Origin of the sequence: Micromonospora sp. NPDC047644, from assembly GCF_040704315.1 — a bacterium.
Lineage (GTDB): Bacteria > Actinomycetota > Actinomycetes > Mycobacteriales > Micromonosporaceae > Micromonospora.
In genome coordinates, this window is the sequence record NZ_JBEYSY010000007.1 from 131,196 (window position 1) to 188,866 (window position 57,671).

Here is a 57,671-nt window from a genome sequence, read left to right on the forward strand (position 1 = left end):
GGGGTCTACATCTTCCGGGCCGCCGACGACCGGCCGCTCTACGTGGGCACCTCGGTCGACATCGCCACCCGGGTGCGCAGCTACTTCACCGCCGGCGAGAAACGCGCCCGGATCTCCGAGATGCTGGGCGCGGCCGAACGCGTCGAGGCGGTGGAGTGCGCCCACTCGTTGGAGGCGGAGGTCCGTGAGCTGCGCCTGATCGCCGCGCACGCCCCGCCGTACAACCGCCGGTCCAAATACCCGGAACGGATGGTCTGGCTCAAGCTGACCGACGGTCCGTACCCTCGGTTGTCGATCGTCCGTGACCTCTCCCCCACCGACACCGCGTACCTCGGGCCGTTCACCTCCCGGCGGGCCGCCGAGCTGGCCGCCGCCGGTTTCCACGACGCGGTGCCACTGCGCCAGTGCACGCACCGGCTCTCGCTGCGCACCGTCACGCCGGCCTGCGCGCTGGCCGAGCTGGGTCGCTGCCCGGCACCCTGCGAACACAAAATCACCCCCGAGGAGTACGACGACAGCGCCGCCGCGCCCTTCCGCACCGCGACGGCCAGCGACCCTCAGCCGGTGGTGGACGCGCTGCTCGCGCGGATCGACGTGCTCTCGGCCGACCAGCGCTACGAGGAGGCCGCCGTGGTGCGGTCCCGGCTGGCCGCCGTGCTGCGGGCCACGGTGCGGATGCAGCGGCTGGCCGCGCTCACCGGGATCGTCGAACTGGCCGCGGCCCGGCCCGCCGCCCGGGGCGGCTGGGAGTTGGCGTTGGTCCGGCACGGCCGACTGGCCGGTGCGGGGGTGTCCCCGCCGGGCGTGCACCCTCGTCCCACGTTGACCACGATCCGGGCCACCGCCGAGACGGTGTCCGGCGGGCACGGTCCGGTGCCGGCGGCGACCGCCGAGGAGTCCGAGCGCATCCTGTCCTGGTTGGAGCGACCGGAGACCCGACTCGTCGAGATGTCCTCCGGTTGGTCCTCTCCGGCGAGTGGCGCGGCCCGGTTCCGTGACCTGCTGGCGAAGGCCGAGGGCGGCGCGTCCCACCAACTCTCGACCGAACGCTCATGACCAACTGACCGATCGGACTACGTCGACTCGCTTAGGCTGTTAGAGAAGTGCAGTCCTGCCCGATTCGTGGGCCTGCTCCCCCGCCGGGATCCGGCGGTGTGGGGCCGGGGTGAGGAGGTGTCCCTCGTGGACGTCGACGCCGGACACGGCGCCGCCCTGGGGGGCGCCCTGCCGACACAGCCGGGTGAGCTGCCGCTCGCCCGCCGGCTGCGGTCGCTGCTCAGTTGGCCGACCACCGACTCGGACCCGGTCACCCAACTGGTCCGCACCCACCGGGGCATCCATGCCGGCACCGACCCCGCGGTGCTGCGCCGTGCCTACACGATCGCGGAGAACATGCACCGCGGGCAGTTCCGCAAGAGCGGGGAACCGTACATCACCCACCCCCTCGCGGTGGCGCAGATCTGCGCCGAGCTGGGAATGGACACCACCACCCTGGTCGCGGCGCTGCTGCACGACACCGTGGAGGACACCCGCTACACCCTCCAGGCGCTCTCCGAGGACTTCGGCGGTGAGGTGGCCCACCTGGTCGACGGGGTGACCAAGTTCGACAAGGCGTTCTACGGCAAGGCCGCCGAGGCGGAGACGGTCCGCAAGATGATCGTCGCGGCCGCCAAGGACGTCCGGGTGCTGATCATCAAGCTGGCCGACCGGCTGCACAACATGCGCACGCTCGGGGTGCGCTCCGCGTCGTCGCGGGAACGGATCGCCCGCAAGACCCAGGAGGTGCTGGTCCCGCTCTGTGACCGGCTGGGCATCCAGACCCTCAAACGCGAGCTGGACGACGTGGTGCTGCTGCACCTCGAGCCCGACGAGCACGCCCGGCTGGCCCGGCACGTGCACGATCGGCCGGGTTGGGAGACGTATCTCGACTCGGTGGTCACCCGGGCCCGGGTGGCGCTGCGCCGCAGCCGGGTCGACGCCGAGGTGACCCCCCGCCCCCGGCACCTCTACTCGATCTGGAAGGACACCATCGCCGGCGGCCACACCGCCCCGTACGACCTGCCCCGCATCGTGGTGGTGGTCGACGGCCCGGCCACCGACTGTTACGCCGCGCTGGGCGCGATCCACGGCACCTGGCGACCGGTGCCCGGCCGTTTCAAGGACTTCATCGCCTCGCCGAAGAACAACCTCTACCGCTCGCTGCACACCAGCGTCTGCGGCCCACAGGACCGCACCGTGGAGGTGCTGATCCGCACCGAGGAGATGCACCGCTCGGCCGAGTACGGCATCGCCGCCGACTTCCGTTTCCCCAGTTCCGGCAGCGGCACCGCCGCGGCCCGTGCCGACCAGCTGGACTGGCTGCGCCGGGTGCTCGACTGGGAGCCGGACGCCGCCGACCCGGCACAGTTCTACGAGTCGCTGCGCTGCGACCTGGCCGAGGGGCAGATCCAGGTCTTCGCCGACGGGCGGCAGGTCGTGCTGCCGGCCGGTGCCACGCCTGTCGACCTCGCGTACGAGCTGGGCAACGACCGGGGCGACCACTGCCTCGCCGCCCGCATCAACGGTCGGCTGGCCCCGCTCAGTTCGGAGCTGGACGAGGGCGACGTGGTGGAGATCTTCACCGAGAACGACGGCGACAACGGCTTCGAGGCCGGTGTGGCGCCGCGCGGCCCCCGGCGGGAGTGGCTGACCTTCGTCAAGTCGCCGCACGCGCAGATGCAGATCAACAGGTGGTTCGCCGAGCACACCGAGCCGGGCATCACGATCAGCGACAAGGTGCGCCTCGGTCGGGCCACCATCGGGCTCGCCCTGCGCCAGCACAACCGGGGCCTCGCCAGTGACCTGCCGTTACTGCGCCTCTCCGAGGAGTTGGGCTACCCCGACCTGGAAACCCTGTTGGTCGCGGTCTTCGACCGGGTCATCGAACCGGACACCGTGGTCCGCCAGCTCATCGACCTGGTCGACCATCGACAGTGACCCGGCCGGCCCCAGCGCGTACGAAGGACATTCGTGACCACTAGCCTGGAGTCATGATCCCCCGCTCCCGCGCCTCCGCTCGGGCCCTCTTCTACCAGGCCTTCTACCGGATGCCGCTGCCGGTGCGTCGGCGCCTGGTCCGGTTGGCGGTGCCCAAGTACATCGTCGGCGCGGTGACCCTGGTCCGGGACTCCGAGGCGACGGGCGCGGGTCGGTTGCTCATGCTGCGCCAGCCTCCCGGCAAGGGCTGGTCACTCCCCGCCGGCCTGCTCAACCGGGGTGAGGCCCCGGTGGTGGGCGCGGCCCGTGAGCTGTTCGAGGAGTCCGGCGTCCGGCTTCCGCCGTCCCGGCTGCGCCCGGCGGTGCCGAACGCGATCGTGCACGCCAAGGGCTGGGTGGACGTGGTCTTCGAGACCGAGGTGCCGGCATCCAGCACCGGGCTGGCCGTCGACGGCGGGGAGGTCATCGAGGCCGCCTGGCAGCCCCTGGACGACCTGCCCAAGCTGACCTGGCCGACGGCCCGGCTGCTCGCCTACTACGACATCGGGCCGCTGGCCGGGCAGTTCCCGCCGCCGGTGCCCGACGAGACCCCGTGACCGGCGCGGTCGGTGTTCCGGCCGAGCTGTGCGCGGTGGTGCTGGCCGCCGGCGAGGGCACGCGTCTGCGCCCGCTCACCGAACGGCTGCCCAAGGCGCTCTGCCCGGTGGGCAACGTGCCCCTGCTGGATCGGGCGTTGGCGCGGCTGGCCGGCCTGGGTTTGACCGGTCCCGACCGGGTCGCGGTGAACGCCTGCTACCTCGGCGAGCAGGTGGTGGCGCACGTCGGCGACCGCGCCCACCTGTCGGTGGAGCCGGGTGAACCGCTGGGCACCGCCGGCGGGGTGGCCAACCTGCGGGACTGGATCGACGGGCGGCCGGTGCTGGTCGGCAACGCCGACGCGTACCTCGCCGACCCGTCTGCTCCCCCGGGCCCGGACGTGGCCGCCCTGCTCGACGGCTGGGACGGGCACACCGTACGCCTGCTCGGCCAGCCCGCCGCGGATCCGGCCGCGCCGGGCACCTTCGCCGGGCACTGCTTCACCGGCTTCTCGCTGCTGCCCTGGCGGCTGGTCCGGGACCTGCCGGTCGTCTTCTCGGACCTGGTTCGCGCCGTGTGGCGTCCGGCCGAGGCCGCGGGCGCGCTGACCGTGGTGCCCTACCCGGGCACCTTCTTCGACACCGGCACCCCGGCCGACTATCTGGCGGCCAACCTGCACGCCGCGGCCGGCGGTGTTCTCGTCGAGGAGTCCGCGACGGTGACCGGCCACTGCGTGGAGTCGGTCGTCGGCGCAGCGGCGCGGGTGGACGGTGACGTGTCCCGCACCGTGGTGTGGCCGGGCGCGACCGTGCGGGCCGGCGAGCGGCTGCGGAACGCGATCCGGGCCGGCAGCGACCTGACCGTGCCCTGCCCCGCCCAGGGCTGAGCAGAGAAGGCACCCGCCTCCGGTTCCGGACCGGAACGTGCTCCCGCCTCCGGTTCCGGACCGGAACGTGCTCCCGCCTCCGGTCCCGGACCGGAACATCTAGCATGGGCGACGACGCCGACGAACGGAGAAATGCCCCGTGATCACCGCGATCGTGCTGATCGACTGCGCCACCGATGCGATCCCCGAGGTGGCGGAGAATCTGGCCAACCTTCCCGGTGTCAGCGAGGTCTACTCGGTGGCCGGGCACGTCGACCTCATCGCCATCGTCCGGGTCCGCGAGTTCGACCAGATCGCCCAGGTCATCGCGGGCAGCATCTCCAAGGTTCCGGGAGTGCTCAACACCGAGTCCCACATCGCCTTCCGGGCGTACTCCCAGCACGACCTGGAGGAGGCGTTCGCGATCGGTCTGGCCAGCGCCGACTGATCCGCTCGCCGTTTCGCGGCCGGTGCCGGCCGCACGGCGGCGCGTGGCGCGCAGAGGGCGGCCGGCCCACCGTGAGGGTGGGCCGGCCGTCTGCTCTCGGCTACGTCAGCTCTCGCTGGGAGCCGGTACCTCGGTGCTGCCACCGCCCGGAGCCGGCGACTCGGTGCCGGTGCCACCCGGAGCCGGCGACTCGGTGACAGTGCCACCCGGAGCCGGCGACTCGGTGCCGGTGCCGCCCGGGCTGGGCGTGCCGCTGGCGCTGGTCTGCGGGACCGGGATGCCGAGCTTGTTGGCGAGCGCCACCAACTCGTCGTAGTGCGTCTGCAGCGTCGGAAGCGCCGTCTGCGCCAACTGGACCACCGACGGCTCGGAGCCCTGCGAGATCTCCGTCTGGGTGGCCTGGATGGCCTGGACGTGGCCGGCCAGCTCACTGGTCACCCAGAGCCGGTCGAACTCCGCGCCGCTGGCGTTGTTCAGCTTGTCGATGATCGCCTGCTGATCGGCGCTGGGCTCGTTCGGCAGTTCCACCCCGAGCTGCGACGCGGTCTGCTGCACCGTCTGGTCCAGCTGGGTGTGGTCGGTCTTCAGCATCGCGCCCAGGTCCTTGACCCCCTGGTCCTGACCCTTCTGCTGAGCCAGGTCACCAGCGGTGATCTCGAACAGGTTGACCTGGTGTACCGCCTGCAGGTACTGGGTGTCCTGCGTCGACGGCTGTGCCGCGGCCTGCGCGGCCGCGGCCGGCGCGACGCCGACAAGTACCAGCGCGGCCAACAGGCCGAGGCGTTTGATACCCAACATGCTTCCCCCCCTTGAGACGTTGGACCGCACGCATACCCGGCTCACCGGGGTTATTCCTGCGATCGCCCGTCGCGCGGCGTCGACCGGTCCCGTCAGGGCCGTCCGACTCCTGGCCGGATGGGTCCGGAGGGGTGGATACGTCGGGGCGCCCGCCGGAATCCGGCGGGCGCCCCACAAACGGTGTGACCGGGCGGTCAGCGGCGGCTCTCGCCGCTGCCGATCTCCTCGCGCTCCGGTCGGGCCTCGACCGGGGGGTGCCCCGGCGAGACCGGTGCCTCGACCGGCTTCTCGATCGGGTAGAAGAAGCCCCGGATGGCCGGGCCGAGGGCCCCCAGCCGGTTCATCTTCTTGGGCACGACCCAGCCGACGTAGTCCAGTTCGCCGTGACCGTCCGCGTGCCCGTTGGACGCGCTGAGCGGCTGGTGCACCTCGACGAACCGGCCGTCCGGCAGGCGCCGGATGATGCCGGTCTCGACGCCGTGCGCAAGCACCTCCCGGTCGTGCTGCTGCAGACCCAGGCAGAGCCGGTAGGTGACGTAGTACGCCAGCGGCGGGACCACCAGCAGGCCGATACGGCCCGCCCAGGTCATCGCGTTCAAGCTGATCTGGAACTTGTCGGCGATCACGTCGTTGGCGCCGGAGAGCGTCAGCACGATGTAGAACGAGACGGCCATCGCGCCGACGGCGGTCCGGGCCGGAGCGTCCCGGGGCCGCTGGAGCAGGTTGTGGCTCTTGCGGTCCTTGAGGTGCCGGGCTTCCAGGAACGGGTACATCGTGGAGAGGCCCACCAGGATGCCGGGCAGCACGACGGTCGGCCAGAACAGCGGCGGGATGACGTACCCGTCGCCGAGCGGGATGTTGATCTCCCAGGCCGGCATGAGTCGGGTCGACCCGTCGAGGAACATGACGTACCAGTCGGGCTGGCTGGCGGCCGAGACCACCCACGCCTCGTACGGCCCGAACAACCAGATCGGGTTGATCTGGAACAGACCGCCCATCAGCGCGATGACGCCGAAGACGACCATGAAGAAGCCGCCCTGCTTCAGCGCGTACCGCGGGAACATCCGCTCGCCGACCACGTTGTTGTTGGTCCGGCCGGGGCCGGGCCACTGCGTGTGCTTCTGCTTGAAGACCAGACCCAGGTGGACGCTGATCAGCGCGACCAGCAGACCCGGGATGAGCAGCACGTGGGCGATGAAGAACCGGCTGATGATGATCGTGCCCGGGAACTCGCCTCCGAAGATCGACGAGGTGACCCAGGAGCCGACGACCGGGATGGACAGCATGATCGCCGAGGCGATCCGCAGACCCGTGCCGGACAGGCCGTCGTCCGGCAGCGAGTAGCCGCTGAAGCCGGCCAGGAAGCCCACCCAGAACAGCAGCGAACCGATGATCCAGTTGGTCTCGCGCGGCTTGCGGAAGGCACCGGTGAAGAAGACCCGCAGCATGTGCACGACGATCGCGGCCATGAACAGCAGCGCCGACCAGTGGTGCATCTGCCGCATCACCAGACCGCCCCGGACATCGAACGAGATGTCCAGGCTGGAGGCGTACGCGGCGGACATCGGGGTGCCCTGCAACGGCGCGTAGCTGCCGTTGTAGACCACCTCGGTCATCGCCGGCTCGAAGAAGAAGGTGAGGAACACACCGGTCAGCAGCAGCACGACGAACGAGAACAGCGCGATCTCGCCGAGCAGGAAGGACCAGTGGTCCGGGAAGACCTTGTTCAGCAGCTTGCGCAGCGGGGTGGCCACCGCGAAGCGGTCGTCCACTCCCACCGCGGCCTTGCCCGGCGTCGCCGCAAGGTCAAACTTTCGACGCTTCATGGCCGCTCCCAGAAATCAGGCCCGACGGTCTCGGTGAAGTCGGACTTCGCCACGAAGAAGCCCTCGGAGTCTACCTCGATCGGCAGCTGCGGCAGCCGCCGGCTGGCGGGGCCGAAGACTGGCCGGGCGTTGTCGGTGATCAGGAACTGGGACTGGTGGCACGGGCAGAGCAGCCGGTTGGTCTGCTGCTCGTACAGGCTGGCCGGGCATCCCGCGTGCGTGCAGATCTTGGAGAACGCCGCGTAGTTGCCCCACATGTAGTCGCCGTGACCAACCTTCTCGTTGGCCCGGCGCGACTCCTGCGCGTCCGAGTCGCGGAGGTGGATCAGCAGCGTCGGCGAGTCGGCGTGCTTGTTGCTCACGCCGTGGTCGATGCCGGGGAAGACGGTCAGCTGCCCACCGGTGCTGATGTCCGCCGGGCGGATCGGCCGGCCGTCCTCGCGGACCAGGCGGATCCGCTGGCCGCCCTCGGGCGTGGCGAACCCGGTGGTGAACATCTGGTTGTTCTTGTGCGGCTGCGAGATCAGGCCCCCGACCAGCGGCGCCGCGGCGACCGCGGCGACCGGCGCGAGGCCGGCCAGCAGCGAGATGCCGAGCAGGGGGCGACGCTTCACGCCCAGCTCGTCCGCCATGTAGAGCATGGTCTGGCCGGTGATGGTGCGGCCTTCGGAGTCGACCTGACCTTCGTGCCGGTCCTGGATCGAGACCTCCTTGGGCAGCAACTTCTTGCCCCAGGTCAGGATGCCGAAGCCGACGGCGAGCAGCGCCACGCCGAGGGTGAAGCCGAGCAGCGGGGTGTAGAACTTGTCGCCGCCCCGGCCCGCCTCGTACTGCCACGGCCACCAGATGTAGATGGCCAGGAAGGCGGTCGCGGCAAGGCCGGTGATCAGGAAGAAGCCGGCAACCACCCGGGTCAGCCGACGCTCCGCCTTGGTGCCCGGCAGCACCTGCGGCTCGTAGTGGACGATCTCGATGTCGTCCCGCCGTGCGCCCTCGCGAACGATGTCGAACCGGGTGAGTCTGGGGTCGTTCACGTCGAGCGGCTCCGGGCCCTGTGCGGCCTGGTGCTCGGGGTGGGTGCTCATGCCGTCACCTCGCTACGGGTGGCGCCGAGCGGCACCACAGCACTGAATCGGATGGCCTGCTCGATCACGACTTACCCGCGATCCACAGGCTGGCGAAGACGAGCGCGACGATGCCGACCAGGAAGATCGCCAGGCCCTCGGTGGACGGGCCGTACCGTCCGAGGTTGAACCCACCCGGGTCCTGGTCGTGCTTCAGCGTCTCCTGGATGTAGGCGATGATGTCGGCCTTCTGCTCCGGCCGGAGCTGGTTGTCGCCGAACACCGGCATGTTCTGCGGGCCACTCAGCATCGCCGCGTAGATCTGACGGTCGGTCGCGGGGTGCAGGCTCGGGGCGAACTTGCCCGAGGAGAGCGCACCACCGCCGCCACCGAAGGCGTGGCACTGCGAGCAGTTGATCCGGAACAGCTCACCGCCGGCGGCGATGTTGCCGTCCTCGCGGAGGTCGTCGCCCTCGGGCACGACCGGGCCGCCGCCAAGCTCCTGGACGTACTGGGCCAGCTGACGGGTCTGCTCGTCGGTGAAGACCGGGGGCTTGCGGTGCGCCTGGGCCTCCTGGCGGGCCAGCGGCATCCGCCCGGAGCTGACCTGGAACTCGACCGATGCCGCGCCGACGCCGATCAGGCTCGGCCCGCGGCCCTCGACGCCCTGGGCGTTACGGCCGTGGCAGGTCACGCAGCTCACGTCGAACAGCGCCTTGCCCTCGGCTGCGGCGCCGGTCAGCTGCGGGTTGTCCTGCGCCTGGGCGCCCGGGGCGAAGATGGTGTACGCGCCACCGGCGAGCATCAGCGCGGCGATCAGCCGGACCGCGGCGCCCAGCCGGCGGCGGCCCCTGCTGCGCGCGGCGGGCCGCTCGCGCAACCGCGCGAGCAGACCGCGTCGGCGGTCGTTGTCAGAAGTCATGAGCGGTGTCCTTAACCGGTTGGACCTGTCTCAGGGGACGGAGCAGCAGCGCGGAATGTGACGCGCAAGATCACTGGAGCCAGTAGATCATGGCGTACAGCCCGATCCACACGACGTCGACGAAGTGCCAGTAGTACGACACGACGATCGCCGAGGTCGCCTGCGCCGGAGTGAACCGGCCCATGGTCGTACGGACCATGAAGATGATGAAGGCGATCAGACCACCGGTCACGTGCAGGCCGTGGAAGCCGGTGGTCAGGTAGAACACCGACCCGTACCCGTCTTCGTTGATCTTGACGCCGTCGGCGACCAGGTGCCGGTACTCGTTCAACTGGCCGAGGACGAAGATCAGGCCCATCACGAAGGTGACGGTGAACCAGCGCCGCAGCGCGTGCACGTCACCCTTCTCCGCCGCGAAGACGCCGAGCTGGCACGTCACCGAGGACAGCACCAGGATCACCGTGAAGGTGGTCGCGTACGGGATGTTCAGCGCCTCGGTGTGCTTCTCCCACTGCTCCGGCGCAGCCGCGCGGATGGAGAAGTACATCGCGAACAGCGCCGCGAAGAACATGAGTTCACTGGAGAGCCACACGATCGTCCCGACGCTGACCATGTTTGGTCGGGTCAGAGAGTGGATCCGGCTCTTGTCAATGGCTGGGGCCGCAGTCACGCCGTCATTATTGCCCCTGACCGGGGCCGCCGATCAGCGGGGTGGCAAACCTGCGCCTTCCGTGGCCCGAGCGTCAGGGTCCGGTTCGCCTGGCCTAGCCTGAAAAGCGTGCTGCACGTCGATCCGATCTTCGCCGCCACCTCGGCCCCGCCGCCGTTCACCGTCGGCGCGGTGCTGACCGAGACCCGGCTGGACAGCTGGCTGGCCCTCGGCCTGGTGCTCGCCGCCGGCCTGTACCTCTACGGGGTGTACCGGCTGCGCCTGCGCGGCGACCGATGGCCGGTCGCCCGCACCGTCTTCTTCCTCGGCCCCGGCCTGGGCGGCATCGCGCTGGTCACGGTCAGCGGGCTGCACGCGTACGACACCGCGCTGCTGTCCGTGCACATGATCCAGCACATGGTGCTGTCCATGGTGGCGCCGATCTTCCTGGCCCTGGGCGCGCCGATGACGCTGGCCCTGCGCACCCTGCCGGTCGGGCCACGCAAGCGCCTGCTCGCGATCGTGCACAGCCGGGTCGCCCGGGTCTACAGCTTCCCGCTGGTGGCGTTCGCCATCTTCGTGGTCAACCCGTTCGTGCTGTACTTCAGTGACCTGTACCGCTACACCCTCGAACACGCCTGGGCGCACGAGCTGGTGCACGCGCACTTCATCATGACCGGCTGCGTGTTCTTCTGGCCGCTGCTCGGCCTCGACCCGCTGCCCGGCCGTTGGCCGTACCCGGCGCGCGCGCTGCTGATGCTGCTCTCCGTGCCGTTCCACACAGTGCTCGGCCTCACCATCATGCAGAGCAGCACGCTCTTCGGCGGCGACTGGTACCCCTCGCTCAACCTCGGTTGGGTCGACCCCTGGCAGGACCAGGTGGTCGCCGGCGGCATCCTCTGGGCCGGTGGCGAGTTCGTCAGTGTGACCATGCTCGCGGTGCTGGTGGTGCAGTGGGTCAAGCAGTCCGAGCGGGAGGCCCGCCGGGTGGACCGCGAGCTGGACCGCCAGGAGGCCCGCGAACGCGCCGCCGACGCCGCGCCGGCCTGAGCTGCCCGGACGGTACGCCCGACGCGCGACGTCGGGCGGGATGTCGGCTACGTCACGCCGACCGGTACGATCTGCGGGCAGCTACGAGGTGGAAGCGGAGTCCTGGCATGACCGATCGTCTTTGCACCGTGTTGCTCTACAGCGACGACCCGCAGGTCCGTGATCGGATGCGGATGGCCGTCGGCCCCCGGCCCGCTCCCGGTCTGCAGATCGAGTTCGTCGAGGCGTCGACCTACGCGGAGACCATCCGGCTGGTCGACGACTACGAGATCGACCTGCTGCTGCTCGACGGTGAGGCGAGCCCGGGCGGCGGCATCGGCATCGCCCGGCAGATCAAGGACGACCGGGACGACGCTCCCCCGACCTGCCTGGTGATCGCCCGCGCCGCGGACCGATGGCTCGCCGCGTACGCCGAGGTCGACGCGACGCTGGTGCACCCGCTCGACCCGGTGACCACCGGCGGCACGGTGGCCGAGCTGCTGCGGACGCACGCACCCGCCTGACGTCCCCCGCTCCTCCGGCACCCCCACGGCGCCGGATCTCCTCGGCGCCGGTTCCAGCCCACCCGCACTTCGCATGCTCGGGAGGCCCGCCATGGGCGATCGGACCTGGCCGCACCTGCTCAACGCGCTGCTGCGCGGTGACGAACTCTCCACCGCCGACACCGCCTGGGCGATGGACGAGATCATGACCGGCTCGGCGAGCGCGGCGCAGATCGCGGCCTTTGCCGTGGCGCTGCGGGCCAAGGGTGAGACGCCCGCCGAGGTGGCCGGCCTGGTGGAGGCGATGCTCGGTCGCGCGGTCCCGGTGGCGCTCCCCGAGGAGCTTCGCCGCACCGCGCTCGACGTGGTCGGCACCGGCGGTGACCTCGCCCACACGGTGAACATCTCCACGATGACCGCGCTGGTGGTCGCCGGCACGGGCGTCCGGGTCGTGAAGCACGGCAACCGGGCCGCCTCCTCCCTGTGCGGCACCGCCGACCTGCTGGAGTTTCTCGGCATCCCGCTGGATCTCGGCCCGGAGCAGGTTGCCCGCTGTGTCGAGGAGGCCGGCATCGGGTTCTGCTTCGCGGCCCGCTTCCACCCCGGGATGCGGCACGCCGGCCCGGTCCGCCGCGAGGTGGGCGTGCCCACCTTCTTCAACTTCCTCGGCCCGCTGACCAACCCCGCCCGACCCCGCGCCGGCGCGGTCGGCTGCTTCGACCTGCGGATGGCCCCGGTCATGGCCAGCGTGTTCGCCGCCCGTGGCGACTCGGCGATCGTGATGCGCGGCGAGGACGGGCTGGACGAGTTCACCACCGCCGCCCCCACCCGGATCTGGGCGGCCCAGGGCGGCACCGTACGCGAGGTCGTGCTGGACGCGACGGACCTGGGGGTACCCCGGTCCACCCTGGCGGACCTGCGCGGCGGTGACGCCGCGTACAACGCGGGCGTGGCCCGCCGCCTGCTGGCCGGCGAGACGGGCCCGGTCCGGGACGCCGTGCTGGTCAACTCGGCGGCGGCGCTGGCCACCCAGGGCCCGCTGGACGGCGACCTGACCGAGGCGCTGCGCGCCGGCCTGGCCCGTGCGGCCGAGGCGATCGACTCCGGCGCGGCCGCCGCGACCCTGGACCGCTGGATCGACACCGCCAACGGCGCCGCCTGACCGCACCTCCACCGGACCCGGCAACGCCGTCCGCAGTAGGGCCCGGGGCGTGATCGCAGTAGCGCCCGGGGCGTGATCGCAGTAGCGCCCGGGGCGTGATCAACTCGGATTTCTTGAATCTGCGGTGTCGGGGCCGCTCCCATGCCCCGACCTCGTCGAAGTCGGGTGGATCACGCGTGGATGCCGGCGAGCGGATGACGGTGCGCGGAGATTTGTCGGACCCGTCTGGGAAACTACAGCTGAGTAGTTTTCTGCTGCCGTCGGTGTGTCTCTGTCGCATCCGGGGGCGGCCCGCCTGAAGTGAGAGGAGACGCCGGTGTCGCACCGCGATCTCTACTGCGACGTCTGCGAGGGCGTGGCGCCGTTCGAGCCGCCGCCCTGCGTCGACGGCCACGGCACCGACTGTCCCGAGCTGATCTGCACCGGCTGCGGCGCCGCCGTGGTGGTCAGCGCGTTCGCCGTCCCGGTCATCCGGTTGGCCGCCCGCCGCCAGCCCGTCCGCCGCCGCGCCGCCTGACCACAAGCACCGCAGGCCCACCCCGGCGGGGTGGCGCATGACCGAAGGCCCGCTCCCCCACTGGGGAACGGGCCTTCGTCGTGCCGGGTCGGTCGCGACGGCGACCGGGTGCGTCAGTGCTCGGCGGTACGCCGGGTGCCGCTGTAGTACTCGAACAGGAGCCCGCAGGCGGAGAAGACGACAGCCACCAGGCCGGCACCGATCAGCCAGTACTGCCAGAACACCATGCCGAGCGCGGCGATCGCGGCGGCCAGCGCCAGACCGAACGGCCAGTAGCTGCCCGGGCTGAAGAAGCCGACCTCACCAGCGCCGTCGGCGATCTCGGCGTCCGGGCGGTCCTCCGGGCGCAGGTCGATGCGGCGGGACACGAACCAGAAGAAGCCACCGCACATCGAGCAGAGCAGGAACGACAGCAGCAGGGCGACGGTGCCGACCCACTCGACGCCGCCCGACTCCCCGTGCGTCCAGGCACCGTAGAGGATGGTGGCGCCGAAGAGGAACCCGGCGATGATCAGGAAGATACGCCACTCGGTCTTCATTCCGCTGCCTCAGCTTCCGGTGCGGGCCGGAACGTCGTCCGGGTTGAAGTTGTCCTGCGTGCGCCGCGTGTCGAACGGCTTGGTGGTCGTCGCGTACGGCTCTTCACCGATCGCGGACAGCGCATCCTGGGTCGACTTGCCGCTCTGCTTGGCCGCGAGGAACTGGTCGTACTTCTCCGGCGAGACCACCCGCAGCTCGAAGTTCATGAACGCGTGGTAGCTGCCGCACAGTTCGGCGCAACGCCCGACGTAGGCGCCCTCGGCGTCCAGGCTCGAAACCTCGAACACGTTGCGGATCTTGCCCGGCATGACGTCCCGCTTGAAGAGCAGCTCCGGCACCCAGAACGAGTGGATGACGTCGCGGCTGGTCTCCTCGAACCGGATGGACCGGTTGGTCGGCAGCACCAGCACCGGGATGACCTCGCTGGTGCCGAGCGTCGACGCGGTGGTGCGGGCTTCCGTGCCCTGGCCGTCCCGGTAGTTGAACTGCCAGTTCCACTTGAACGCGACGACCTCGACCGTGACGTCCGGGTTCTTCGACAACTTGTCGACGTCGGTCTGCACGATCGCCGTGTAGTAGAAGAGCACGGAGACGATCAGGATCGGCGCGATGGTGTAGAGGAACTCCATCGGCATGTTGTAGCGGGTCTGCACCGGCAGCGCGTTGCCACGCTTGCGGTAGCGCACGACGCACCAGAAGATCAGGCCCCACACGAAGACGCCGACCGCGAGCGCGGCGATGCAGGAGGCGATCCACAGGTCGTACATCCGCTTGGACTCCGGCGAGATGCCGCCCTGCGGCCAGCCGAAGCCGTGGAACGTCTGACCGACGTCACAGCCCGTGAGCAGAACCAGCAACGCCACGCCACCGAGACCGAGCCCGGCCAGGCGACCAGCACCACGCCCCCGGCGTCCACCAACCCCTGGGGAAGCGCTGTGCCGTACGGCCGACGGCCGTACCTCCGAACTCCTTGCGACCACCTGGTCCTGCCTCCCTAGCGCGCCGCGGTGCGTCTTTCCTCAGCACCCGCGGCAAAGGCGTCACCGACGGTCGCAGATTACTCGACCATGACGGACTCGGCCGTGGTGGGGTCACTGTCCGACCCCCATCGGGGGGATCCTAGGCATACCGCCGCGATAGCGTCTTGGTCTGTGAGCGCGAGGAGCGAGCCGGGGTTGCGAGCCCCGCAGTCGCGAACGAAGGCAGGTCTGTGAGCGCATCCCCGGTCTACCTGGACGCGGCGACCGCCGCGCCGATGCATCCGGTCGCGCGGCAGGCTCTGCTGGCCGCGCTCGACGACGGCTGGGCCGACCCGGGCAAGCTGTATACGCAGGCCCGGCGGGCCCGACAACTGCTCGACGCCGCCCGTGAGGCCACCGCGGTGACGCTCGGCGTCCGCGCCGATGAGGTCTCCTTCACCCCCAGTGGTACGACCGCGGCCCACGGCGCGGTGCTCGGCGGCCTGGCGGGGCGACGCCGGGTCGGGTCGACGCTGGTGCACTCGGCGATCGAGCACTCGGCGGTACTGCACGCGGCGGAACGGCACGTCGGAGCCGGCGGGACGGCCGCCGCGGTGCCGGTCGACCGGTCGGGCCGGCTGGACCTGACCGCGTGGTCGACCGCCGTTCAGGCCCCGGGGGTCGCGCTGGCCGCGTTGATCACTGCCAGTCACGAGGTGGGAACGGTGCAGCCGGTCGCCGAGGCGGCGGCGGCCTGTGCCGACGTGGGCGTGCCGCTGTACGTGGACGCTGCGCAGTCGGTGGGCCGGGTACCTCTGCCGGCCGGCTGGTCGGTGCTCACGGCGAGCGCCCACAAGTGGGGTGGGCCACCCGGCGTGGGGGTGCTGGCGGTCCGCAAGGGCACTCGCTGGGAGTCACCCTGGCCGGCCGACGAGCGGGAGAGCGGACGTACCCCCGGGGTGGTGAATTTGCCGGCGGTCGTGGCGGCGGCGGCGAGCCTGCGGGCGGCGGCGGCCGACGCGGCGGCCGAGGCGACCAGGTTGGCCGCCCTGGTGGACCGGGTCCGGGAGCGGGTCGCGGCGGAGGTGCCCGACGTGGAGGTGGTCGGCGACCCGGTGCTCCGGCTCCCGCACCTGGTCACCTTCTCCTGCCTGTACGTGGACGGGGAGGCGTTGCTGCACGCCCTGGACCGGCGGGGCTTCGCCGTGTCGTCCGGCTCGTCCTGCACCTCGTCCACGTTGCGTCCGTCGCACGTGTTGGAGGCGATGGGAGTGCTCTCGCACGGCAACGTTCGGGTCAGCCTGCACCGGGAGACGACCGAGGCGGACGTCGAGCGGTTCCTGGCCGAACTGCCGGGGATCGTCGCCGGGCTGCGCGCCGAGGCCGGGGTGGTGGGGCTGTGACAGCGCCCGACGAGGTGATCGACTGCCGGGGGCAACGCTGCCCGCTGCCGGTGATCGCTGCGGCGCGACGGATGCCCGAGGTACCGGTCGGCACCGTGGTCCGGGTGCTGGCCGACGACCCGGCGGCGGCGGTCGACATCCCCGCCTGGTGCCGGATGCGCGGCCAGGAGTTCCTCGGCCCCGTCGACGCCCCCGAAGGCCCCGCCTACGACATCCGCCGAACGAAGTAACCCCACCCCGCGCTTTCGCAACGTCCGCACGGCCGCACGCCCGCGCCCCGCACCCCCGCACCCCCGCACCCCCGAACCCCCGCACCCCCGCACCCCCGCACCCCCGCGTCGATCACGGAGTTGTGGTGGTGGACGAAAGCCACGTAAGGCGACTATTCGGCCACCACAACTCCATGATCGACGAGAGCAGAGGCGGGCGGGGCGGGTTGAGGCGGGGCGGCAGAGCCTGAGGCTCCGCCCCTAGACCCTCGCCCTACCTCACCCACGCGATCTTGCAGTTTCTGCGGGGACAGAAGTACGCATAAGCCGCGAACCGACGACAGAAAGTGCAAGATCGCGGGGGCGAGGGGCGCGGGCGAGGGGCGCGGGGCGAGGGGCGCGGGGGCCTGGGGGCCTGGGGCGCGGGGGCTGGGTTAGGCCGGGAGGAGGTGGGGGCGGACCTCTTCGGCTGCGGTGTCGCCGTAGGACTCGGCCAGGCGCTTGACGAACAGGTCGCGGCGGACGTCGTACTCCTGGGTGCCGACGGTCTCCAGGACCAGCGTGGCCAGCAGCGAGCCGACCTGGGCGGCGCGTTCCAGGCCCAGGCCCCAGGAGAGCGCGGTGAAGAAGCCGGCCCGGAAGCCGTCGCCGACGCCGGTCGGGTCGACCGCCCGGATCTCCCGCGCGATCGGTACGTGGATCGGGTCGATGCCGCGCCCGGCGATCTCCACACCGTGCTTGCCCAGCGTGGTGACCCGTACCTTGACCAGGTCCAGCAGTTGGTCGTCGCTGAGCTGCGCCTTGCTCTGCAGCAGCGACTTCTCGTAGTCGTTGGTCATCAGGTACTCGGCGCCTTCGATCAGCGCCACCACGTCCTCGCCGGGCATCCGGGCGAGCTGCTGGGACGGGTCGGCGGCGAAGGCGTACCCGCGGGTGCGGCACTCGGCGGAGTGGCGCAGCATCGCCTCGGGGTCGTTCGCGCCGACCAGCACCAGGTCCAGACCGCCGAGGCGGTCGGCGACGGGGGCCAGCTCGATGTTGCGGGCCTCGCTCATCGCACCGGCGTAGAACGACGCGATCTGGCACATGTCGGTGTCGGTGGTGCAGACGAAGCGGGCGGTGTGCGCCACCTCGCTGATGTGCACCGAGTCGCAGTCCACACCGTGGCGCTCCAGCCAGGAGCGGTAGTCGGCGAAGTCGGCGCCGACCGCGCCGAGCAGCACCGGGCGCAGCCCGAGCTGACCCATTCCGAAGGAGATGTTCGCCGCCACGCCGCCGCGGCGGAGCACCAGGTCGTCCACCAGGAAGGAGAGGGACACCTTGTGCAGTTGATCGGCGATGAGCTGGTCGGCGAAGCGACCGGGGAAGCTCATCAGGTGATCGGTGGCGATCGAGCCGGTGACGGCGATCTTCATGTCAACCCTCAGGGTCGGGAGCAGGGCGCGGTCAGCCTACCGGGACGGCAACGCGATGGTCACCGCTCGGTCGGACAACGGCAACCAGCCCGCCACGGCCCGCTCGCGGGCCGGTGCGACAGCCGACCGGTACGGCGATGGGGCCGTCCCGAAGAACGGCCCCATCGTCGTTGAGGTGTGGTGTGACTCAGTTGAACGAGTCACCGCAGGCGCAGGAGCTGCCCGCGTTGGGGTTGTCGATGGTGAAGCCCTGAGCGTCGATCCGGTCGGCGAAGTCGATCGTCGCGCCGGAAAGGTACGGGGCGCTCATCCGGTCGACGACGACCTCGACACCACCGAAGTCGGTCACGACGTCACCGTCGAGCGAACGCTCGTCGAAGAAGAGCTGGTACCGCAGGCCGGAGCAGCCGCCCGGCTGCACGGCGACGCGGAGCCGCAGGTCGTCGCGGCCCTCCTGCTCGATCAGGGCCTTGACCTTCTGCGCCGCGACGTCGGTGAGGACGACGGAAGTAGGGGCCTTGGCCTCGGTCGACTCGGTCTGCGCTGGCGTGGTCACGTGGAAGTCTCCCTGCGCGGTTTGGGTCCGGACGCACTGGCCAACGTCGCGCGCCGTCCAGTGATTCCCGGTTGTGGTCCTCAACCGATCGTACGCTGCCTTGGCCGGGCCCACCCGCGTGGCGTGACCCCCGCCGCAGGTCGACCCCGGTCGGGGCGGGCGCTCGGGCGGCCGGAACGCTCAGCGGCTCCACTGCCGGGCCAGTCGGGCCCCCAGTTCCCGCAGCCCCTCCGCGGGTCGGCTCAGCGCCGCGTCGAGCCCGCCGGCCTCCTCGCCGCCGAAGTGCTCCACCAGGCTGTACGCGTCGGTCACCCCGGCTGAGGCGGCCTCCCGCCGGCCGGTGCTCACCTGCCCGGCCACCACCACGCAGGGCACTCCGCGGTCGCGGGCGGCGTTGGCCACCCCGGCGACGACCTTGCCACGTAGCGACTGGTGGTCGAACGACCCCTCACCGGTGATCACCAGGTCGGCGGTGTCCAGCGCGGCGTCGAGGCGGGTGGCCCGGGTGACCAGGCCGATCCCCGACTCGCAGTCGCCGCCCAGGGCGAGCAGCGCCGCGCCGATGCCGCCGGCCGCCCCGCCCCCGGGCAGCGCGCCGAGCCCCGTCGGGCAGCCGGCCAGGTCCTTTTCCAGCACCGCCGCGAAACGCTCCAGGGCCGCGTCGAGCAGTAACACGTCGGCACGGTCGGCGCCCTTCTGCGGGCCGAACACGTTGCTGGCGCCGTGCAGGCCGAGCAGGGGGTTGTCCACGTCGGTGGCCGCGACCAGCCGGACGCCACGCAGCCGGGGCGCGCCGTCCAGCGCGTCGACGGCGGCGAGCGCCGCCCCGCCGTACGGCAGCGCGGCGCCGCCCTGGTCGAGGGGGGTGACGCCCAGCGCGGCGAGCATTCCGGCGCCGGCGTCGTTGGTGCCGGAGCCACCCAGCCCGATCACCACGGCGCGGGCACCGCTCTCCACCGCTGCGGCCACCAACAGACCCAGCCCGTACGAGGTGGTGGTCTTCGGGTCGCGTTCGGCCGCGGAGAGCAGGTGCAGACCGCACGCCTGCGCGCTCTCCAGATAGGCGGTCGAGCCGTCGGCGGTGAGCAGGATCTCACCGGCCGCCGGCCGGCCCAGCGGGTCGACCGTCGACACCGGCACCCGTCGACCACCGAGGGCCTCGGCGAGCACCTCCACGAAGCCCGGCCCGCCGTCGGCGAGCGGCCGGATCAGCAGATCGTCTCCGTCGGTGACGGTGCGCCAACCGGCCGCGACGGCGGCGGCCACCTCCGGTGCGGACAGGGTGCCGGCGAACTTGTCCGGGCAGAGCAGCACGCGCATGCCGAGCAGTGTGGCAGCCCACACCGAGCGAGGCTGCGGCGCGCTCGCGCTGTGGGACCATGGGCTACGTGACTTCGACCTGGGTGGAACCCTCCAACACGGCGACGGCTCTGCTGCTGCTCGGCCGGGGCAGCGACCCCGACACCGAGCGCGGCGTCGAGTGTCCGGGCGACCTGCCGGCGCCCAGCGACCCGGATCTGGTGGCCCGCGCCACCGCCGCGAAGGCGAAGCTGGGCAGCAAGGTCTTCGTGCTGGGGCACCACTACCAGCGCGACGAGGTGATCCAGTTCGCCGATGTGACGGGTGACTCGTTCAAGCTGGCCCGGGAGGCCGCGGCCCGCCCGGACGCGGAGTACATCGTCTTCTGCGGTGTGCACTTCATGGCCGAGAGCGCGGACATCCTGACCACCGACGCCCAGCGGGTGATCCTGCCGGACCTCGCGGCGGGTTGCTCGATGGCGGACATGGCCGTGCTGGGCCAGGTCGAGGCCGCGTGGGACACGCTGACCGAGCTGGGCATCGCCGGCGACACGGTCCCGGTGACGTACATGAACTCCTCGGCCGACATCAAGGGTTTCGTGGGCCGCAACGGCGGCGTGGTCTGCACCTCGTCCAACGCCAAGCGCGCCCTGGACTGGGCCTTCGAGCAGGGGTCGAAGGTGCTCTTCCTGCCGGATCAGCACCTGGGCCGTAACACGGCGGTGCTGGAGATGGGCCTGTCGCTGGACGACTGCGTCCTCTACGACCCGCACAAGCCCGGCGGCGGGCTCACCCCGGAGCAACTGCGCGACGCCAAGATGATCCTGTGGCGGGGGCACTGCTCGGTGCACGGCCGGTTCACCCTGGAGAGCGTCAACGACGTACGGGAGCGGGTGCCCGGGGTCAACGTCCTGGTCCACCCGGAGTGCCGGCACGAGGTGGTGACGGCCTCCGACCACGTCGGGTCCACCGAATACATCATCAAGACCATCGAGGCGGCTCCGGCCGGCTCGGCGTGGGCGCTCGGCACCGAGCTGAACCTGGTCCGCCGGCTCGCGCTGGCGCACCCGGACAAGCAGATCATGTTCCTGGACAAGGCCGTCTGCTACTGCTCGACGATGAACCGGATCGATCTGCCGCACCTGGTCTGGGCCCTGGAGGAGCTGGTCGCGGGCCGGGTGGTCAACCAGATCACGGTGGACGCCGACACCGCGCACCACGCCCGGGTGGCGCTTGACCAGATGCTCGCGTTGCCCGGCGCGGACACCCCACCGCCGGCGGTGTCCTGATCACGATGCGTAGCGCTCTTGGTACGCAAAAGTGCCGGATCACCGATTAATGCCACACACGCCGATGTGACCGAGTCCTTTTTCGTCACCGAGGGCTATGCTGCCCAAGCGACGACACACGCGAGCCGTTTCGATGTGGCCGCATCCGGGGTAGCGACGACGTTCAGGCGCCCCACCAATCAACACAGCAGCACCGACGCGCTGGAGGTTGCGTTGACCGACGACGTCCTGGTTGTGCACGGAGGCACTCCGCTCGAAGGGCGGATCCGCGTGCGCGGCGCGAAGAACCTGGTATCGAAGGCGATGGTCGCCGCGCTTCTCGGCGACAGCCCGAGCCGATTGTTCGACGTGCCGAAGATCCGTGACGTCGAGGTGGTGCGCGGTCTGCTCGGCCTGCACGGCGTCAAGGTCACCGACGGCACCGAGGACGGCGAGCTCGTCTTCGACCCGGCGAACGTGGAGAGCGCCAGCACCGACCAGATCAACGTGCACGCCGGTTCCAGCCGGATCCCGATCCTGTTCTGCGGCCCGCTGCTGCACCGCCTCGGGCACGCGTTCATCCCGGATCTGGGCGGCTGCCACATCGGCCCGCGTCCGATCGACTTCCACCTGCAGGCACTGCGCGAGTTCGGCGCGACTGTCGAGAAGCGGCCCGAGGGGTTGCACCTGTCCGCGCCGAACGGGCTGCACGGCACCAAGTTCGCCCTGCCGTACCCGAGCGTCGGCGCCACCGAGCAGGTGCTGCTGACCGCCGTGATGGCCGAGGGCGTCACCGAGCTGCGCAACGCCGCGGTGGAGCCGGAGATCATCGACCTGATCTGCATCCTGCAGAAGATGGGCGCGATCATCAAGGTCCACACCGACCGGGTGATCGAGATTCAGGGCGTGCCCAAGCTGCACGGCTACACCCACCGGCCGATCCCGGACCGGATCGAGGCGGCGAGCTGGGCGGCCGCCGCCCTGGCCACCCGTGGTCACGTCGAGGTGCTGGGCGCTCAGCAGGCCGACATGATGACCTTCCTGAACATCTTCCGCTCGGTCGGCGGCGAGTACGAGGTCACCGACGCCCGCGCGCCGAAGCTGGGCGACCCGGGTCAGGAGGGCGGCATCCGCTTCTGGCACCCGGGTGGCGAGCTGAACGCGGTGGCGCTGGAGACCGACGTGCACCCCGGCTTCATGACCGACTGGCAGCAGCCGCTGGTGGTGGCGCTGACCCAGGCCCGCGGTCTGTCGATCGTCCACGAGACGGTCTACGAGCAGCGGCTGGGCTACACCGAGGCGCTCAACTCGATGGGCGCCAACATCCAGGTCTACCGGGACTGCCTCGGCGGCACCCCGTGCCGCTTCGGCCGGCGTAACTTCAAGCACTCCGCCGTGATCGCCGGGCCGAGCAAGCTGCACGCCGCCGACCTGGTCATCCCGGACCTGCGCGCCGGGTTCAGCCACCTGATCGCGGCGCTCGCGGCCGAGGGCACCTCCCGGGTGTACGGCGTGGACCTGATCAACCGGGGCTACGAGGACTTCGAGGCGAAGCTCGCCGACCTGGGCGCGCACGTCGAGCGTCCGTAACGTCGCTCACCACCGTTCGGCTCCGACGGCTCCAGGTCGCGCTGCGACCTGGAGCCGTCGGCCGCTGTACCCGCGATGTGCACCGGGCGTGGACCGTTGGCTACCCTTGCCGCGTGCCGTCGCTCTTTCGCCGCAAGTCCACCGACCTCGTCGACGAGGCCGTCACCTCGGTGACCCCCGAGGAGACCGCTGAGCGTCCCCGGGGTTACACCCCGGCCAAGGGTCGGGAGACGCCCAAGCGGCCGACCGTCGGCCGTCGCCCGGCCGGCCCGAGCCGCCCCCTCACCAAGGAGGAGGAGCGGGAGCGCCGCCGGCAACTGCGTGCCGAGGCGGCGTCGGAGTTCCGCCGCGAGGGTGGCCCCCGCGACCGTGGCCCGGAGCGGCTGCTGGCCCGCAACGTGGTCGACTCCCGGCGTACCGTCGGCACCTGGTTCTTCGGCGGCGCGCTGATCGTGCTGGTCGGTTCGAACGCGGCCATGCCGCCGGTGGTCCGGCTGGTCTCCAACGTGCTCTGGGGAGCGCTGGCGTTGGGTGTGGTCGTCGACTCGGTGCTGATCTGCCGCAAGATCAGCAAGTTGGTCCGGGAGCGCTTCCCGAAGACCAACCAGCGGATGGGCTCGCTCTTCCTCTACGCGGTCATGCGGTCGATCACCTTCCGCCGGATGCGCGCACCGGCGCCTCAGGTCAAGCTGGGCGACAAGGTCTGACCTGCGGGCGGGCCATCGGCACACCTCCACGATCCGCACGACATCGGCGAAACTGCTGCCTCAGACATCTGCGAGGCAGCAGTTTCGCCGTAACTGCGCGGATCGTGCCGTGCGTTCTTCATGCTGAACGGGCCGTTGTTCGACAGACCGAACATGTGACCAATGGAGCGAAGGCATGCCTTCGGAACCGGCTGCCCCCCTGGCCACCATCGCCGCCGCCCTACGCCGGGAGCGGGAACGGGTCGGCATCTCGCTGACCGAGCTGGCCCGCCGAGCGGGGGTGGCCAAGTCCACCCTCTCCCAACTGGAGTCGGGCACCGGAAACCCGAGTGTGGAGACGCTCTGGGCGCTGGGCGTCGCGCTCGGCGTGCCGTTCAGCCGGCTGGTGGAGCCCGTCGACGACGGCGTACGGGTCGTCCGGGCCGGGGACGGGCCGCACGTCCGCTCGGAGCAGGCCGACTTCAGCGGAACGCTGCTCAGCGCCGGTGCGGCGCACCTGCGCCGGGACCTCTACCTGATCAGGCTCGAACCCGGCGCGGTCCGGGCCGGGCACGGACACACACCCCGCAGTATCGAGCACGTGGTGGTCGCCGCCGGCCGGCTGCGGGTCGGACCCGAGGCGGCACCGGTCGAACTCGAACCCGGCGACTACGCCACGTTCCCCGGCGACGCCCCGCACCGTTACGAGGCGCTCGCTCCCGGTACGTTCGCCGTCCTCGTCATGGAGCACCCCTGAACTCGGACGGCGATCCCGCCGCAGCCGGGCGCTCTTCCGGTGCGGTAAGGTCGGAGGTCAGATTGGCTTATACGCCCAAATGTCCGAAACCAATGGGATAACGTTTGCGCTGGCGCGCGGCACCACAGTGGCGGTGAGCGAGCCCGCGCCGTTACCCTCCATCCGCAGCCACGGCCTGCCGGAGCGGCAATCTGACCGGCGCGTGCGGCCCCAGCGCGACAATTTGCAACGAGGTGACAACGCGTGAGCGAGCGGACGCGAGCCGGCCACCGGGGCGTGGCAGGCGGCGACCGGACGCCCAGCGGTCACCCGACGGCGGCTGCGGACACCTCACCCCCGGCGAGGATCGGCCGAGCGGCCGGGTGCGGCGACGGGCTCGACGGATGAACGGCCGCTACTCCGACCGGTGGTCAGACCCGAACGAGCCGTCCTGGGTGGTCGAGCCGACCACCGAGTGGCACCCCCAGTTCCCCGGCCAGCGTTACGCCGGGGACATCGGCAGGCCGCACCAGCCACCACCGCGCGGCCGTGCGACGGTCACCGGTCGCGCCGAGGTGCCGCCGCTGGCGCCCACCCGCCCGGACGGCACCTACCTCGGCCGGTCCTGGTCCGACGAACCACCGGCGGAACAGGCGCCGCACGGCCGTTCCTGGGGGGACGACGAGCCGGGTGAGGCATCGGCCTACAGCCGACTCCGCAGCGACGATTTCGCGGCCGACACGTCCGTCTACGGCCGGCCGGACAGCGCTGACTCCCGCCACTACGACCACGAGCCGTACCGTCGTCCGCTGCCCGAGCCACCCCGCCGCGACGACCGCCGCTCGCCCGAGTCGGACCGACGGACCGCCTGGTCCGAGCGACGCCCCGCCGACGAGCGGGGGCCCGCGCGGGAAGCCGCCTGGCACCGGGACCAGCCCAACCCCGAGCGGTACGACAGTCGCGGCCCCCGGCCGGAGCCGGCCGAACGGGATCGGGGTTACCGGGGATCCCCGCCGGTCTCCCCCGCGCCCCGGCCCGAACCCGGCTGGGTGCCCGAGCCGGACGACACACCACGTCGGCGCGGCACGCCGGAACGACCCGCCGCTGGTCACGAACGGCACACCGCCGACGGGTACGGCGTCCGACCCAGCCGCGACCACGACGGCCGTGTCGCCGACGGGGTCGACCCGTGGGCGTCAGCGGACGGCCGCACGCGCTACCGCGCCGACGGGTATCCGGACCGGCCCGCCGACGACCTGCGCCGCCCGGAGCCGCGCTACCGCGCGGATGAGGGGATCGGCGCAGCGCCCTCACCCAACGGTGGACGACGGCGTCGCCCCGAGCCGGACCTGCCCGACCCGTCGCGCCTCGACAACGACCGGCGGCGGCCCGACACCGAGCCGCACCGGCAGCAACCCCGTGAGGCGGCCGCCCGCGCCGAGGCGTACCCGGACCGGCGACCCCGCGAGCAGGCCCGCCCGGACGGGTACCGCGACAACGGGTATCGCGAGGACGCACCCCGTGAGGACGCGTACCGCGAGCCCCGGCCGCAGCCGGGCCACCGGTCGGACGGCAGTCTGCCCTGGCCAGCACCGGGTCCGGTGCGCCAGGACCGCACCTCGGACCGCACCCGGGAGCCCGGCCACCGCACCCCGGACCCGTACCGCAGCTCCGATCCCCACCGCACGACGGACCCGTACCGCGGCACCGAGCCGGGCGTGTCCTCGCGGCCGGCCGCACGGTACGACGAGCGACCGGTACGTCCGGCCGCCACGGCGCCGCCCACCTCCGACCGCGCCATGCCGGTCTCTCCGGAGCGACCCGTGTCGCCGGCACCCGTCTCCCCCGCTTGGGACCGACCGGTGTCAGCCGCCCTGGCCACCCCGCACCACCCGGTGTCACCGGCACCCGACTCCCCCACCCCCCGAGGCTGGGACCGACCGGTGTCGGCCGTTCCCGTCTCTCCGGCCTCCGACCGGCCGGTCTCGGGGCCACCCGCCGCGCGCCTGCGGATGGAGTACCTGCCCGCGCCGGTGGACCCGCCCGGTGCCGACGATCGCTCGGACACCCCGCCGGCATCGGGACGCCGACCGCTGGCCGAACCACCACCGGCACCCGGGCCGCACCCCGCTGCGCCGCCGCGTTACCCCGAGCCGGACAGCCGGGACCGTCCGGTGGACCAGCGGCGCGGCGAGGAGCAGCGCCCGGACCGCCGTCAGGTCGGCGAACCGTTGGCCGGCACCCCACCGACCGACCGCCGCCCGACCTCTCCGGACCGCTCGCCCCCGGCGGAGCGGCCGCACCCCGCCGAGCGCCCGGCCGCGCCGGATCGAGCGGCCGCGCAACAGCGCCCGTACCCGCCGGAGCGACTGGCACCGACGGCGGACGCCCGCCCGTCGGTGGCCCCGCCACCCACCTGGCAGGCACCGCCGCCGCCGGCGACCCGGTCCGACCCGCCCCCGGCCGACCCGAGCCCGGTGGCTCCGCAGCCGGCGACCCCGCAGCCACCGACGGCGGAGGTCGAGCCGGTGCTCCCGCCGGCCCCCGGTACGCCGCGCCGCTACGTGCCCCCGCCGCCCACGGACGAGCCGGTGGCGCCCGTTCACGAGCCGGACGACGTCCCGGGCGCCCGCGGACCAGAGGCGTGGTTCAGCCCCGCTCAGTCCGCCGCCTCCGACCAGGCCGAGCCTGCGACGGACCAGCGGTCGTTCGACCAGGCCGAGCCCGCGACGGACCAGCGGTCGTTCGACCAGGCCGAGCCTCCGACGCACCAGCGGTCGTCCGATCCGGTCGACGACGACGCGACGGCCGGCGACCCCGACCTTGCCGCGACACCGGACGGGCAGACGTCGTCGGCGGCCGACACCTATCTCGGCGTGGCCGGCGAGCACCCCAGCGGATCGGCATCGGACGACGTGTCCGACCCGGTCTCCGCGCCGCCCGTCGACCCGGTGTCCGGTGCCCCACGGTTCTGGGCGGACGACCTGGACGACGACCCGCAGCCCGGGTTCGACACCGAGACTGTGGAGGGCGACCAGCCCGTCTCCGGCGCACCTGTCGTCGCGATGCCCCACCAGCGGACCGAAGCCGACCTCGACGCCGAGGGCGAGACCGACCAGCAGCCTGTCGCCGCTTCGCCCAGCGCGGCCACCGATCCGGTCGCCCACGACCCGACGGACGAACTCGCGCCACCCGACGGGCCGACGGACGCGATCGACGATCCGAGCGCGAGCCCGACGGACGGCTCGGGAGTCGACGAGTGGCGGGGCGACGCGGCGACGCACGTCACGGCTGCGGACGACACCAGCCCGCCGGTCTCCGCACCGCCGGTCTACGCGCCGCCAGCATTGGTCACGCCGGTCTCCGCACCGCCGGTCTCGGCACCGCCCGCCTCGGTCACGCCGGTCTCCGCACCGCCCGCCTCCGCGCCGCCAGCATTGGTCACGCCGGTCTCCGCGCCGCCGTTCTCGGCACCGCCGGTATCCGCACCGCCCGCCTCGGTCACGCCGGTCTCCGTTCCTCCGGCACCGCCGGTATCGGCACCGCCGGTGTCTGTCCCACCCGCGGCACCCGTCTCCGGGCCGCCCCTCTCCGCCGCGCCCGTCTCCGGGCCGCCGACATCGACCGCGCCGGTGTCCGCACCACCCGCCTCAGCGCAGCAGTACTCCGTAGCGCCCGTATCCGCGCCACCGGCACAGCCGTACTCCGGGGCACCGGTCTCCGCACCGCCGGCACCCGCAGCAGAACCCGCCTCCGCGCCGCCGGCCTCGACACCACCGCCCGCGGCGCCCGTCTCCGGCCCCCCGGCGTCGACAGCTCCGTCCGCGCCGCCAGCATCGGTGGTGCCGACCTCCGGACTGCCAGCGTCGACAGCTCCGACGTCCGCGCCGCCAGCATCCGTGGTGCCGACCTCCGGACCGCCAGCGTCGGTGGTGCCGACCTCCGCGCCGCCGGCGTCGGCCGTACCCGGCCCGAGGAGCGGCTCGCACGGGGAGCACGAGCAGGAGTCCGCGCCACCCGACGAAGCACCGCCGGTGGTGACCCGTCCGTCGCTGGCCGACCCGGGCGACCCGGAGCAGGTGCTGGCCGCGTACCGGTGGCGGTTGGACCCGGTCACTCTGCGCGAGGAGCTGACGGGGCCGGACGACCTGCGGGCCATCCGTCGGCGGCTGACCGAGAAGTTGGGCTCGGCGGTCGACAACCGTGCGCGGGCCCGGCTGCTCAGCCTGCGGGCGGTGGCCTCGCGGATCCTCGGCGACCTGGACGACGCGCTGGCCGACGGTCGGCTCGCCCTCACCTACGCCGAGGCCACCGGCGAGCTGCGCCGGACCGCGCTGGCCCAGGCCCGGCTGGCCCATGTGCTGCGCTGGCGCGGCGACTTCGCCGAGGCCGACCAGCTCTTCGCCCAGGCCAACTCGATCGAGTTGCCCGACCGGCTACGGGCCGCGCTGCACGAGCACGCCGGGCGGTCGTGTTACGACCAGGGGCGGCTCATGGAGGCGTGCGAGCACTTCGAGAAGGCGCTCGACCTGCGCGGCGCGGGCGACGCCGAACTGTTGGACCGGGTCCGGGTCGCCCTCGACGCGGTCACCGTCCGGGCCGGGGCGGATGGCTTCGGGGCGTACCCCCGGGGTCGGGACGAGGTGCTCGACCGGGACCGACCCCCGTTGCCGGACCGGGACGGGTCGCTGTGGGGTTACACCAGCCAGGACGGCGACGTGGTCGTCCCCGCCCGGTACGCCGAGGCGCAGCCCTTCCACGACGGGCTGGCCTGGGTCCGCCGGCCGGACACCGACCGCTGGTCGCTGATCAACCTGCTCGGTACGACGGTGATCCCGCCGTCCTTCCGGGCCGCGCAGCCGTTCAGCGACGGCCTGGCCTGGGTGGTCGGCGAGGGTGGCTGGACGGCGATCGACGCGACCGGGGCGGTGCAGGTCGCGCCCAACTTCGCCGAGGTACGACCGTTCCGGCGTGGGCTGGCCGCGGTGAAGCGCGAGGGTTGGGGGGCGGTCGACCGGACCGGTCGGGTCATCGTGCCCACCCGCTACCACGGCTTCGTCACCGAGTTGGCCGACGGCCAGAAGATCGACGGGTTCACCGACGAAGGGCTCGCCGTGGTCGACGTGGCGGGTCGACGGGGCGTGGTGGACCGCACCGGCGCGGTGCTGGTCCCGCCGGCGCACCCGATGCTGGTCATCCACCCGGTGGCGTTCCTGGTCGAGAGCGACAACGGGCGGTGGGGCGCGCTGGACCGGCGCGGTGTGCCGCTCATCGATCCGGTGCACCGCGATCGCGCCGAGGTGCTGGAGGAGATCGACCGGCTACTCACCGACGCCAACCCGGTGCTCTGAGTCGCCGGTCGCCGGTGTTGATCCACTGGGGCTAGGGTCGGTACATGGAATTCCGACACCTGGGCCGCTCCGGCCTGATGGTCAGCGAGATCTCGTACGGCAACTGGATCACCCACGGTTCGCAGGTCGAGGAGGACGCGGCGTTCGCCTGCGTCCGGGCCGCTCTCGACGCGGGGATCACCACCTTCGACACCGCCGACGTGTACGCCGGCACCCGGGCCGAGGACGTGCTCGGCCGGGCGTTGCAGAACGAGCGCCGTGAGGGCCTGGAGATCTTCACCAAGGTCTACTGGCCGACCGGGCCCGGCCGCAACGACCGGGGCCTGTCCCGCAAGCACATCATGGAGTCGATCAACGGCTCGCTGCGCCGACTGCGCACCGACTACGTGGACCTCTACCAGGCCCACCGGTACGACTACAGCACCCCGCTGGAGGAGACGATGGAGGCGTTCGCCGACGTCGTCCACTCCGGCAAGGCGCACTACATCGGCGTCTCCGAGTGGACCGCCGCCCAGCTGCGCGCCGCCCACCCGCTCGCCCGGGAGCTGCACGTCCCGCTGGTGTCCAACCAGCCGCAGTACTCGCTGCTCTGGCGGGTCATCGAGACCGAGGTCGTGCCCGCCAGCGAGGAGCTGGGCATCGGGCAGATCGTCTGGTCGCCGATGGCGCAGGGCGTGCTCTCCGGCAAGTACCTGCCGGGCCAGCCGCCGCCGGCCGGTTCCCGGGCCACCGACGAGAAGTCGGGCGCGGGCTTCATCTCCCGGTTCATGAACGACGACGTGCTGACCCGGGTCCAGCAGCTCAAGCCCCTCGCCGAGCAGGCCGGGCTCAGCATGGCCCAGCTCGCCGTGGCGTGGGTGCTGCAGAACCCGAACGTCTCGTCGGCGATCATCGGCGCGTCCCGCCCCGAGCAGGTGCACGACAACGTGAAGGCGGCCGGGGTCAAGCTCGACGCCGACCTGCTCACGGCGATCGACGACATCGTCGAGCCGATCGTCGAGCGGGACGCGGCGAAGACCGAGTCCCCCGCGCAGCGTCCCTGACGGTGTTTCCGGCCCGGCCGACGCGAATCCCTCGCGCCGACCGGGCCGGGTCAGGTCCGCCGGTCAGGTCAGGTCAGGTCCGCCGGCCGGGTCAGGTCCGGCCGGCCGCCGGGCCGGTCAGCTCTGCCAGAAGCGGATCAGCTCCAGGCCGGTGGCGTACAGCCACGACGGCAGGCCGAGCAGGTCACCGACCGCGAAGACGGCGTCGAAGAACCAGCCGCCGATGCGCGGGTTCCACAGCAGCGCGAAGAGCAGAATGAAGCCGTACGGCGCGAACAGGTCGTACATCTTGCGCCACTGCGGGTTGAGCCACGGCTGGATCATGTTGCCGCCGTCCAGGCCGGGCACCGGCAGCAGGTTCAGCACGCTGGCGGTGAGCTGGAGGAAGGCGAGCAGCGCCACCCCGGCCCAGAACTCCACCGGACCACCCGACCGGGTGCCCACCTGCACCGCCGCCACCAACACCAGCGTGAACAGCACGTTCGTCGCCGGGCCGGCGAGGCTGACCAGGGTGTGCCGCAGTCGACCGGGGATGGCGTGCCGGTCCACCCAGACCGCTCCACCGGGCAGGCCGATGCCGCCGAGCAGCACCACCACCACCGGCAGCACGATCGACAGCAACGGGTGGGTGTACTTCAACGGGTTGAGCGTCAGGTAGCCGCGATGGGCGATGTCCCGGTCGCCGGCCCGGTAGGCCACCACCGCGTGGGCGTACTCGTGCAGGCAGAGCGACACCAGCCAGCCGGACACCACGAAGAGGAACACGTTGAACCGGACGTTGCCGTACCCGTTCCAGGTCAGCACGCCGCTGACCGCGAAGAGCGCGACCAGGCCGAGGAAGACCGGGCTGGGCCGGAACGCCGCCCTGGGCACGCCGAGGACCAGCGGGTCGCCGCCCGGGCGGTCGTAGGCCATCACTCGGCCGTGGGCAGCAGGCTCATCCGGTAGTCCACCCGGTCGTCCTCCACGAGCGCGACCGAGGTGACGCCGGACGCCGCGAGCTCCCGCCAGGTCTGACCGATCCAGGATTCGGCGTCGGCCTGGCTGCCGAACGACTCCGCCGGTCCCTCGACCGTCTGGCCGTCCGTGCCCTCGTACCGCCAGCTCCACGCCATGCCGCGTCTCCCCTCGCCGCTGAAGTCCCCGTGGGACGAACCCCCGCCAGCGTAGTCGGCCCGGCGCGCAACGGCCGCTCGCTCGCCCCCTGCGGGGCCGACGGGGTGGATCAATCCGATCGACGCCGGCCGGTACGGTGGCTCGGTGCTGACCCGGGGCGTGCTGCTCGGCGGGGAAGGCTCGGGTAGATCTTGGACACTTTCCGTTCCGCGCTGACGGTAAGTGTCCAAGATTGCCAGCGGCTGCGGGTGCAGCGGGCCGGGGTCGCGCCGCATTCGGGTCGGGGAACTGGGCGCTTCCCCGCAATGGACGCGGAACGGACTTTCGATCTTCGGCAGGGTCGGGGCGACGTGCCCGGCCCCGAAGGATGAGAACTAAGGTACGGGCATGTCGGTAGACGGGTGGAACACGGTCCTGGTGCTCGGCGGTATCCGGTCCGGCAAGTCCGAGTTCGCCGAGTCCCTGGTCAGCGCCGCGCCGGTGGTCCGCTACGTCGCCACCGCGCCCGAGGGCGACCCGGAGGACACCGAGTGGGCGACCCGGCTGGCGGCGCACCGCGCCCGACGCCCGGGCAGCTGGACCACCGAGGAGACCACCGAGGACCCGCGCCGGCTGGCCGACGTGCTCGGGTCCGCGGAGCCCAACGAGCTGTTGCTCGTCGACGACCTGGGCGGCTGGGTGACGGTGCTGCTCGACCCGGACCACCAGCCCGCCGACGACGTGGCGACCATCGCCGAGCTGGCCGAGGCGATCCGCGGGTGTGCCGCCCGGGTGGTGCTGGTGAGCCCCGAGGTGGGGCTGTCGCTGGTGCCGACCACCCCGCTGGGCCGGGCGTTCACCGACGCGCTGGGCGCGGCCAACCGCGCGGTCGCCGACGCCTGCGACGCGGTCGTACTGGTCGTCGCCGGTCAGCCGGTCTGGCTCAAGTCGCCCGCCACCGCCACCGCTCCCGCCACCGAACCGTCCGCTCCCGTGACCGCGTCGACGGCCGCCGCCGCACCGGTCGTGGCGAGCCTGAGCGACAGCGAGCCCACCCCCGAGGTGCAGCTGCCCGACGTGCTGACTCCCACGCCGCCGGCCGCCCCGACCGCGGAGGCGGGCAACCCGTGGGCCGCGCCGACCATGGCGCTGCCGATGGTCTCCACCGGGCTGGTCATCCAGCCCGGCATGGAGCTGCCGATGCCCGACGAGTACGCCGGCCCGCAGGCGGTCGACCGGCTTGCCACGTTGGACGTACCGGGCGCGGGACTGGGGGTGTTGGACCGGGTGGTGGGCTTCGCCGCCGCCACCCAGGGCACCTCGACCCCCGTCGCCTGGGCCTCGGCGCGGGTGCTGCTGCTGCACGGCGACCACGCCGGTGGGGCGGCGGCCGGCACCGTCGCCGGTGAGTCGGCGCGCCGCGCCGCGCAGGCCCGCGCCGGTCAGGGCGCGTTGGCACGGCTGGCCGCCGAGAGCGGCGCGAGTCTCCAGGTGGTGGACACCCCGGCCTCCGCGCCGATCGAGGACCAGCCGGCCCTCGCGGCGGAGCAGGTCGAGTCCGCGCTGCGCTACGGCTGGCGGTTGGCCGAGCAGGCCGCCGACGCCGGCGTACAACTACTGGTGCTCGGCGCGTGCGGCGCCGGCACCGAGGCGGCGGCAGCGGCGGTGCTCGCGGCGACCGCGGGCGCGGAGCCGCCCTCCGTGCTGGGTCGGGTGATCACCGACTCCGGCGAGATCGACGACGCGGCGTGGATGATCCGCTGCGCGGCGGTGCGCGACGCCCTGCACCGCACCCGACGCTCGTCTCGGGGCGCCAAGGACATCCTGGCCGAGCTGGGCGGCGGAGACGTGGCGGTGGCCACCGGCGTGCTGCTCGGCGCCACCGCCCGGCGGGTGCCGGTGCTGCTCGACGGTCCGGTCGGGTTGGCCGCCGCAATGGTGAGCCGTGACCTGGCCGGGCAGGCCCGGCACTGGTGCCTGCTGGCCGACCACGGCGGCCACCCGGCCGTGCGGCTGGCCGCAGACGTGCTGGGCCTCACCCCGCTGCTCGACCTGCGGATGGATCTCGGCGAGGGCGCCAACGCGCTGGTCGCGCTGCCACTGCTGCGCTCGGTGCTGGCGTTGTCCGCCGCGCTGCCGGTGCACCCGTCGCTGGGCGGCACCGACGACACCGCCCCGGCCGACGACGAGCCGGAGTCCACCGACCCGAGCTACGCGGACCCGGATCTCACCGAGCCCGACGCGACCGAGCCCGACTTCGCCGAGCCGGAGCCGGCCGGGCCGGGCCCGGCCAGCACCGGGGCGGACGAGCAGCCGGCGTCGGGCTGGCGTGCCGGCTGAGCCACGGCTGCTCGCGGGAGCCCGGCTGGCGGTCACCACGTTCACCACGCTGCCGGTGCGGGCCGGGCGCATCGACCGCCCCGTCGCCGGAACGGCGATGGCCCTCGCCCCGGTGGTCGGCGCGCTTCTCGGCGCCCTGCTGGCCGGTGTGCTGCTGCTGGCCGGGGCGCTCGCCCCGCCGCTGGTGGCGGCCGGCGTGACCGTCGCCGTCGCCGCGCTGCTCACCCGGGGGCTGCACCTGGACGGGCTGGCCGACACCGTTGACGCGCTCGGCTCGTACCGGCGGGGCGCGGCAGCACTGGAGATCATGAAGAAGCCGGACGTCGGCCCGTTCGGGGTGGTCGCCCTGGTGGTCGTACTCCTGGTGCAGGCGGCGGCGCTCGCCGACCTCGCCGGTCGGTCCTGGCCGGCATGTCTCGCGGCGGTGGTCGCGGCGACCGCGGCCGGGCGGCTCGGTGTCACGGTGGCCTGCCGGCGGGGCGTGCCGGCGGCCCGGCCCGACGGCCTGGGCGCGCTGGTCGCCGGCACGGTCGGCCCGGTGGCGGTGGCCGCCGGCGCGCTCGCCGTCGTGCTGCTGGCGGTGCCCGCGGTGCCGGGCCGTCCATGGCAGGGGCCGCTGGCCGTCGTCGCGGCGATCGCCGTCGCGCTACCGCTGCTCAACCACGTGGTACGCCGCCTCGGCGGGATCACCGGCGACGTCCTCGGCGCGACCGTCGAGGTGGTCACCACGCTGGTCTACCTGGGTCTGGTGCTGTCCGGCTGAACCGGGCCCGGCGGGCCGGGTAGCGTTCGGCTCGACAACACCGGCGCGGCCACCGGGGGATCCCACAATGCTCATCACGGACGACTTCCTGCCCGTTCCGGTGCCGGAGTCGCTCAGCGCGACCTACCTGGTGCCGATGGCGGGGCTCCCGAAGGTCAGCGCGAAGACCGCGGTGGCGGCCCTGACCGGCCGGCTGGCCGAGCCGGTGCACGGGCTGGCCCGGCAGATGCTCGACAGCCCGCTGATGAGCGTCGACACCCGGCCGATCGCCGAGTTCCCCGAGCTGCCACCGGACCTGCTCACCGCGTTCGGTGCCACCAAGGAGCAGCTGGACCGGCTGGCGGCGGCGACGCACCTGGTGGTCGTACAGGCCGAGTACCGGCCCGGTTGGCCACCCGCGCACGAGTGGGCCGCGCGGGCGGTCGCGGCCGCCGTGGCGGAATCCGTCGGCAGCGACGTGGTGGACGTCTTCGGGCTCCAGTTCCTCGACCCGGCGACCGCGCTGCGCTCCCTCCCCGACGAGCAGGGCCGCATCCGACTCGTCGACTGGGTGCTGGTGCCGTACTCGTCGGACACCGAGGGCCTGTGGTTCACCACGAAGGGGTTGCGCCGCTTCGGTCTGCTGGAGTTGCAGACCCAGGGGGTGCCCGACCACCTCACCCGGGCCTGGGGTGCGGTGATGACCGGGGCGGCCCGCCGACTGCTGCGGGACTGGACCGACGGGCTCACCGGCGAGGAGGTGCCGGCGTTCGTGCAGCTGCCGGTGCTGGCCACGGTCACCGGGCACGACATCGCGGTGGCGTACGGCAACCCGGAGCAGCACGGCGCGACCGCCCCGGTGCTGCTGCGCCTCGAACTGGACCCGGCGACCGACCCGGAGGCCGACTCGTTCCTCAGCCTGCGCCCGCCGGCCGGGCACCCCGGCCCGGACGGGCGCTACTACGCCGCCGCCTGCGCGACCCTGTTCTCCGGCATCCAGCCGGACGTGCGTTACGCCCGCTCCGGTGACGCGATGAGCCGGGCGGTCGCCACCGCCCGGGCCGCGCTGGACGACGCCCGGGCCCGGTTCGTCGCCGGCCTCCTCCCCACCGAGTCACAGCTCGTGGTGAAGTACGGCCTGCCCGGAGACGACGGTCCGGAGTACGTCTGGGCGGGCGTCACGTCCTGGGAGACCCCGGAACGCATCGTCGGCGTGAGCGCCAGCGATGCCAACACCGACCAGAGCGTCCGCATCGGCGCTCCCGTGGTCGTGGAGACGTCCGACGTGGTCGACTGGGCCGTCCTGGACGCCACGGGCGTCATCGAAGGCGGCTGGACCCAGGCAGTCCTGGACTCCGGCGAACCCCCAACCCCCCAAACCCCCTAACCCCACCCAGCCCCAGCCCCGTGGCCCCAGCCCCGTTACCCGAGCCCCGTGACCCGAGCCCCGTGACCCGAGCCCCGTGACCCGAGCCCCGTGACCCGAGCCCCGTTGATCATGAAGTTATTGCCATGACTGCCGGCGTGTCGTGACAATAACTTCATGATCAACAACATCTGGGGCCCGGGGCGAGGCGGGGGCGGGTTACTTCACTGAGGGGGTTACGAAGGGGGGCTTGGTCAGGGTCAGGGGGGCTCGGCGGCCTCGGATGTCGATCTCGACCTCGTCGCCGTCGGTGAGGTTGGCGTCGGTGTTGAGCAGGGCCAGCGCGATGCCCTGCTTCCGCGTCGGGCTGAAGGTGCCGCTGGTCACGGTGCCGACCTGGGCGTCGCCCACGTGCAGGGTCATGCCCGGCCGCGGGATCGCCCGGTCGACGGCCACCAGGCCGCGCAGCGTACGCCGGGGGCCGGCGGCCTTCTCGGCGAGCAGCGCGTCGCGGCCCCAGAAGGCCGGCTTGTCCCAGCCGACCGCCCAGCCGGAGCGGGCCTGCACCGGGCTGATGTCCAGGGAGAGGTCCTGCCCGTGCAGCGGGTAACCCATCTCGGTCCGCAGCGTGTCCCGGGCGGCCAGCCCGCAGGCCCGCAGCTCGAACGCCGAGCCGGCGGCGAAGAGCGCATCCCAGACGGCGACCGCGTGCTCCGCCGGAACCACCAGTTCGTAGCCCAGCTCACCCGTGTAGCCGGTGCGGCAGACGGTCAGCTCCACCCCGGCCAGGCTCGCGGCGGAGAAGCTCATGTAGCCGTGCTCGGTGGGCAGGTCCAGGGCGGCGAGCAACTCGGCCGAGCGGGGACCCTGCACGGCCAGCACCGCGTACGCCTCGTGCTCGTCGGTGACTGTCACCTGTGCGGGCGCGGCGGCGCGCAACCGGCGCACCACCTCCGCGGTGTTCGCCGCGTTCGGGATGAGGAAGACGTGGTCGTCGGCGTAGAGGTAGGCGATGATGTCGTCCACCACACCGCCGGTGGCGTCGTCACAGCAGAGCGTGTACTGCGCCTGGCCGGGGCCGATCCGGCCCAGGTCGTTGCTGAGGCAGGAGTTGACGAAGTCGGCCGCGCCGGGGCCGCTCACCCGGGCCTTGCCCAGGTGTGACACGTCGAATACCCCGACCGCCGTACGCACCGCGGTGTGCTCCTTGAGCACCCCGCCGCCGGCGTACTCCAGGGGCATCTCCCAGCCCCCGAAGGGGGCGAACTTGGCGCCGGCGGCGGTGTGCCGCTCGTGCAGCGGGGAACGGCGCAGCCGGGTCGCGGCGGCGTCGGAGGTCACGTCGGTCATGGGTGGCAACTTACCGGGGGCAACGTCGCTGGTTAGCATCGGCGGGAGCCCGCTGGCGCTGTCGGCGGGACAGCCATGACGTCCGGCGGGTAGGTTCCGCCGGAGACCTTCACCGCTGGTACGCGACGCCGCGACCGGCCCGGCCCGCCCGGAGTAGCTTCAGTGACTTCACCCCGCACCACCAACCTGAGCCTGGTCGATACCGACCCGGCGGAGCTCGCCGTCGACGCGATCGTGATCGGCGTGCACAGCCAGACCGGAGAGCAGGGCGCCACCAGCGGCCTCGCCGGCACCCTGCTGCTGGCCAGCGGCGCGGAGAGCATCGCTGCCGCGTTCGACGGCAAGCTGACCGAGACCCTCGCGCTGCTCGGCGCGACCGGCGGGCCGGGTGAGGTCATCAAGCTGGCCACGCTGGGCACCGTGACCGCCCCGCTGGTCACCGCCGTCGGGCTCGGTCCGGAGCCGTCGGGTGCCGCTCCGGCCCCGGAGACGCTGCGCCGGGCCGCGGGTGCGGCGATCCGGGCCCTGGCGGGCGCATCCACCGTCGCGCTGGCGCTGCCGCTGCCGGACGACGCGGACGCGTCGGCCGAGCTGCGCGCGGTCGCGGAGGGCGCGCTGCTGGGTGGGTACCGGTTCGCCGGTTACAAGACCCGTCCCCAGCCGACCCGGCGCGAGCCGGTGACCGAGGTGCTCATCGCGGTGCCGGACGCCGGTGACGCGGGCGCCCAGGCGGAGGTCGTCCGGGCGCAGGCGGTGGCGGGCGCGGTCCGGCTCAGCCGGGACTGGGTGAACACCGCGCCGAACGAGCTGCGTCCGCCGTCGTTCGCCGACGCGGTCGCCAGCGCGGCGCGCGAGGCGGGCCTCGGCGTCGAGGTGCTCGACGAGGCGGCGTTGGCCGCTGGCGGGTACGGCGGCATCGTCGCGGTCGGGCAGGGCTCGGAGGCCCCGCCGCGGCTGGTGAAGCTCACCTACACCCCGCAGGGCGGCGGCAACGGCAAGCGGGTCGCGCTGGTCGGCAAGGGCATCACCTTCGACACCGGCGGCATCTCGATCAAGCCGGCGCAGGGCATGTGGGAGATGAAGTCCGACATGGCGGGCGCCGCCGCGGTGGGCGCGGCCATGCTGGCGATCGCCGCGCTGAAGCCGACGGTGGCGGTCAGCGCGTACCTGCCGATGGCGGAGAACATGCCGTCGGGCACCAGCTACCGGCCGGGTGACGTGATCACCATGTTCAACGGCAAGCGGGTCGAGGTGCTCAACACCGACGCCGAGGGCCGGATGATCCTGGGCGACGCCATGGCCCGTGCCTGCGCGGACGGCACCGACTACCTGTTCGAGACCTCCACCCTGACCGGCGGCCAGGTCATCTCGCTGGGCAAGCGGATGGCCGGCGTGATGGGCACCCCGCAGCTGTGCGACCGGGTGAAGGTGGCCGGCGACGCCGTCGGCGAGCCGGCGTGGCCGATGCCGCTGCCCGACGACGTGCGTAAGGGCATGGAGTCGGATGTGGCGGACATCTCGCAGGTCAACGCCGGGATGGACCGGGCCGGTCACATGCTGCAGGGCGGCGTGTTCCTGCGCGAGTTCGTGACCGACGACGTGGCGTGGGCGCACATCGACATCGCCGGGCCGGGTTACCACTCGGGCGAGCCGGTCGGTTACTGGACCAAGGGCGGCACGGGCGTTCCGGTCCGCACGCTGGTGCAGCTCGTCGAGGACGTCGCCGCCAACGGCTGACCTTACGGAAGAAGAGGGGCCCCCGGTCGATGCCGGGGGCCCTCTCAGTAGCGCTCGGGGCGACGTTTGCGGCGTTCGTTGAAGTCGCGCATCCGCTGCGGGTAGCCCATCAGCCGGACGTCGTAGACCGGGATGCCCATCCGGTACGCGAAGCGCCGGGCTCCGTCGGGGCCGTCGATGCGCCGACGGGTCCACTCTCCGTCGTCGGCGATCAGGATGACGGTGGTCTCGGTCACCGTCGTACGGGGTTCGATGTACGCCTCGACGCCGCGCCGACTCCGGATGAAGTTCTCCAAATGGTCCAGATCCCCACGACTGGCAGCACGGTCATGGCTCGGCACAGCCGCCTGTTTGCGGCGCCGGAACAAGCCCACCGGTTCTCTCCCCCACCGTGCGTCATCGACAACGGTGCCAAGGGTACGTGTCGATGACGTGTCGTTGGGCACCTCGGTACGCACCCTGTGCTCAGTGGTGACAAGATGACCGAGGTGGGGTGTGTCCGTGTTACACCTCTGTGACCCCCGATGCAGCGACGCGACCTGGGAGTTGGACGTGAGCGAGCCGAACGAAGCGACCTTCGACATTGTCATTCTCGGAGGTGGCAGCGGCGGCTACGCGACCGCGCTGCGCGCCGTCCAGCTGGGCCTGAAGGTCGCGCTGGTCGAGAAGGGCAAACTCGGCGGCACCTGCCTGCACAACGGCTGCATCCCGACGAAGGCCCTGCTGCACGCCGCCGAGATCGCCGACCAGGCCCGTGAGTCGGAGCAGTTCGGGGTCAAGGCCGAGCTGATCGGCATCGACATGGCCGGGGTCAACTCGTACAAGGACGGCGTGATCGCCCGCCTCTACAAGGGCCTGCAGGGCATGTTGAAGGGCAACAAGGGCATCACGATCGTCGAGGGTGCCGGCAAGCTGGTCGGCAAGAACGTGGTCGAGGTGGACGGCAAGCGCTACACCGGCCGCAACATCGTCCTGGCCTCCGGCTCGTACGCGAAGAGCCTGCCCGGCCTTGAGGTCGACGGCGAGCGGATCATCACCAGCGACCACGCCCTCACGATGGACCGGGTGCCGTCGTCGGTGATCGTGCTCGGCGGTGGCGTGATCGGCGTCGAGTTCGCCAGCGTGTGGAAGTCCTTCGGTGTGGACGTGACGATCGTCGAGGCGCTGCCCCGACTGGTCGCCGCCGAGGACGAGGAGTCGTCCAAGGCGTTGGAGCGGGCGTTCCGCAAGCGGAAGATCAACTTCAAGGTCGGCAAGCCGTTCGAGAAGGTCGAGAAGACCGAGGCCGGCGTCAAGCTGACCATCCAGGGTGGCGAGACTGTCGAGGCGGAGCTGCTGCTGGTCGCCGTGGGTCGTGGCCCGAACACCGCCAACCTCGGGTACGAGGAGCAGGGCGTCACGATGGACCGCGGCTTCGTGCTGACCGACGAGCGGCTGCGCACCAGCGTGCCGAACATCTACGCGGTCGGCGACATCGTGCCCGGCCTCCAGCTCGCGCACCGCGGCTTCCAGCAGGGCATCTTCGTCGCCGAGGAGATCGCCGGGCAGACCCCCGCCGTGATCGACGAGGTCGGCATCCCGCGCGTCACGTACTGCGACCCGGAGCTGGCGTCGGTGGGCCTCACCGAGGCCAAGGCCAAGGAGCAGTACGGCGCTGACAAGGTCAAGACGTACAACTACAACCTGGGTGGCAACGGAAAGAGCCAGATCCTCAAGACCACCGGCTTCGTGAAGCTGGTCCGGGTCGAGGACGGCCCGGTCGTCGGCGTACACATGATCGGCGCCCGGGTGGGTGAGCTGATCGGTGAGGCGCAGCTCATCTACAACTGGGAGGCGTACCCGGCGGAGGTCGCCCAGCTCGTGCACGCCCACCCGACCCAGAACGAGGCCCTGGGCGAGGCGCACCTGGCCCTCGCCGGCAAGCCGCTGCACGCGCACGCCTGATCATCCACAACCGCGGCGTCCGGCGACGGGCGAAGATCCCACCAGGGGAATGAAGGAGTCTCAGAACATGCCGGTATCGGTCACCATGCCCCGGCTCGGCGAGAGCGTCACCGAGGGCACCGTCACTCGCTGGCTCAAGCAGGAGGGCGACACGGTCGAGGTCGACGAGCCCCTGCTCGAGGTCTCCACCGACAAGGTCGACACCGAGATCCCGTCACCCGCTGCCGGCGTGCTGAGCCGGATCGTGGTCGGCGAGGACGAGACCGCCGAGGTCGGCAGCGAGCTGGCCGTCATCGCCGGTGAGGGCGAGTCGACCGGCGGCGGCGAGGCGGCCCCGCAGGAGCAGGCCCCGGCCGAGTCGGTCGAGCCGGCCGCCGAGCCGACGGCCGCCGCCGAGGGCACCGCCGACGAGGTGGCCCAGGACGAGGCCCCGGCCGAGACGCCGGCTCCGGCCGCCGCCTCGTCGGGCGAGGGCACCGCGGTGAAGATGCCCGCCCTGGGCGAGAGCGTCACCGAGGGTACCGTCACCCGCTGGCTGAAGCAGGTCGGCGAGACCATCGAGGTCGACGAGCCGCTGCTGGAGGTCTCCACCGACAAGGTGGACACCGAGATCCCGTCGCCGGTCGCCGGCACGGTGCTGGAGATCAAGGTCGCCGAGGACGAGACCGCAGCGGTCGGCGCCGACCTGGCGATCATCGGCGCTGCCGGCGGGGCCCCCGCCCAGGCGCAGCCCGAGCCGAAGGCGGAGGCCAAGCCGGCGCCGAAGGCCGAGCCGAAGCCGGAGCCGAAGGTCGAGGAGCCGACGCAGGGCGCCTCGTACAGCGAGCCCGCCGCGGAGACCGAGAGCTCGACGCAGCCGGCGAAGACCGAGCAGGCCGCGCAGCCGGCCGCGTCGACCTCGGCGCCGGCACGCCCGTCCGCTCCGGCGCCGGGCGCCGGCGAGGAGGCCGCCGGGTACGTGACCCCGCTGGTGCGCAAGCTCGCCGCCGAGCACGGTGTGGACCTGTCCGCGCTCAACGGCACCGGCGTGGGTGGTCGGATCCGCAAGCAGGACGTGCTGGAGGCGGCCGAGAAGGCGAAGGCCGCCAAGGCCGCGCCGGCCCAGGCCGCTCAGCCGAGTGCCGCGCCGTCGGCCGCTGCGGCGAAGCCCGCCGCCAAGCCGGAGCCCAGCGCGAAGCGGGGCACCACGGAGAAGCTGCCGCGGATCCGGGCGACCATCGCCAAGCGCATGCAGCAGTCGCTGCACGAGACGGCTCAGCTGACCACTGTCGTCGAGGTCGACGTCACCAAGGTCGCCAAGCTGCGGACGAAGGCCAAGGACTCGTTCCTGGCCAAGCATGGCGTGAAGCTGTCCTTCCTGCCGTTCTTCGCCCTCGCCGCCATCGAGGCGCTGCAGACCCACCCGATCATCCAGGCCAGCATGGACCTGGAGGGCGGCACGATCACCTACCCGGCAGCCGAGCACCTCGGCATCGCTGTGGACACGGAGCGCGGTCTGCTCGTACCGGTCATCCACAACGCCGGTGACCTCAACATGGGCGGCATCGCCAAGCGGATCGCCGACCTGGCCGAGCGCACCCGGGCCAACAAGATCACCCCGGACGAGATGGCCGGGGCGACCTTCACGCTGACCAACACCGGCAGCCGGGGCGCCCTCTTCGACACCCCGATCGTGCCGTCGCCGCAGTCGGCGATGCTCGGCACGGGTGCCGTGGTGAAGCGTCCGGTCGTGGTGAACGACCCGGAGCTGGGCGAGGTCATCGCCGTCCGGTCGATGGTCTACCTGGCCATGTCGTACGACCACCGGCTGATCGACGGTGCCGACGCGGCCCGCTTCCTGACCGCGGTCAAGGAGCGGCTGGAGGGCGGCAACTTCGAGTCGGAGCTGGGCCTGGCCTGATCCGCCGAACGACGAGAAGGGCGCCCCGGTCATCGGCCGGGGCGCCCTTCGGCGTTCTGGTGCTCAGCTCTTGAGCAGGGCGGTGGAGACCTGCCAGAGTCGCTCGGCGGCCTCCGGGTCCAGCGCGTAGTCGGCGACCCCGGTCCGCTGGCCCGGCTGGGCGGGCGCGGCCTCCTGGCAGTCCTCGAAGTAGCGCCCACCCACCTCGTCGAGCAGCGGTGATGCGGCGACCAGCACGGAGGTGGCGGCGCCCTGCTCGACGGACTTCCAGGCCGCCGCGTTGCCCGACCGGATCCGGTCCAGTTCCTCCTTGCTCACGTAGCGCTGCAGGTTGGTCTGGATCGCGCCGGGCATCAGCGAGTTGGTGTAGATGCCGTCGTCGGACCAGCGCCGGGTCGCTTCCACGGCGAACAGCACGTTCGCCGTCTTGGACTGCCCGTACGCCTGCCACGGCTCGTACTCCCGCTTGTCGTACTGGATGTCGTCGAAGACCACCGGCGAGCGCAGGTGGGCGGCGGAGCTGACCGAGACGATCCTGGCCCCGTCGCCGGCGGCGAGCGCCCGGCGCAGCCCGTTGGCGAGCGCGAAGTGCCCCAGGTGGTTGGTGGCGAACTGCATCTCCCAGCCCTGCGGTGTGCGGGACAGCGGTGCCGCCATGATCCCGGCGTTGTTGACCAGGATGTGCAGGGGGCCGTCCCAGTTCGCCACGAAGTCGGCGATCGAATCCTGGTCGGTGAGGTCGAGCGGGGCGACCAGGACCCGGTCGTTGCCGGTGGTGCCGGTGATGTCGTCGGCGGCCCGCTGACCCGCGTCCGGGTTACGGACGGCCAGGGTGACCCCCGCGCCGGCGCTGGCCAGGGCGCGCGCGGTCTCCACGCCGATCCCGGAGGACCCGCCGGTGACGATCGCCCGCCGCCCGGCGAGGTCCACGCCCCGGATCACGTCCATCGCGGTGGAGTGATGGGCGAACGAGGTGGTGATCGGGTTGTTGGTCGTCATTGTCCATCCTTGTCCGGGGTGGGCGGACCGACCGGCCCGCTGCGGGAGGCCGTGGCCCCGGTGTTTCCCCGACCCCGGCCGGAGTAACGCCGGGCCCTGTCACCCTCGCCGTTCGGCCTCCGACCAGCCCGGACGCTGCCAGAGTGGGATCGTGGGCGGCTACCGGCGGCGTGGACAGCTGGGACCTGCCGTCCCGATCGCCCCGGGCGCCCGGGTGGACAAGTTCGAGGTCTTCTTCGACCTGGTCTTCGTCTTCTCGTTCTTCATCATCACCCGGGCCACCGCCGCGAACATCACCGGTCGGCAACTGCTGCACGCCGCCCTGGTGCTCGCCGTGCTCTGGTGGATCTGGGTGGTGCACAGCCTGGTCGCCACCCGGGTCCGGCTCGGCGAGGGCTACGTCCCGGTGCTCATGGTCATCGCGATGGTCGCCCTGTTCGCGTTCGCGTTGGCGCTCCCGCAGGCGTTCAGCGACCCGAAGGGGAGCGCCGCCGGCCCGATGTTGGTGGCGATCAGTTACGTCGTGGTCCGCGGCATCCACTGGATCCTCTATCAGCACGTGGTGCGGGACAGCCCACAGGAGCGGCGGCAACTACGGCGCTTCGCCCCGGAGCTGGCGGTGAGCATCGTGCTGCTGCTGGCCGCCGCGCTCATCCCGCCGCAGATCACCGACCCAGACCAGGCTGCCCTGGTGCGCGACGGGCTGTGGATCGCCGTGGTGGTGGTGCAGTACGCCACCGGCTTCATCGTCGGGACCTGGGGCTGGGGGGTGACCAGCGCCGAGCACTGGACCGAGCGCTACGACCTCATCCTGATCATCGCGCTGGGCGAGTCGATCATCTCGACGGGGGTGGGCGGCAACCTGCTCGGCAAGCCGGTCACCTGGCCGGCGGTGGCCGCCGCCGCGCTCGGCATCGTGGTCACCGCAGCCCTCTGGTGGGCGCACTTCGACTTCATCGGACCGGCCGCCCGGATCGCCCTGCACGCGGCGGAGGGCGGCCCCCGGGTGGCGATGGCCCGCGACGCGTACGCGTACGCGTACCTGCCGATGATCGCCGGGGTGATCCTCTTCTCGATCGGCAACGAGCAGATCCTCCACAAGATCACCGACCCGGCCGGCGGGATCGCCGAGAAGATCGAGGGGCCGGCGACAGCGATGTTCTTCGGCGGTCTGATCTGCTATTTCGCCGTCAATCTGCTCTTCCAGTTACGCACCCTGCACACCGTCATCTGGACCCGCATCGGCGTCATAGTGGTTCTCACGGCGGCCCTTCCGTTCGGCCAGCACCTGCCGGCGCTGGGCGTGCTCACCCTCGCGACAGTGATCTGCGTGGCGCTGGTGGCCGTGGAGGTGATGGTGATGGCGCAATCGCGGCACGCCCTGCGGGCCGCCGTCTTCCAGGAGCGGACCAGCCACGAGGCCCATGAGGCCGCCTGGCGGGCGCGCTGGCACGACGTCGAGGAGACCGACGAACCAACCACGCCGTGATTCCCGGGTTCGGGGGCGTGGCCCTCCGGTCCTAGACTTCGGCGTAGCGTCGCAGTGCACCCGGCCCGAAGGCCGCCGTGGGCATGGAGGCGCGGGACAGCATGGGACGACACGTGCACCCCACCGGTTCGCCGGCCGGCCGGCTCGCCGCCGTCGGCAATCAGATGATCGAGATCCACCTCTGGCTCAGCGCGGAGCTGGCCCGGCTGCAGGCAAGCCTCGACACCCCATCGCGGGACCTGCGGGCACACTGCCTCACCTTCTGCGCCGCCCTCGGCCGACACCACACCGGTGAGGACGCGGGCGCGTTCCGGCTGCTGGCCGAGGAGGCTCCCGAGCTGCGCCCGGTCATCGACAACCTGATCACCGATCACGAGGTGGTGGCCGGGATCCTGGAACGGGTCGAGGCACTGCTGGGCGGCGACGCGGCGGTGCCGGTCGCCCAGGTTCGCGCCGAGCTGGCCGGGCTCGCCGCTCTGCTGGAGTCGCACTTCCGCTACGAGGAGAAGCGGCTGGTCACCGCCCTGAACGCGCTCACCGGTCGCACCGGAACGACAGAGGACCTGCTCGGCCTGAGCACGCCCGGTTCCCCCTAGCCGGCCCGCTCGGCCTGAGCGCGCACAGGTGTCCGCTAGCCAGCCTGCTCGGCCTCTGCGCCCGGGGCGACCAGGGGTTGTCGCTCGTAGAAGCTGATCTTTTCCCGGAGGTGGTCGTACTGGCGCTGGAGCAGGCGCATCTGCTCCTCGACCCGCGCCGCGTGGTGGCACAGCAACTCGTGCCGCTCGTCGGTGGTGTGCTCGCCGTCGCGGGCCAGTTGCGCGTAGCGGCGCATCTGCGCGATGGGCATCCCGGTGTCGCGCAGGCAGCGGAACAGCACCAGCCAGCCGAGGTCGTCGTCGGTGAAGACCCGCTGCCCGCCCGCCGTGCGCTCAACGTCCGCGAGCAGGCCGATCTTCTCGTAGTACCGCAGGGTGTCCAGGCTGAAGCCGCTGCGGCGGGCGGCCTCCGAAGGGGCGTAACCGCTCATCTCGCGAGATGGTAGCGCTTGACCTGGAGCGCGCTCCAGGTTGGAGGCTGGTGACCATGACGACGACACGGACGCTGGGACGCAGCGGCATCACGGTGAGCGCGATCGGAATGGGGTGCTGGGCTATCGGCGGCCCGCTCTGGGGTGACGACGGGCAGCCGTTCGGCTGGGGTGAGGTGGACGACGACGAGTCGATCCGCACCATCCACCGGGCGCTCGATCTCGGGGTGACCCTGTTCGACACCGCCAGCAACTACGGTGCCGGGCACAGCGAGCGGATCCTCGGTCGGGCCCTGGCCGGGCGCCGGGACAGCGTGGTCATCGCCACCAAGTTCGGCAACGTCAGCGAGGAGAGCACCCGGCGGGCGCTCGGCACCGACGCCAGCCCGGCCTTCGCGGTACGCAGCCTGGAAGACTCGCTGCGCCGGCTCGGCACCGACCACGTCGACCTCTACCAACTGCACATCAACGCACTGCCGGTGCCCGCCGCGCTCGACCTGGTCGACACCCTGGAGGCCCTGGTCGACCAGGGCAAGATCCGGGCGTACGGCTGGAGCACCGACGACCCGGCCTCGGCGGAGGCGTTCGCGACCGCCGGGCCGCACTGCGCCGCGATCCAGCACGACGAGTCGGTGCTGCGCGACAACGCGACGGTGCTGGCGGTCTGCGACAAACACGACCTGGCCAGCCTCAACCGCGGCCCGTTGGCGATGGGGCTGCTCACCGGGTCGACCCGGGCGGTCGGGGCGGACGACGTGCGCGGCCGGGCACCGGAGTGGCTGGAATGGTTCACCGACGGCAAGCCGACGCCACGCTGGGCGGCCCGGGTCGACCAGGTCCGCGCGGCGCTCACCGCCGACGGCCGCACCCTGGCCCAGGGCGCGCTCGGCTGGCTGCTGGCGCGCAGCCCCCGTACCGTGCCGATCCCCGGCCTGCGCACGGTCGCCCAGGCCGACGAGAACCTCACCACCCTGGAACTGGGCCCGCTGAGCCCCGAGTCCTACGCCGAGGTGGAACGCCTCCTACCCGACCTCCGCACCCCCTAACCCCAGCCCGCCCCCGCCCCCGCCCCCGCCCCCGCCCCCGCCCCCGTCGATCTTGCACTTTGTGTGCCGGCAAAAGGGGTGTAGCCCGACATTACGGCGACCGTAAGTGCAAGATCGGCGAGGGGTGGGGGCGGGCAGGTGCGTCCGAGGGCGGGGGTTTGGACGAAGATGGGGGTATGCGGATCCTTCTGGCCGGCGCGTCCGGCTTCCTTGGCACCCGGCTGGCCGACCTGCTCGTCCGCGAGGGGCACGAGGTCACCCGACTGGTCCGTCGAGGGCCGGGCGGGCCGCGACAGCAGTTGTGGGACCCGGCAGCCGGGCAACTCGACCCGGCCGTGGTCGCCGAGGCCGACGCCGTGGTCAACCTGGCCGGCGCGGGCGTCGGCGACAAACGCTGGAACGACGACTACCGGCGATTGATCCGCACCAGCCGGGTGGACACCACCACCACGCTGGCGACCACGATCGCCGGGCTGGCCGCCGCGGACCGGCCCCGGCTGCTGCTCAACTCCTCGGCCGTCGGTTGGTACGGCAACACGGGCGACCGCGCGGTCGAGGAGGACGCCCCGGCCGGCGAGGGTTTCCTGGCCGACGTCTGCCGGGTGTGGGAGGCCGCGACCCGTCCGGCCGAGGACGCCGGTGTACGCGTGGTCCGGCTGCGTACCGGCCTGCCGCTGCACCGTGACGGCGGCCTGCTCAAGCCACAACTGTTGCCGTTCAAGCTCGGCATCGCCGGCCGGCTGGGCAGTGGCCGGCAGTGGCTGCCCTGGATCTCGATGGCCGACTGGCTGGGCGCGGTCCGTTTCCTGCTGGACCGCGACGACATCGCCGGCCCGGTCAACGTGGTGGGCCCGAACCCGGTCACCAACGCCGAGTTCACCCGCGAACTGGCCCGGCAACTGCACCGGCCGGCGGTCATCCCGATCCCCGCGCTGGCGCTCAAGGTGGCCCTCGGCGGCTTCGCCCACGAGGCCCTCACCAGCACCAGAGTCCTCCCGAGCGTCCTCACCCGAGCCGGCTACCCGTACCACCACCCCACTCTCCCCACCGCCCTGACCGCAGCCCTGAAGGACTGACCAGGAGACTCCGTCGATCATGAAGTTATTGCCACTCGCCTCGGCGTGTCGTGGCAATAACTTCATGATCAACAGGGGGGATCGGGGGAGGCGGGGGGAGCGGGGGTCAGCAGCCGATTACCCAGTGGTTGGGGGCGGTCTGCTTGAGGGTGCTGGTGTAGAACGTGTTGTAGAGGCCCATCCGCTGGTTGGAGCCGTTGGCGTAGGCGTAGCCGCCGGACTGGTACGCCCGACCGGCCGCCACGTGCGCGTAGTTGCTGGCCGTCACGCAGGTCGGCGGCGTGGTCGGGGTGGCCGTCGGGGTCGGGGTGGGGGTGGCGGTCGGGGTGGGGGTGGCCGTCGGGGTCGGGGTCGGGTTGGTCCCGCCGCCGTTCAGACCGAAGAAGAGCGCGTCACGGTACGCCGAGCAGATGGTGTCCAGGAAGTACGCGCCCGCGGTGCCGCACTGCTCGGCTGCCGAGCCCGGGTCGACCGGGGTGCCGTGGCCCATTCCGGAGATCCGGTAGAGGCGTACGTCGTCGTTGCCGTACACCTCCAGGCTGGTGTTGCCGGGCAGCGACGAGGTGCTGGTCGGGGTCTGCGACACGCCTCGCACGTTGGTCCACTGGTCGCGGGACTCGGTGCCGTTGAGCGGGGTGACCGTGGTGTCCGAGGTGCCGTGCCAGATCGCCACCCGGGGGCGCGGGCCGGTGTAGCCGGAGTACGCGCCGCGCACCAGGTCGCCCCACGCGGCCGGGGTCTTGTCCGCACCCGGGTTCATGCAGCTGAAGGCGTTGACCATGCTGGTGGCGCAGCGGTACGGGATCCCCGCGATGATCGATCCGGCGGCGAACACGTCCGGGTAGGTGGCCAGCATGACCGCGCTCATCGCCCCGCCCGCGGAGAGCCCGCTGACGTAGACGCGGGAGCCGTTCACCCCGTAGTTCGTCTTGGCGTGGTCGACCATCTGCTTGATCGACAGCGCCTCGCCCTGGCCTCGGGTGGTGTCTGCGGCCTCGAAGAAGTTGAAGCAGGAGTTGGCGTTGTTGCCGGACGGCTGCTGGGCGACGATCAGGGCGAACTTCCACTGGTCGGCGTACTTCTGCCAGCCGGAGTTGGCGAAGTAGCCGGAGGCGTTCTGGACGCAGCCGTGCAGGAGCACGACGGCCGGGGAGTTGGCCGGCAGGTTGTCCGGCCGGTAGGCGTACATGGCGAGGTTGCCGGGGTTGGAGCCGAACCCGGTGACCTGGGTGAGGGTGGCGGCCTGGGCGGGGGCTGCGACGGCGACCGCGCCCGTGACGGCGAGGGCGAGCCCGGCGACCGCACCGAGCAGCCGGGTGAGAGTGGACGGGGAGCGGCGCACGGCGGGCCTCCTGGAAGGGGCAGACTGTGAACTGGGTCACTGTCGGGTTGCCGAGACGTTACGACGATGTGTCGCCGCTATGACATGGGGCACACTCACACATTCACGACGAACGTTGTGTACGCCGAACCCCGCCCGCCGTCGCCGTACCGGAACCGACGACAACCGCCGGTCTGACCGGAGCGTCCAGGTCCGGTTGGTAACGTCCGCTGCGTGCCGTCCTCCCCGTCGCTGGCCACCGGGCCTGCCCCCACGTCACCGCCGCGCGCCGTCCGGGACCGCCGGGCCGACCTGATCGTCGTGCTGGTGGCGCTCGCGCTCGCCGTCTGGGTGACGAGCGGGCTGTGGCGGGACCCGAACACCCGCACCATCACCGTCAACTCCAGCGACCAGGCGCTGTTCGAGTGGCTGCTGGCCTTCGGCGGGCACGCGGTCACCCACTGGGACAACCCGCTCTTCACCTACCTGATCAACGTCCCGGACGGGGTGAACCTCGCGGTCAACACGACGATCACCGTGTACGCGGTGGTCTTCGCCCCGCTCACGTACCTGATCGGGCCGCCGGCGACGTTCCTGGTGATCCTCACCCTGAACCTGCTCGCGACCGCACTGGTCTGGTACTGGCTGCTCTCCCGGCACCTGGTCCGCAGTCGGCTGGCGGCCGGGGTCGGCGCCCTGTTCATCGCCTACTCCCCCGGCATGGTGTCGCACGCCAACGCGCACCTGAACTGGACCGCCGGTTGGCTGGTGCCGCTGCTGATCTGGCGGCTGTTCGCGCTACGCCGCCCCGGGCACTGGCTTCGGGACGGGGTGATCCTCGGCGTGCTGGTGGCGGTGGCCTTCTCGATCGCCGCCGAAGGGCTCTTCTTCACCGCGCTGGCGCTGGGGGTGTTCGTCGCCATCTGGGCGCTGCACCCGGCCAACCGGGTGGAGGCCCGCGCCGTGCTGCCCACCTTCCTGCGCGGGCTCGGGGTGACCGCCGTGGTGGCCGGCGTGCTGCTGTCGTACCCCCTGTGGTTGCACTTCGCCGGGCCGCAGCGGTTCCACGGCACCGGCTTCGACCCGGTGATCCACTCCGAGGACATCGCGGCGTTCGCCGCCTTCCCGCGTCGCTCGCTGGCCGGCGAGGCCGGGTTGGGCACCTCGTTGGCGCCGAACCCGACCGAGGAGAACTCGTTCTTCGGCATTCCGCTGCTGGTGCTCACGGTGGTCTGTTTCGTCGCGCTCTGGCGTCGGGCCGACCCGCACCGCCGGGCCACCCTCTGGGCGCTGGGCGCCCTCGCGCTGATCTTCACGGTGCTCTCCTTCGGGCCGGTCGCCAAGGTCGACGGCCGACGTACCGACCTCCCCATGCCGTTCGACCTGGTCGGACAGTTGCCGGTGGTGAACGCCGCGCTACCGGCCCGGCTGGCGCTGGTGGTCGCGCCCGTGGTCGGGCTGTTGCTGGCGTACGCCGTCGACCAGCTGCGGGCCGCGCCACCCCGGCACCGGTCCACGGAGTTGGCGTGGCTGCTCGGCTTCGCGGTGGCCCTGGTGCCGCTGCTGCCCACCCCGCTGCTGACCGACGAGCGGGAGCCGATCCCGCGCTTCATCACCTCCGGCACCTGGCGGGACTACGTCTCGCCCGACGGGGTGCTGACCCCGGTGCCGCTGACAGTGGACATCTACCCGGACGGCCAGCGGTGGCAGGCGTACGCGCTGTCGCACCGGCAGGGCGAGTTCGCCATCCCGGGCGGCTTCTTCCTCGGGCCCGGCGGGCCGGACGGGCGGGGCCGGATCGGTCCGGTGCCGCGCACGCTCAGCGCGTTGATGGACCAGGCCGGCCGCACCGGGCTGGTCCCCATCATCACCGACGGAACGATCCGGGAGGTCCAGTCGGACCTGCGGCACTGGCGCATCGAGACGGTGGTCCTCGCCGACCAGGTGCACGGCGCGAAGTTCGAGGTCGACGAGGAGGCGCTGCGGCGTACCGGCATCGCCCTGTTCGGTGAGCCGCAACGGGTCGACGACGTCTGGCTCTGGCGCATCCCGCCCACCGATCGGTAGTCCGCGACGCGGCCGGTCGGGGCACCACGACCGGCCGTCATCGCGTCTAATGGGCCGATGGAATCGACCGGCGGGCGACTGCGGCGTGCCGCGGTGGCCGGGCTCGCGCTGGGGCTCGTCGCGCTCAGCGCGCCGGCGGCCACGGCCGCCGACAGCCCCGCCACGGCCGCGAGCCGCACTCTCACCGACAGCACGGCCGGGGTGGTGCCGAGCCGGGTGCGCGACCCGTGGCTGTGGCAGGCCACCGTCGGGCAACGCCCGGCCGGTCCGGCCGCGTTGGTGTTCTTCACCGACCGCACCCGCTATTTCGAGTCGACCGGCGTCCTGGTCGCCCGGGACGGCGCGTACCGGCTCATCCCGATCGGCATGGCGGAGGGGCACGGGTTGCTCTCCCCCGACGGGCGCCACTACCTGCGGCCGCACTCCGGCGAGTTGCTGGACCTCACCACCGGCCGGCAGCGCCGCACTGTGAAACCCGGGCTGCACCCGTTCGCCTGGTCACCGGAGGGGCGACGCGTGCTCGGCACCCGCAGCAACGACGATCACGTGATCAGCTACGGGCCGGACAATCAGCAGCTCAACGACCCGGAGAAGCCCGACGACCTGCTCGTCGTCGACCCGTACCAGGGCACCGAGCAGGTGGTCGCGGCCGGCACCTTCGCCGACCACACCAAGGCGGCCTGGTCCCCCGCCGGCGACCTGGTGGCGGTCACCGGCTCGCCGGACGTGCCTGCCCGGCTCGCCGAGCGGCAGCGACTTGTGGTCCTGGACCCGACCGGCGGCGGTCCTCGCTGGCAGGTCGACCTGGGCGACCGGCGGATACTGGCCGGCCCCGCCGCCTGGCATCCGGACGGCCGGCGGCTCGCGCTGCTCGCCTTCGACGGCTGCGCCGGGCCGCGGTGCACGGCCGAGCAGGTGGCGGCGCGCAGCTGGCGAATCGAGTTCCTGGACGCGACCACCGGTCAGGCGGTCGGCCGGGCGCTGCCGGCCGGCACCTCGGTCAGCGGGATCGTCGGCTGGCGCGGCGACGACCCGCTCCTGCGCTATGTCAACAGAACGGAGGCGGACACCGACCGGCAGGCCGTTCTCGCCGCGCTGTCGCCCGAGGGCGGTCGCGAGGTGCTGGTGACCACGCCGGTCGGGTCGACCGACCTGATGGTGCCGGGCGACCTGCTGACCCGGGCGGCGTTCGGTGGGCCGGAACCCCGACCGTCACCCTTCGCCGCCCCGATCTGGGTCTACCTGACGCTGGCCGTGCCGGCGCTGCTCGTGATCGCTCTCATCGTCCGCCGCGTCCGTCGTCACCGCGCCGCGACGGGCCCTGCTGCGCCGTGACAGCCAACCGCCGAGCGGCACCGCGACCGGCTGACCTGGTCCTCGTGAGGCGGCTCACCAGGGATGATCGCCCCGGACGGGACTAGGCTGGTTGCCGTGACAACGACGACCCCCGGCCTGACGGCCGTCCGTGCCGGTCTGCTCGACTACCAGGCCGCCTGGGACGAGCAGCGGAGCCTGCACGAGTCGGTGGTGGCTGGCGAGCGTGGCGACACAGTGCTGCTGCTGGAGCACCCGAGCGTCTACACGGCGGGCAAGCGCACCGAACCGTGGGACCGGCCCATGGACGGCACCCCGGTCGTCGACGTGGACCGTGGCGGCAAGATCACCTGGCATGGGCCGGGGCAGCTCGTCGGTTACCCGATCCTGCGCCTGCCCGACCCGGTGGACGTGGTCGCCTACGTGCGCCGGACCGAAGAGCTGCTCATCGACGTGTGCGCCGAGTTCGGGCTGACCGCCGGCCGGGTCGAGGGGCGCAGCGGGGTCTGGGTGCCCGAGGACGACCGGGGCCCGGCCCGCAAGGTGGCGGCCATCGGCATCCGGGTGGCCCGGGGCGTCACCCTGCACGGCTTCTCGATCAACTGCGACTGCGACCTGACGTACTTCGACCGGATCGTGCCGTGCGGCATCCGGGACGCCGGCGTCACCTCACTCACCGCTGAGCTTGGTCGGCCGATCAGCGTCGCCGACGTGCTTCCGGTGGTCGAACGCCGACTCTCCACCCTCATCACGGTCTGAACGACGGCCCCCGACGTCACCGCCGGGGGCCCCTCGCTCACGGGGTCAGGCGGTGCAGGTCACGGGGGAACGCGGTGACCTCGCGGACGTTCGCCGCGCCGACCAGCCGGGCCACGAACCGTTCCAGACCGATGGCGAAGCCGCCGTGCGGCGGCATGCCGTGCCGGAACGCGTCCAGGTAGCCGGCGTACGGCTCGACCGGCTCGCCCCGGGCCGCCAACGCCGCCAGGTAGTCGGCGTGCCGGTGCAACCGCTGCCCGCCGGTGACCAGCTCCAAACCGCGAAACAGCAGGTCAAAACCGTTCGAGTACGCGGGCCGCGCCGGGTCCGGGTGGGTGTAGAAGGGCCGCTTGGCCATCGGGTAGCCGGTGACGAACAGGAAGTCCGACCCGTGTTCGCGGCGGGCCCACTCGCCCAGCGCCCGTTCGTGGGCGGGCGCGAGGTCCGGCTCATCGGCGGGCGCGCCGGCGATCGTCAGCGCCTCGGTGAAGTGCACCGCCGGGATCTCCGCCGGCACCTGCGGCGGCGTGACGCCGAGCGTGGCCAGTGCGCCGCCGGCCCGCTCGCCCACGGTGCCGAGCATCCCGGCCACCGTGTCGCGCAGGACGCGCATCACGTCCCGGTGGTCGCCGACGAAGCCCAGCTCCGCGTCGAGCGACGTGTACTGCGCGAGGTGCCGGACCGTGTCGTGCGGTTCGGCCCGGAAGACCGGCCCGACCTCGTAGACACGTTCGAAGACGCCGACCATCACCTGCTTGTAGAACTGCGGTGACTGGGCCAGGTAGGCGGGTCGACCGAACCAGTCCAGCGCGAACACGTCCGCGCCGCTCTCGGTGCTGGAGCTGACCACCTTCGGCGTGTGGACCTCCACGAAGTCCTGGGCGTCGAGGGCAGCCCGGAACCCGGCCACCGCGGCCGCCGAGATCCGCAGGGCGGCCGAGCGGGTGGGGTGCCGCAGCGCGGTGGGCGCGTTGTCGAGCTGGGTGGGCAGGCTCGCGGTGAGTGCCGGCCGGTACAGGTCGAACGGCGGCGGCACGGCGGGCGGCCCGAGCGGACGTACCGTCGGGTCGGTCAGCTCGACCCCGGCGGGCGCCGTGCCGTTCGCGGTGGCCGTCGCGGTGACCTCGACGGCCGTCTCTTCGGTGAGTTTCTCCAGCTCGGCGCGGACGGTCGGGTCGGTGACTACCACCTGGGTCAGGCCGGTGGCGTCCCGCACGATCAGGAAGGCCACCGACTTGAGCAGTCGGCGACGGTGCACCCAGCCGGCGATCCGCACTGTCGTGCCGACGTGCGCGGGCAGGTGGTGGGACAGGGTTCGTTGCATGGCGAGTTGCTCCTCGGTCGATCGCCACGCCGTCGCCGCCCCGGGGTGGCGAAAGCGTCGCATCAGCCCCAGGGAGGTGTGGGCGAGCGGGATCCTCGCGGTGCCACCACACCTTCGCCCCCGCCGGAGCGGGGGCCTCGTTCGTCGCCTGATGACCGGGGCCAGCCGGGCGGGCTCTACTGGGCGCGGAGGGCCCGCGGCCGTTCTTCCCGCAGCTCGGGAGGGTCTTCACGCCCCGGCGCCAGACCGCCTCTCAGCACCGGCGGCTCTCTGCACTGGCGGGTCGGGGGCTACTCGGCTCCGTCGTCGCTGTTGGCGGTGACCGTAGCACCCGAATCCCTCTCGTGTGACGCACATTTTCGACACCCCGGTGTCCGGCGTCACAACGTTTGGGGCGTGACGCCGGTCGCCTGACGCACATAGACGGCTGCCGTCCGGCGTAGGCTCATTTTCGTGACGATCGAGCACTCCGCGCCGACGACCGGCCAGGCAGCGCGCACCGCAACGGCGGCCCCCGAGGGGCGGCGTCTGCTGCGGATCGAGGCGCGTAACGCCGAGACGCCGATCGAGCGCAAACCGCCATGGATCAAGGTCAAGGCCAAGATGGGCCCGGAGTACACCCAGTTGCGCGGGCTCGTCTCGCGCGAGGGGCTGCACACCGTCTGCCAGGAGGCCGGCTGCCCCAACATCTACGAATGTTGGGAAGACCGGGAGGCCACCTTCCTCATCGGTGGTGACCAGTGCACCCGGCGCTGCGACTTCTGCCAGATCGACACCGGCAAGCCGGCCGAGTTCGACGCCGACGAGCCGCGCCGCGTCGCCGAGTCGGTGGTCTCGATGGGGCTGCGTTACGCCACCATCACCGGTGTCGCCCGTGACGACCTGCCCGACGGCGGTGCCTGGCTGTACGCCGAGACCGTCCGACAGATCCACGCGTTGCAGCCTGGCTGCGGCGTCGAGCTGCTGATCCCGGACTTCAACGCCGTCCCCGAGCAGTTGGCCGAGGTCTTCGGCTCCCGCCCCGAGGTGCTGGCCCACAACGTGGAGACGGTGCCGCGCATCTTCAAGCGCATCCGGCCGGCGTTCCGCTACGACCGCTCGCTGGACGTGATCCGGCAGGCCCGCGCCGACGGCCTGGTCACCAAGAGCAACCTGATCCTGGGCATGGGCGAGGAGCGGGCCGAAGTGTCGCAGGCCCTGCGCGACCTGCACGACGCCGGCTGCGAGCTGATCACCATCACCCAGTACCTGCGCCCCTCGCCCCGCCACCACCCGGTGACCCGCTGGGTCAAGCCGGAGGAGTTCGTGGAGCTGCGCGAGGAGGCCGAGGAGATCGGCTTCGCCGGGGTGATGAGCGGGCCGCTGGTGCGTTCGTCGTACCGGGCCGGCCGGCTCTACCAGCAGGCCATCGACGCCCGCGCCGCCGCCTCGGTCGCCACCGCCAGCTGACGTCGCCCGCAGCGCCGCGCGGCCGTTCCGCGTCCGGGTGTCATGATCCTGTGATGACCGTCGGCGTACGCGAGCAGCCGCGCGGCGCGGGCCCGCCGCGCCCGCGACCGGGCGCGCGTACCGGCCTGGTCGGTTGGCTCACCGGGTTGGCGGCGCTCGCCGGGGTGGGTTACCGGCTCTGGCTGCTACTGCACGCCGCCCCGCCGACGAACAGCGACGAGGCCACCATGGGGCTGGCCGCGCTGCACATCGCCCGGGGCGAGGGCTTCCCGGTCTGGTTCTACGGCCAGCAGTACATGGGCACGCTGGAGGCGTACCTGGCCGCGCCGGTGTTCGCCCTCGCCGGTGGGCCGTCGCTGCTCGGGCTGCGGTTGCCCACGCTGGCCCTGTACGCGCTGTTCCTGCTGCTGGCCTGGCGGTTGACCCTGCGGCTGACCGGGGACCGGTGGTTCGGCCTGCTGATGGTGGCGCTGCTGGCCCTCGGCTCCGACCGGATCGTCAAGAACCAGCTGATCGCCGGCGGCGGCTACCCCGAGATGAACGCGGCCGGGGCGGCGCTGGCCCTGCTCGCCGTGGACCTCGCCACCGGCCGACCGGGGCAGCGGACGGCCGACGCCGGGCGACCCGACGGGCGGGCGACCGACGCCGGGCGACCCGACGGGCGGGCGACTGACGCCGGGCGACCCGGTTGGCGGCTGGCGCGCTGGGCCCTGTGGGGGTTCCTGGCCGGGCTGATGCTCTGGGTCGACCCGCTCGTGCTGCCGTACGTCGCGGCCGCCGGCGCGGTCCTCGTCGGGTTCCGCCGCCGGGAGCTGTGGGGTGCAGCCGGGGCGGTCCTCGGGGCGGCGGCCGTGCTGGGAGCGGCCCCGCTGCTGCTGCACAGCCTGCTGACCGGGCGCAACCCGCTGCGCGCCGTGCTCGCGGCCAGCGGCACGA

50 protein-coding genes (2 of these 50 cut by a window edge) are annotated in these 57,671 nt (G+C 72.3%); 32 read left to right on the top strand and 18 right to left on the bottom strand.

Annotated elements, in window-relative coordinates; all coding sequences use genetic code 11:
* From AB0877_RS13425 to AB0877_RS13445, 5 genes are all read left to right on the top strand, one after another.
* Positions 1-1,056: the 3' portion of a DEDD exonuclease domain-containing protein gene (locus tag AB0877_RS13425; RefSeq protein ID WP_366608832.1), read on the top strand. Its footprint begins 699 nt before the window's first position; only the last 1,056 of its 1,755 coding nucleotides appear in the window; its start codon lies off the left edge, out of view; the stop codon is at positions 1,054-1,056.
* 126 nt (positions 1,057-1,182) lie between these two features.
* A complete protein-coding gene (locus AB0877_RS13430) occupies positions 1,183-2,976 on the top strand; it encodes an HD domain-containing protein (RefSeq protein ID WP_366608833.1) in 1,794 nt (597 codons plus the stop codon).
* Positions 2,977-3,029: 53 nt separating this feature from the next.
* On the top strand, positions 3,030-3,572 hold the full coding sequence (locus AB0877_RS13435) for an NUDIX domain-containing protein (protein ID WP_366608834.1): 543 nt from the start codon (positions 3,030-3,032) through the stop codon (positions 3,570-3,572).
* Positions 3,569-4,438 carry a sugar phosphate nucleotidyltransferase gene (locus tag AB0877_RS13440; RefSeq protein ID WP_366608835.1) on the top strand — a complete coding sequence of 290 codons (870 nt, stop codon included), beginning with the start codon at positions 3,569-3,571 and terminating at the stop codon, positions 4,436-4,438. The genes AB0877_RS13435 and AB0877_RS13440 overlap by 4 nt, the downstream gene beginning before the upstream one ends.
* A gap of 139 nt (positions 4,439-4,577) precedes the next feature.
* Entirely contained in the window at positions 4,578-4,865 is a 288-nt protein-coding gene (locus AB0877_RS13445) for an Lrp/AsnC ligand binding domain-containing protein (protein WP_074313163.1), read from the top strand.
* Positions 4,866-4,970: 105 nt separating this feature from the next.
* Here the strand turns inward: AB0877_RS13445 and AB0877_RS13450 are convergent, their stop codons facing one another.
* From AB0877_RS13450 to AB0877_RS13470, 5 genes are all read right to left on the bottom strand, one after another.
* Positions 4,971-5,663, bottom strand: coding sequence for a DUF4142 domain-containing protein (locus tag AB0877_RS13450; protein ID WP_366608836.1), 693 nt, complete (start codon positions 5,661-5,663; stop codon positions 4,971-4,973).
* Positions 5,664-5,857: 194 nt separating this feature from the next.
* Positions 5,858-7,489, bottom strand: a complete 1,632-nt coding sequence (locus tag AB0877_RS13455) for a cytochrome b N-terminal domain-containing protein (protein ID WP_366608837.1) — start codon at positions 7,487-7,489, stop codon at positions 5,858-5,860.
* The gene (locus tag AB0877_RS13460) at positions 7,486-8,574 is read right to left on the bottom strand and encodes a Rieske 2Fe-2S domain-containing protein (protein WP_366608838.1); all 1,089 of its coding nucleotides are present in this window, start codon (positions 8,572-8,574) and stop codon (positions 7,486-7,488) included. Before AB0877_RS13460 ends, AB0877_RS13455 begins: the two co-directional genes overlap by 4 nt.
* A 64-nt stretch (positions 8,575-8,638) precedes the next feature.
* Positions 8,639-9,475: a cytochrome c gene (locus tag AB0877_RS13465; RefSeq protein WP_366608839.1), complete on the bottom strand. Its 837-nt coding sequence runs from the start codon at positions 9,473-9,475 to the stop codon at positions 8,639-8,641.
* Positions 9,476-9,545: 70 nt separating this feature from the next.
* On the bottom strand, positions 9,546-10,145 hold the full coding sequence (locus tag AB0877_RS13470; RefSeq protein ID WP_238642380.1) for a heme-copper oxidase subunit III: 600 nt from the start codon (positions 10,143-10,145) through the stop codon (positions 9,546-9,548).
* 99 nt (positions 10,146-10,244) lie between these two features.
* Between AB0877_RS13470 and AB0877_RS13475 the strand changes: the two genes are divergently transcribed.
* From AB0877_RS13475 to AB0877_RS13490, 4 genes are all read left to right on the top strand, one after another.
* Positions 10,245-11,174, top strand: a complete 930-nt coding sequence (locus tag AB0877_RS13475; protein WP_328655243.1) for a cytochrome c oxidase assembly protein — start codon at positions 10,245-10,247, stop codon at positions 11,172-11,174.
* 107 nt (positions 11,175-11,281) lie between these two features.
* Positions 11,282-11,677 (top strand): hypothetical protein, encoded by a 396-nt coding sequence (locus AB0877_RS13480; protein ID WP_366608840.1) that lies wholly within the window; start codon positions 11,282-11,284, stop codon positions 11,675-11,677.
* Between the two features lie 91 nt (positions 11,678-11,768).
* Positions 11,769-12,818 carry an anthranilate phosphoribosyltransferase gene (gene trpD / locus AB0877_RS13485; protein ID WP_366608841.1) on the top strand — a complete coding sequence of 350 codons (1,050 nt, stop codon included), beginning with the start codon at positions 11,769-11,771 and terminating at the stop codon, positions 12,816-12,818.
* Positions 12,819-13,134: 316 nt separating this feature from the next.
* On the top strand, positions 13,135-13,335 hold the full coding sequence (locus tag AB0877_RS13490) for a hypothetical protein (RefSeq protein ID WP_366608842.1): 201 nt from the start codon (positions 13,135-13,137) through the stop codon (positions 13,333-13,335).
* Positions 13,336-13,448: 113 nt separating this feature from the next.
* Here the strand turns inward: AB0877_RS13490 and AB0877_RS13495 are convergent, their stop codons facing one another.
* Together AB0877_RS13495 and coxB are read right to left on the bottom strand one after the other, a co-directional pair.
* A complete protein-coding gene (locus AB0877_RS13495) occupies positions 13,449-13,874 on the bottom strand; it encodes a cytochrome c oxidase subunit 4 (protein WP_366608843.1) in 426 nt (141 codons plus the stop codon).
* Between the two features lie 9 nt (positions 13,875-13,883).
* Positions 13,884-14,855 (bottom strand): cytochrome c oxidase subunit II, encoded by a 972-nt coding sequence (coxB, locus tag AB0877_RS13500; protein ID WP_366608844.1) that lies wholly within the window; start codon positions 14,853-14,855, stop codon positions 13,884-13,886.
* Between the two features lie 230 nt (positions 14,856-15,085).
* Here coxB and AB0877_RS13505 point away from each other — a divergent pair, with 230 nt between their 5' ends.
* Positions 15,086-16,237 carry an aminotransferase class V-fold PLP-dependent enzyme gene (locus tag AB0877_RS13505; protein WP_366608845.1) on the top strand — a complete coding sequence of 384 codons (1,152 nt, stop codon included), beginning with the start codon at positions 15,086-15,088 and terminating at the stop codon, positions 16,235-16,237.
* A complete protein-coding gene (locus tag AB0877_RS13510; RefSeq protein WP_366608846.1) occupies positions 16,234-16,467 on the top strand; it encodes a sulfurtransferase TusA family protein in 234 nt (77 codons plus the stop codon). The genes AB0877_RS13505 and AB0877_RS13510 overlap by 4 nt, the downstream gene beginning before the upstream one ends.
* 413 nt (positions 16,468-16,880) lie before the next feature.
* Here AB0877_RS13510 and AB0877_RS13515 read toward each other — a convergent pair whose 3' ends face one another.
* The 3 genes from AB0877_RS13515 to AB0877_RS13525 form a co-directional block, all read right to left on the bottom strand.
* Positions 16,881-17,861 (bottom strand): carbohydrate kinase family protein, encoded by a 981-nt coding sequence (locus tag AB0877_RS13515; protein WP_124820724.1) that lies wholly within the window; start codon positions 17,859-17,861, stop codon positions 16,881-16,883.
* A gap of 187 nt (positions 17,862-18,048) precedes the next feature.
* The gene (erpA, locus tag AB0877_RS13520) at positions 18,049-18,417 is read right to left on the bottom strand and encodes an iron-sulfur cluster insertion protein ErpA (protein WP_091407494.1); all 369 of its coding nucleotides are present in this window, start codon (positions 18,415-18,417) and stop codon (positions 18,049-18,051) included.
* Positions 18,418-18,597: 180 nt separating this feature from the next.
* The gene (locus AB0877_RS13525) at positions 18,598-19,737 is read right to left on the bottom strand and encodes a glycerate kinase (protein ID WP_366609037.1); all 1,140 of its coding nucleotides are present in this window, start codon (positions 19,735-19,737) and stop codon (positions 18,598-18,600) included.
* Between the two features lie 68 nt (positions 19,738-19,805).
* On the opposite strand from AB0877_RS13525, the gene nadA reads away from it, so the two are divergent.
* From nadA to AB0877_RS13555, 6 genes are all read left to right on the top strand, one after another.
* The gene (nadA, locus tag AB0877_RS13530) at positions 19,806-21,005 is read left to right on the top strand and encodes a quinolinate synthase NadA (protein WP_366608847.1); all 1,200 of its coding nucleotides are present in this window, start codon (positions 19,806-19,808) and stop codon (positions 21,003-21,005) included.
* Positions 21,006-21,218: 213 nt separating this feature from the next.
* Complete coding sequence (gene murA / locus AB0877_RS13535; protein WP_366608848.1) at positions 21,219-22,574, top strand: UDP-N-acetylglucosamine 1-carboxyvinyltransferase; 1,356 nt, start codon at positions 21,219-21,221, stop codon at positions 22,572-22,574.
* 113 nt (positions 22,575-22,687) lie between these two features.
* On the top strand, positions 22,688-23,281 hold the full coding sequence (locus tag AB0877_RS13540; protein WP_366608849.1) for a DUF3043 domain-containing protein: 594 nt from the start codon (positions 22,688-22,690) through the stop codon (positions 23,279-23,281).
* Positions 23,282-23,456: 175 nt separating this feature from the next.
* On the top strand, positions 23,457-24,017 hold the full coding sequence (locus tag AB0877_RS13545) for an XRE family transcriptional regulator (RefSeq protein WP_366608850.1): 561 nt from the start codon (positions 23,457-23,459) through the stop codon (positions 24,015-24,017).
* Between the two features lie 383 nt (positions 24,018-24,400).
* Positions 24,401-29,347: a WG repeat-containing protein gene (locus AB0877_RS13550; RefSeq protein ID WP_366608851.1), complete on the top strand. Its 4,947-nt coding sequence runs from the start codon at positions 24,401-24,403 to the stop codon at positions 29,345-29,347.
* A gap of 44 nt (positions 29,348-29,391) precedes the next feature.
* Positions 29,392-30,390, top strand: a complete 999-nt coding sequence (locus AB0877_RS13555; protein ID WP_355007754.1) for an aldo/keto reductase family protein — start codon at positions 29,392-29,394, stop codon at positions 30,388-30,390.
* Positions 30,391-30,507: 117 nt separating this feature from the next.
* Here AB0877_RS13555 and AB0877_RS13560 read toward each other — a convergent pair whose 3' ends face one another.
* Both AB0877_RS13560 and AB0877_RS13565 read right to left on the bottom strand, forming a co-directional pair.
* Entirely contained in the window at positions 30,508-31,305 is a 798-nt protein-coding gene (locus tag AB0877_RS13560) for a site-2 protease family protein (protein WP_366608852.1), read from the bottom strand.
* Positions 31,305-31,505: a hypothetical protein gene (locus AB0877_RS13565; protein WP_007463228.1), complete on the bottom strand. Its 201-nt coding sequence runs from the start codon at positions 31,503-31,505 to the stop codon at positions 31,305-31,307. Before AB0877_RS13565 ends, AB0877_RS13560 begins: the two co-directional genes overlap by 1 nt.
* A 388-nt stretch (positions 31,506-31,893) precedes the next feature.
* Here AB0877_RS13565 and AB0877_RS13570 point away from each other — a divergent pair, with 388 nt between their 5' ends.
* The 3 genes from AB0877_RS13570 to AB0877_RS13580 all read left to right on the top strand — a co-directional run bounded on the left by AB0877_RS13570 (position 31,894) and on the right by AB0877_RS13580 (position 35,954).
* On the top strand, positions 31,894-33,825 hold the full coding sequence (locus AB0877_RS13570; RefSeq protein ID WP_366608853.1) for a bifunctional adenosylcobinamide kinase/adenosylcobinamide-phosphate guanylyltransferase: 1,932 nt from the start codon (positions 31,894-31,896) through the stop codon (positions 33,823-33,825).
* The gene (locus AB0877_RS13575) at positions 33,815-34,588 is read left to right on the top strand and encodes an adenosylcobinamide-GDP ribazoletransferase (protein ID WP_366608854.1); all 774 of its coding nucleotides are present in this window, start codon (positions 33,815-33,817) and stop codon (positions 34,586-34,588) included. Before AB0877_RS13570 ends, AB0877_RS13575 begins: the two co-directional genes overlap by 11 nt.
* Positions 34,589-34,655: 67 nt before the next feature.
* A complete protein-coding gene (locus AB0877_RS13580; protein ID WP_366608855.1) occupies positions 34,656-35,954 on the top strand; it encodes a DUF2314 domain-containing protein in 1,299 nt (432 codons plus the stop codon).
* A 198-nt stretch (positions 35,955-36,152) separates the two neighbouring features.
* Here the strand turns inward: AB0877_RS13580 and gcvT are convergent, their stop codons facing one another.
* Positions 36,153-37,283 carry a glycine cleavage system aminomethyltransferase GcvT gene (gcvT, locus tag AB0877_RS13585; RefSeq protein ID WP_366608856.1) on the bottom strand — a complete coding sequence of 377 codons (1,131 nt, stop codon included), beginning with the start codon at positions 37,281-37,283 and terminating at the stop codon, positions 36,153-36,155.
* 162 nt (positions 37,284-37,445) lie between these two features.
* On the opposite strand from gcvT, the gene AB0877_RS13590 reads away from it, so the two are divergent.
* The gene (locus tag AB0877_RS13590) at positions 37,446-39,020 is read left to right on the top strand and encodes a leucyl aminopeptidase (RefSeq protein WP_366608857.1); all 1,575 of its coding nucleotides are present in this window, start codon (positions 37,446-37,448) and stop codon (positions 39,018-39,020) included.
* 44 nt (positions 39,021-39,064) lie between these two features.
* Here the strand turns inward: AB0877_RS13590 and AB0877_RS13595 are convergent, their stop codons facing one another.
* On the bottom strand, positions 39,065-39,394 hold the full coding sequence (locus AB0877_RS13595; RefSeq protein WP_112589164.1) for a hypothetical protein: 330 nt from the start codon (positions 39,392-39,394) through the stop codon (positions 39,065-39,067).
* A 178-nt stretch (positions 39,395-39,572) separates the two neighbouring features.
* Here AB0877_RS13595 and lpdA point away from each other — a divergent pair, with 178 nt between their 5' ends.
* Positions 39,573-40,964 carry a dihydrolipoyl dehydrogenase gene (gene lpdA / locus AB0877_RS13600; protein WP_366608858.1) on the top strand — a complete coding sequence of 464 codons (1,392 nt, stop codon included), beginning with the start codon at positions 39,573-39,575 and terminating at the stop codon, positions 40,962-40,964.
* Between the two features lie 67 nt (positions 40,965-41,031).
* On the top strand, positions 41,032-42,864 hold the full coding sequence (gene sucB, locus AB0877_RS13605; protein WP_366608859.1) for a 2-oxoglutarate dehydrogenase, E2 component, dihydrolipoamide succinyltransferase: 1,833 nt from the start codon (positions 41,032-41,034) through the stop codon (positions 42,862-42,864).
* 63 nt (positions 42,865-42,927) lie between these two features.
* Here the strand turns inward: sucB and AB0877_RS13610 are convergent, their stop codons facing one another.
* Positions 42,928-43,863 (bottom strand): SDR family NAD(P)-dependent oxidoreductase, encoded by a 936-nt coding sequence (locus AB0877_RS13610; protein ID WP_366608860.1) that lies wholly within the window; start codon positions 43,861-43,863, stop codon positions 42,928-42,930.
* Positions 43,864-44,014: 151 nt separating this feature from the next.
* Between AB0877_RS13610 and AB0877_RS13615 the strand changes: the two genes are divergently transcribed.
* A complete protein-coding gene (locus tag AB0877_RS13615) occupies positions 44,015-45,352 on the top strand; it encodes a low temperature requirement protein A (RefSeq protein WP_366608861.1) in 1,338 nt (445 codons plus the stop codon).
* A 101-nt stretch (positions 45,353-45,453) separates the two neighbouring features.
* Positions 45,454-45,948, top strand: coding sequence for a hemerythrin domain-containing protein (locus tag AB0877_RS13620; RefSeq protein ID WP_366608862.1), 495 nt, complete (start codon positions 45,454-45,456; stop codon positions 45,946-45,948).
* A gap of 35 nt (positions 45,949-45,983) precedes the next feature.
* Here the strand turns inward: AB0877_RS13620 and AB0877_RS13625 are convergent, their stop codons facing one another.
* Positions 45,984-46,379 (bottom strand): MerR family transcriptional regulator, encoded by a 396-nt coding sequence (locus AB0877_RS13625; protein WP_366608863.1) that lies wholly within the window; start codon positions 46,377-46,379, stop codon positions 45,984-45,986.
* Between the two features lie 56 nt (positions 46,380-46,435).
* On the opposite strand from AB0877_RS13625, the gene AB0877_RS13630 reads away from it, so the two are divergent.
* Positions 46,436-47,425, top strand: a complete 990-nt coding sequence (locus AB0877_RS13630) for an aldo/keto reductase (RefSeq protein ID WP_366608864.1) — start codon at positions 46,436-46,438, stop codon at positions 47,423-47,425.
* Positions 47,426-47,601: 176 nt separating this feature from the next.
* Entirely contained in the window at positions 47,602-48,501 is a 900-nt protein-coding gene (locus AB0877_RS13635; RefSeq protein ID WP_366608865.1) for a TIGR01777 family oxidoreductase, read from the top strand.
* A gap of 106 nt (positions 48,502-48,607) precedes the next feature.
* On the opposite strand, the gene AB0877_RS13640 is transcribed toward AB0877_RS13635, so the two are convergent.
* Positions 48,608-49,843 (bottom strand): PHB depolymerase family esterase, encoded by a 1,236-nt coding sequence (locus AB0877_RS13640; RefSeq protein ID WP_366608866.1) that lies wholly within the window; start codon positions 49,841-49,843, stop codon positions 48,608-48,610.
* A 213-nt stretch (positions 49,844-50,056) separates the two neighbouring features.
* On the opposite strand from AB0877_RS13640, the gene AB0877_RS13645 reads away from it, so the two are divergent.
* The 3 genes from AB0877_RS13645 to lipB all read left to right on the top strand — a co-directional run bounded on the left by AB0877_RS13645 (position 50,057) and on the right by lipB (position 53,962).
* Positions 50,057-51,889, top strand: coding sequence for a DUF2079 domain-containing protein (locus tag AB0877_RS13645; RefSeq protein ID WP_366608867.1), 1,833 nt, complete (start codon positions 50,057-50,059; stop codon positions 51,887-51,889).
* A 57-nt stretch (positions 51,890-51,946) separates the two neighbouring features.
* A complete protein-coding gene (locus AB0877_RS13650) occupies positions 51,947-53,224 on the top strand; it encodes a hypothetical protein (RefSeq protein ID WP_366608868.1) in 1,278 nt (425 codons plus the stop codon).
* A 96-nt stretch (positions 53,225-53,320) separates the two neighbouring features.
* Positions 53,321-53,962: a lipoyl(octanoyl) transferase LipB gene (lipB, locus tag AB0877_RS13655; RefSeq protein ID WP_366608869.1), complete on the top strand. Its 642-nt coding sequence runs from the start codon at positions 53,321-53,323 to the stop codon at positions 53,960-53,962.
* A gap of 37 nt (positions 53,963-53,999) precedes the next feature.
* Here the strand turns inward: lipB and aspS are convergent, their stop codons facing one another.
* Complete coding sequence (gene aspS, locus AB0877_RS13660) at positions 54,000-55,286, bottom strand: aspartate--tRNA(Asn) ligase (protein ID WP_366608870.1); 1,287 nt, start codon at positions 55,284-55,286, stop codon at positions 54,000-54,002.
* Between the two features lie 453 nt (positions 55,287-55,739).
* On the opposite strand from aspS, the gene lipA reads away from it, so the two are divergent.
* Complete coding sequence (gene lipA / locus AB0877_RS13665) at positions 55,740-56,735, top strand: lipoyl synthase (RefSeq protein ID WP_366608871.1); 996 nt, start codon at positions 55,740-55,742, stop codon at positions 56,733-56,735.
* Between the two features lie 53 nt (positions 56,736-56,788).
* Positions 56,789-57,671 carry the 5' portion of a hypothetical protein gene (locus AB0877_RS13670; RefSeq protein WP_366608872.1) on the top strand. It continues 866 nt past the right edge of the window, so only the first 883 of its 1,749 coding nucleotides appear in the window; it begins with the start codon at positions 56,789-56,791; its stop codon lies beyond the right edge, outside the window.

Excerpts from the sequence above, each read along its gene's own strand:
- AB0877_RS13545 (WP_366608850.1), top strand. The coding sequence starts at position 23,457 with ATGCCTTCGGAACCGGCTGCCCCCCTGGCCACCATCGCCGCCGCCCTA.
- AB0877_RS13625 (WP_366608863.1), bottom strand. The coding sequence starts at position 46,379 with ATGAGCGGTTACGCCCCTTCGGAGGCCGCCCGCCGCAGCGGCTTCAGC.
- AB0877_RS13635 (WP_366608865.1), top strand. The coding sequence starts at position 47,602 with ATGCGGATCCTTCTGGCCGGCGCGTCCGGCTTCCTTGGCACCCGGCTG.
- sucB (WP_366608859.1), top strand. The coding sequence starts at position 41,032 with ATGCCGGTATCGGTCACCATGCCCCGGCTCGGCGAGAGCGTCACCGAG.
- AB0877_RS13525 (WP_366609037.1), bottom strand. The coding sequence starts at position 19,737 with ATGCGCGTGCTGCTCTGCCCGGACAAGTTCGCCGGCACCCTGTCCGCA.
- AB0877_RS13630 (WP_366608864.1), top strand. The coding sequence starts at position 46,436 with ATGACGACGACACGGACGCTGGGACGCAGCGGCATCACGGTGAGCGCG.
- AB0877_RS13450 (WP_366608836.1), bottom strand. The coding sequence starts at position 5,663 with ATGTTGGGTATCAAACGCCTCGGCCTGTTGGCCGCGCTGGTACTTGTC.
- AB0877_RS13565 (WP_007463228.1), bottom strand. The coding sequence starts at position 31,505 with ATGGCGTGGAGCTGGCGGTACGAGGGCACGGACGGCCAGACGGTCGAG.
- AB0877_RS13650 (WP_366608868.1), top strand. The coding sequence starts at position 51,947 with ATGGAATCGACCGGCGGGCGACTGCGGCGTGCCGCGGTGGCCGGGCTC.
- AB0877_RS13610 (WP_366608860.1), bottom strand. The coding sequence starts at position 43,863 with ATGACGACCAACAACCCGATCACCACCTCGTTCGCCCATCACTCCACC.
- AB0877_RS13570 (WP_366608853.1), top strand. The coding sequence starts at position 31,894 with ATGTCGGTAGACGGGTGGAACACGGTCCTGGTGCTCGGCGGTATCCGG.
- AB0877_RS13515 (WP_124820724.1), bottom strand. The coding sequence starts at position 17,861 with ATGAAGATCGCCGTCACCGGCTCGATCGCCACCGATCACCTGATGAGC.
- AB0877_RS13465 (WP_366608839.1), bottom strand. The coding sequence starts at position 9,475 with ATGACTTCTGACAACGACCGCCGACGCGGTCTGCTCGCGCGGTTGCGC.
- AB0877_RS13555 (WP_355007754.1), top strand. The coding sequence starts at position 29,392 with ATGGAATTCCGACACCTGGGCCGCTCCGGCCTGATGGTCAGCGAGATC.
- AB0877_RS13620 (WP_366608862.1), top strand. The coding sequence starts at position 45,454 with ATGGGACGACACGTGCACCCCACCGGTTCGCCGGCCGGCCGGCTCGCC.
- AB0877_RS13495 (WP_366608843.1), bottom strand. The coding sequence starts at position 13,874 with ATGAAGACCGAGTGGCGTATCTTCCTGATCATCGCCGGGTTCCTCTTC.
- AB0877_RS13455 (WP_366608837.1), bottom strand. The coding sequence starts at position 7,489 with ATGAAGCGTCGAAAGTTTGACCTTGCGGCGACGCCGGGCAAGGCCGCG.
- aspS (WP_366608870.1), bottom strand. The coding sequence starts at position 55,286 with ATGCAACGAACCCTGTCCCACCACCTGCCCGCGCACGTCGGCACGACA.
- trpD (WP_366608841.1), top strand. The coding sequence starts at position 11,769 with ATGGGCGATCGGACCTGGCCGCACCTGCTCAACGCGCTGCTGCGCGGT.
- AB0877_RS13435 (WP_366608834.1), top strand. The coding sequence starts at position 3,030 with ATGATCCCCCGCTCCCGCGCCTCCGCTCGGGCCCTCTTCTACCAGGCC.
- AB0877_RS13480 (WP_366608840.1), top strand. The coding sequence starts at position 11,282 with ATGACCGATCGTCTTTGCACCGTGTTGCTCTACAGCGACGACCCGCAG.
- AB0877_RS13460 (WP_366608838.1), bottom strand. The coding sequence starts at position 8,574 with ATGAGCACCCACCCCGAGCACCAGGCCGCACAGGGCCCGGAGCCGCTC.
- AB0877_RS13550 (WP_366608851.1), top strand. The coding sequence starts at position 24,401 with ATGAACGGCCGCTACTCCGACCGGTGGTCAGACCCGAACGAGCCGTCC.
- AB0877_RS13580 (WP_366608855.1), top strand. The coding sequence starts at position 34,656 with ATGCTCATCACGGACGACTTCCTGCCCGTTCCGGTGCCGGAGTCGCTC.
- AB0877_RS13560 (WP_366608852.1), bottom strand. The coding sequence starts at position 31,305 with ATGGCCTACGACCGCCCGGGCGGCGACCCGCTGGTCCTCGGCGTGCCC.
- gcvT (WP_366608856.1), bottom strand. The coding sequence starts at position 37,283 with ATGACCGACGTGACCTCCGACGCCGCCGCGACCCGGCTGCGCCGTTCC.